The organism is Martinezella lusitana, from assembly GCF_900094565.1.
In the GTDB taxonomy this organism is placed as follows: Bacteria; Pseudomonadota; Alphaproteobacteria; order Rhizobiales; family Rhizobiaceae; genus Rhizobium; species Rhizobium lusitanum.
On sequence record NZ_FMAF01000001.1, the window covers coordinates 507391 to 565061 of the forward strand.

Annotated in this window: 50 protein-coding genes (1 of these 50 running past the window's edge); 17 read left to right on the forward strand and 33 right to left on the reverse strand. The window is 60.7% G+C overall.

Annotated features, from left to right (window positions below):
* Positions 1-9 precede the first annotated feature (9 nt).
* Positions 10-2997 carry a DNA translocase FtsK gene (locus tag GA0061101_RS02445; RefSeq protein ID WP_092572944.1) on the reverse strand — a complete coding sequence of 996 codons (2988 nt, stop codon included), beginning with the start codon at positions 2995-2997 and terminating at the stop codon, positions 10-12.
* Between the two features lie 209 nt (positions 2998-3206).
* Positions 3207-5714, reverse strand: coding sequence for a DUF1217 domain-containing protein (locus GA0061101_RS02450; RefSeq protein ID WP_092572945.1), 2508 nt, complete (start codon positions 5712-5714; stop codon positions 3207-3209).
* A 327-nt stretch (positions 5715-6041) separates the two neighbouring features.
* Between GA0061101_RS02450 and GA0061101_RS02455 the strand changes: the two genes are divergently transcribed.
* Positions 6042-6608: a DUF6101 family protein gene (locus GA0061101_RS02455; RefSeq protein ID WP_037198541.1), complete on the forward strand. Its 567-nt coding sequence runs from the start codon at positions 6042-6044 to the stop codon at positions 6606-6608.
* A gap of 120 nt (positions 6609-6728) precedes the next feature.
* On the opposite strand, the gene ubiA is transcribed toward GA0061101_RS02455, so the two are convergent.
* Positions 6729-7691, reverse strand: coding sequence for a 4-hydroxybenzoate octaprenyltransferase (gene ubiA, locus GA0061101_RS02460; protein ID WP_092572946.1), 963 nt, complete (start codon positions 7689-7691; stop codon positions 6729-6731).
* 64 nt (positions 7692-7755) lie between these two features.
* Positions 7756-8547 (reverse strand): MipA/OmpV family protein, encoded by a 792-nt coding sequence (locus tag GA0061101_RS02465; RefSeq protein WP_425349987.1) that lies wholly within the window; start codon positions 8545-8547, stop codon positions 7756-7758.
* A 289-nt stretch (positions 8548-8836) separates the two neighbouring features.
* Here GA0061101_RS02465 and GA0061101_RS02470 point away from each other — a divergent pair, with 289 nt between their 5' ends.
* Positions 8837-9268 carry a hypothetical protein gene (locus GA0061101_RS02470; RefSeq protein ID WP_092572948.1) on the forward strand — a complete coding sequence of 144 codons (432 nt, stop codon included), beginning with the start codon at positions 8837-8839 and terminating at the stop codon, positions 9266-9268.
* A 96-nt stretch (positions 9269-9364) separates the two neighbouring features.
* Here the strand turns inward: GA0061101_RS02470 and GA0061101_RS02475 are convergent, their stop codons facing one another.
* Positions 9365-10624: a cyclopropane fatty acid synthase gene (locus tag GA0061101_RS02475; RefSeq protein WP_037198537.1), complete on the reverse strand. Its 1260-nt coding sequence runs from the start codon at positions 10622-10624 to the stop codon at positions 9365-9367.
* 145 nt (positions 10625-10769) lie between these two features.
* The gene (locus GA0061101_RS02480) at positions 10770-13079 is read right to left on the reverse strand and encodes a Tex family protein (protein WP_037198536.1); all 2310 of its coding nucleotides are present in this window, start codon (positions 13077-13079) and stop codon (positions 10770-10772) included.
* A gap of 248 nt (positions 13080-13327) precedes the next feature.
* Here GA0061101_RS02480 and purD point away from each other — a divergent pair, with 248 nt between their 5' ends.
* The 3 genes from purD (at position 13328) to GA0061101_RS02495 (ending at position 17339) form a co-directional block, all read left to right on the forward strand.
* Positions 13328-14596: a phosphoribosylamine--glycine ligase gene (gene purD / locus GA0061101_RS02485; protein ID WP_047640406.1), complete on the forward strand. Its 1269-nt coding sequence runs from the start codon at positions 13328-13330 to the stop codon at positions 14594-14596.
* 111 nt (positions 14597-14707) lie between these two features.
* A complete protein-coding gene (locus tag GA0061101_RS02490) occupies positions 14708-15136 on the forward strand; it encodes a plant virulence effector HPE1-like domain-containing protein (RefSeq protein WP_037198533.1) in 429 nt (142 codons plus the stop codon).
* Positions 15137-15521: 385 nt separating this feature from the next.
* Positions 15522-17339, forward strand: coding sequence for a methyl-accepting chemotaxis protein (locus GA0061101_RS02495; RefSeq protein ID WP_037198532.1), 1818 nt, complete (start codon positions 15522-15524; stop codon positions 17337-17339).
* A gap of 73 nt (positions 17340-17412) precedes the next feature.
* Here GA0061101_RS02495 and GA0061101_RS02500 read toward each other — a convergent pair whose 3' ends face one another.
* The 11 genes from GA0061101_RS02500 to GA0061101_RS02550 all read right to left on the reverse strand — a co-directional run bounded on the left by GA0061101_RS02500 (position 17413) and on the right by GA0061101_RS02550 (position 28015).
* Complete coding sequence (locus GA0061101_RS02500; RefSeq protein ID WP_037198531.1) at positions 17413-17904, reverse strand: 2-thiouracil desulfurase family protein; 492 nt, start codon at positions 17902-17904, stop codon at positions 17413-17415.
* Positions 17905-17917: 13 nt separating this feature from the next.
* Positions 17918-20032: a glycine--tRNA ligase subunit beta gene (glyS, locus tag GA0061101_RS02505; protein WP_092572949.1), complete on the reverse strand. Its 2115-nt coding sequence runs from the start codon at positions 20030-20032 to the stop codon at positions 17918-17920.
* A gap of 157 nt (positions 20033-20189) precedes the next feature.
* The gene (locus tag GA0061101_RS02510) at positions 20190-20489 is read right to left on the reverse strand and encodes an endonuclease domain-containing protein (protein WP_064745828.1); all 300 of its coding nucleotides are present in this window, start codon (positions 20487-20489) and stop codon (positions 20190-20192) included.
* Positions 20490-20660: 171 nt separating this feature from the next.
* Positions 20661-22607 carry a DUF2207 domain-containing protein gene (locus GA0061101_RS02515; protein ID WP_092572950.1) on the reverse strand — a complete coding sequence of 649 codons (1947 nt, stop codon included), beginning with the start codon at positions 22605-22607 and terminating at the stop codon, positions 20661-20663.
* 90 nt (positions 22608-22697) lie between these two features.
* On the reverse strand, positions 22698-23954 hold the full coding sequence (locus tag GA0061101_RS02520) for a 3-phosphoshikimate 1-carboxyvinyltransferase (protein ID WP_092573023.1): 1257 nt from the start codon (positions 23952-23954) through the stop codon (positions 22698-22700).
* Positions 23955-24041: 87 nt separating this feature from the next.
* Positions 24042-24593, reverse strand: coding sequence for a LemA family protein (locus tag GA0061101_RS02525; protein ID WP_092572951.1), 552 nt, complete (start codon positions 24591-24593; stop codon positions 24042-24044).
* Positions 24594-24743: 150 nt separating this feature from the next.
* Complete coding sequence (locus GA0061101_RS02530; protein ID WP_037198523.1) at positions 24744-25703, reverse strand: glycine--tRNA ligase subunit alpha; 960 nt, start codon at positions 25701-25703, stop codon at positions 24744-24746.
* Positions 25704-25825: 122 nt separating this feature from the next.
* Positions 25826-26017 (reverse strand): NfeD family protein, encoded by a 192-nt coding sequence (locus tag GA0061101_RS02535; RefSeq protein ID WP_034508388.1) that lies wholly within the window; start codon positions 26015-26017, stop codon positions 25826-25828.
* A 16-nt stretch (positions 26018-26033) separates the two neighbouring features.
* Positions 26034-26894: a S49 family peptidase gene (locus GA0061101_RS02540; protein ID WP_037198521.1), complete on the reverse strand. Its 861-nt coding sequence runs from the start codon at positions 26892-26894 to the stop codon at positions 26034-26036.
* A 105-nt stretch (positions 26895-26999) separates the two neighbouring features.
* A complete protein-coding gene (locus GA0061101_RS02545) occupies positions 27000-27776 on the reverse strand; it encodes a tRNA1(Val) (adenine(37)-N6)-methyltransferase (protein ID WP_037198520.1) in 777 nt (258 codons plus the stop codon).
* 8 nt (positions 27777-27784) lie between these two features.
* Positions 27785-28015, reverse strand: a complete 231-nt coding sequence (locus tag GA0061101_RS02550; RefSeq protein WP_092572952.1) for a putative signal transducing protein — start codon at positions 28013-28015, stop codon at positions 27785-27787.
* A 108-nt stretch (positions 28016-28123) separates the two neighbouring features.
* On the opposite strand from GA0061101_RS02550, the gene GA0061101_RS02555 reads away from it, so the two are divergent.
* The 4 genes from GA0061101_RS02555 (at position 28124) to moaB (ending at position 32588) form a co-directional block, all read left to right on the forward strand.
* Positions 28124-29140 (forward strand): polyprenyl synthetase family protein, encoded by a 1017-nt coding sequence (locus tag GA0061101_RS02555; RefSeq protein ID WP_037198518.1) that lies wholly within the window; start codon positions 28124-28126, stop codon positions 29138-29140.
* Between the two features lie 123 nt (positions 29141-29263).
* On the forward strand, positions 29264-31117 hold the full coding sequence (locus tag GA0061101_RS02560) for a tetratricopeptide repeat protein (protein ID WP_047640437.1): 1854 nt from the start codon (positions 29264-29266) through the stop codon (positions 31115-31117).
* Positions 31118-31125: 8 nt separating this feature from the next.
* Positions 31126-32034, forward strand: a complete 909-nt coding sequence (locus tag GA0061101_RS02565; protein WP_092572953.1) for a 4-(cytidine 5'-diphospho)-2-C-methyl-D-erythritol kinase — start codon at positions 31126-31128, stop codon at positions 32032-32034.
* Positions 32034-32588, forward strand: a complete 555-nt coding sequence (gene moaB, locus GA0061101_RS02570) for a molybdenum cofactor biosynthesis protein B (RefSeq protein WP_047560929.1) — start codon at positions 32034-32036, stop codon at positions 32586-32588. The genes GA0061101_RS02565 and moaB overlap by 1 nt, the downstream gene beginning before the upstream one ends.
* 31 nt (positions 32589-32619) lie before the next feature.
* Here moaB and GA0061101_RS02575 read toward each other — a convergent pair whose 3' ends face one another.
* Both GA0061101_RS02575 and GA0061101_RS02580 read right to left on the reverse strand, forming a co-directional pair.
* Positions 32620-32934: a hypothetical protein gene (locus GA0061101_RS02575; RefSeq protein WP_047560876.1), complete on the reverse strand. Its 315-nt coding sequence runs from the start codon at positions 32932-32934 to the stop codon at positions 32620-32622.
* Positions 32935-33110: 176 nt separating this feature from the next.
* The gene (locus tag GA0061101_RS02580) at positions 33111-33629 is read right to left on the reverse strand and encodes a glycosyltransferase family 2 protein (protein WP_037198514.1); all 519 of its coding nucleotides are present in this window, start codon (positions 33627-33629) and stop codon (positions 33111-33113) included.
* 206 nt (positions 33630-33835) lie between these two features.
* Between GA0061101_RS02580 and GA0061101_RS02585 the strand changes: the two genes are divergently transcribed.
* Both GA0061101_RS02585 and GA0061101_RS02590 read left to right on the forward strand, forming a co-directional pair.
* Positions 33836-34993: a PA0069 family radical SAM protein gene (locus GA0061101_RS02585; RefSeq protein ID WP_092572954.1), complete on the forward strand. Its 1158-nt coding sequence runs from the start codon at positions 33836-33838 to the stop codon at positions 34991-34993.
* Positions 34994-35103: 110 nt separating this feature from the next.
* Positions 35104-35763 carry a ribonuclease HII gene (locus tag GA0061101_RS02590; protein ID WP_037198512.1) on the forward strand — a complete coding sequence of 220 codons (660 nt, stop codon included), beginning with the start codon at positions 35104-35106 and terminating at the stop codon, positions 35761-35763.
* A 21-nt stretch (positions 35764-35784) separates the two neighbouring features.
* Here the strand turns inward: GA0061101_RS02590 and GA0061101_RS02595 are convergent, their stop codons facing one another.
* The 12 genes from GA0061101_RS02595 to GA0061101_RS02655 all read right to left on the reverse strand — a co-directional run bounded on the left by GA0061101_RS02595 (position 35785) and on the right by GA0061101_RS02655 (position 47976).
* A complete protein-coding gene (locus GA0061101_RS02595; RefSeq protein ID WP_092572955.1) occupies positions 35785-36549 on the reverse strand; it encodes a phosphotransferase enzyme family protein in 765 nt (254 codons plus the stop codon).
* Between the two features lie 129 nt (positions 36550-36678).
* Positions 36679-37170, reverse strand: coding sequence for a F0F1 ATP synthase subunit B (locus GA0061101_RS02600; RefSeq protein WP_047560865.1), 492 nt, complete (start codon positions 37168-37170; stop codon positions 36679-36681).
* A 3-nt stretch (positions 37171-37173) separates the two neighbouring features.
* Positions 37174-37767: a F0F1 ATP synthase subunit B gene (locus GA0061101_RS02605; protein WP_037198509.1), complete on the reverse strand. Its 594-nt coding sequence runs from the start codon at positions 37765-37767 to the stop codon at positions 37174-37176.
* A gap of 78 nt (positions 37768-37845) precedes the next feature.
* A complete protein-coding gene (locus GA0061101_RS02610; RefSeq protein WP_004109844.1) occupies positions 37846-38073 on the reverse strand; it encodes a F0F1 ATP synthase subunit C in 228 nt (75 codons plus the stop codon).
* Between the two features lie 66 nt (positions 38074-38139).
* Positions 38140-38892: a F0F1 ATP synthase subunit A gene (locus tag GA0061101_RS02615; protein WP_037198508.1), complete on the reverse strand. Its 753-nt coding sequence runs from the start codon at positions 38890-38892 to the stop codon at positions 38140-38142.
* Positions 38893-38971: 79 nt separating this feature from the next.
* Positions 38972-39316, reverse strand: coding sequence for an AtpZ/AtpI family protein (locus GA0061101_RS02620; protein WP_037198506.1), 345 nt, complete (start codon positions 39314-39316; stop codon positions 38972-38974).
* Positions 39317-39623: 307 nt separating this feature from the next.
* A complete protein-coding gene (locus GA0061101_RS02625) occupies positions 39624-40805 on the reverse strand; it encodes a cell wall hydrolase (RefSeq protein ID WP_092572956.1) in 1182 nt (393 codons plus the stop codon).
* 170 nt (positions 40806-40975) lie between these two features.
* Positions 40976-42841, reverse strand: a complete 1866-nt coding sequence (locus GA0061101_RS02630) for a potassium transporter Kup (protein WP_376774219.1) — start codon at positions 42839-42841, stop codon at positions 40976-40978.
* A gap of 53 nt (positions 42842-42894) precedes the next feature.
* Entirely contained in the window at positions 42895-43872 is a 978-nt protein-coding gene (locus tag GA0061101_RS02635) for a magnesium transporter CorA family protein (protein WP_092572957.1), read from the reverse strand.
* A gap of 414 nt (positions 43873-44286) precedes the next feature.
* On the reverse strand, positions 44287-45435 hold the full coding sequence (locus tag GA0061101_RS02640; RefSeq protein ID WP_037198500.1) for an Mrp/NBP35 family ATP-binding protein: 1149 nt from the start codon (positions 45433-45435) through the stop codon (positions 44287-44289).
* A 666-nt stretch (positions 45436-46101) separates the two neighbouring features.
* Entirely contained in the window at positions 46102-46842 is a 741-nt protein-coding gene (locus tag GA0061101_RS02650) for a helix-turn-helix transcriptional regulator (RefSeq protein WP_173410450.1), read from the reverse strand.
* Between the two features lie 324 nt (positions 46843-47166).
* Positions 47167-47976, reverse strand: a complete 810-nt coding sequence (locus GA0061101_RS02655; protein WP_052212580.1) for an IclR family transcriptional regulator — start codon at positions 47974-47976, stop codon at positions 47167-47169.
* A gap of 135 nt (positions 47977-48111) precedes the next feature.
* Between GA0061101_RS02655 and GA0061101_RS02660 the strand changes: the two genes are divergently transcribed.
* The 5 genes from GA0061101_RS02660 to GA0061101_RS02680 all read left to right on the forward strand — a co-directional run bounded on the left by GA0061101_RS02660 (position 48112) and on the right by GA0061101_RS02680 (position 52339).
* Entirely contained in the window at positions 48112-48882 is a 771-nt protein-coding gene (locus GA0061101_RS02660; RefSeq protein WP_037198495.1) for an SDR family NAD(P)-dependent oxidoreductase, read from the forward strand.
* Positions 48883-48904: 22 nt separating this feature from the next.
* Complete coding sequence (locus GA0061101_RS02665) at positions 48905-49837, forward strand: 2-dehydro-3-deoxygalactonokinase (protein ID WP_092572958.1); 933 nt, start codon at positions 48905-48907, stop codon at positions 49835-49837.
* Complete coding sequence (locus GA0061101_RS02670) at positions 49837-50472, forward strand: 2-dehydro-3-deoxy-6-phosphogalactonate aldolase (RefSeq protein ID WP_092572959.1); 636 nt, start codon at positions 49837-49839, stop codon at positions 50470-50472. Before GA0061101_RS02665 ends, GA0061101_RS02670 begins: the two co-directional genes overlap by 1 nt.
* A 3-nt stretch (positions 50473-50475) precedes the next feature.
* Positions 50476-51366 carry an SMP-30/gluconolactonase/LRE family protein gene (locus GA0061101_RS02675; protein WP_037198491.1) on the forward strand — a complete coding sequence of 297 codons (891 nt, stop codon included), beginning with the start codon at positions 50476-50478 and terminating at the stop codon, positions 51364-51366.
* Positions 51367-51721: 355 nt separating this feature from the next.
* A complete protein-coding gene (locus GA0061101_RS02680) occupies positions 51722-52339 on the forward strand; it encodes a PRC-barrel domain-containing protein (RefSeq protein WP_092572960.1) in 618 nt (205 codons plus the stop codon).
* A 69-nt stretch (positions 52340-52408) separates the two neighbouring features.
* On the opposite strand, the gene GA0061101_RS02685 is transcribed toward GA0061101_RS02680, so the two are convergent.
* Positions 52409-53764: a putative bifunctional diguanylate cyclase/phosphodiesterase gene (locus GA0061101_RS02685; RefSeq protein WP_047560850.1), complete on the reverse strand. Its 1356-nt coding sequence runs from the start codon at positions 53762-53764 to the stop codon at positions 52409-52411.
* Positions 53765-53889: 125 nt separating this feature from the next.
* Entirely contained in the window at positions 53890-55626 is a 1737-nt protein-coding gene (locus tag GA0061101_RS02690; RefSeq protein ID WP_092572961.1) for a response regulator, read from the reverse strand.
* A gap of 346 nt (positions 55627-55972) precedes the next feature.
* Between GA0061101_RS02690 and mutL the strand changes: the two genes are divergently transcribed.
* Positions 55973-57671, forward strand: partial view of a DNA mismatch repair endonuclease MutL gene (gene mutL / locus GA0061101_RS02695; protein ID WP_092573024.1) — the 5' portion only. Its footprint extends 134 nt past the window's final position; the window shows 1699 of its 1833 coding nt (coding positions 1-1699); it begins with the start codon at positions 55973-55975; its stop codon lies beyond the right edge, outside the window.

A 57671-nucleotide genomic window follows, 5' to 3' on the forward strand; every position in this document is an offset into this window, starting at 1 on the left:
CCTTCCGGATCAATCGAAATCTTCCTGGCTCGCATTATTCGCCGGCACTCCCTGCCCCCCGCCATTGCGGTTGCCCGAGATGATCTCGCGCTTGCCCACATGGTTGGCGGGACCGACGAGGCCGTCCTTCTCCATGCGTTCGACGAGCGAGGCCGCGCGGTTATAGCCGATGCCGAGGCGCCGCTGGATGTAGGAGGTCGAGCACTTCTTGTCGCGCATGACGACTTTGATCGCCTGTTCGTAGAGGTCGTCGCCGTCTTCGGAGGCGATGGCGCCCTTGTCGAAAACCGCGGTATCCTCTTCGTCGTCTTCCTCGTCCTCGTCGGCGGTGACCGTGTCGAGATATTCCGGCCGGCCCTGCAGCTTCAGGTGGGCTACGACCTTTTCGACTTCCTCATCCGAGACGAAAGGACCGTGAACACGGGAGATACGGCCGCCACCGGCCATATGCAGCATGTCGCCCTGGCCAAGGAGCTGTTCGGCGCCCTGCTCGCCGAGGATGGTGCGGCTGTCGATCTTCGACGTCACCTGAAAGGAGATACGCGTCGGGAAGTTTGCCTTGATCGTGCCGGTGATGACGTCGACCGAAGGACGCTGCGTCGCCATGATCAGGTGAATACCGGCAGCGCGCGCCATCTGTGCCAGACGCTGGATCGCGCCTTCGATTTCCTTGCCGGCGACCATCATCAGGTCGGCCATTTCGTCGACGATGACGACGATATAGGGCATTGGCGTCAGGTCCATCTCCTGGCTTTCCTCGATCGGGGCGCCGGTGCCCTTGTCGAAGCCGGTCTGGACCATGACGTGGATCGTCTCGCCCTTTTCCTTGGCGGAGGCGACGCGGCTGTTGTAGCCGTCGATATTGCGCACGCCGAGACGCGACATCTTCCTGTAGCGATCCTCCATCTCGCGCACCGCCCATTTCAGCGCCATCACGGCCTTCTTGGGATCGGTGACGACGGGGGTCAGGAGGTGCGGGATGCCGTCGTAAACCGACAGTTCCAGCATCTTCGGATCGACCATGATCAGGCGGCACTGTTCCGGCGACATGCGATAGAGCAGCGACAGGATCATCGTATTGATGGCGACCGACTTGCCGGAGCCGGTGGTGCCGGCGACGAGCAGATGCGGCATCTTCGCCAGTTCGGCGATGACGGGTTCGCCGCCGATCGTCTTGCCGAGGCCGAGCGCCAGCTTGTAGCCGCTCTTTTCGAAATCCGGGGATTCGATCATCTCGCGGAAATAGACGGTCTCGCGGGTGACGTTCGGCAGTTCGATGCCGATGACGTTGCGGCCGGGGACCACAGCGACGCGGGCTGATAATGCGGACATTGAGCGGGCGATGTCATCGGCAAGATTGATGACCCGCGAGGATTTGACGCCGGGTGCCGGCTCGAATTCGTAGAGCGTGACGACGGGGCCGGGGCGAACGTGGATGATCTCGCCCTTGACGCCGAAGTCTTCCAGCACGCTTTCCAGCAGGCCGGCATTCTGCTCCAGCGTTTCCTGGGTCATGATCACGCCGGATCGAACCGCAGGCTCCTGCAGCAGCTCGCGCGGGGGGAACTCATATTCTCCCTCGCCGCTTTGGGCGATCGGGCGCCACTCGGGCGGCGTCAGCGATGCGGGTCGACGTGGCGTAATCCGCGACGGCGGCGCATCGATCAGCCGCTGGGCAGCGGCTTCGACGGCGGGAACGGTCGGTGTTGCCTTGGCAATCGGCCCGGCAGGTGCAGGTGCTGCGACCTTGGCCGGCATAGGTGCCACGACCATTACCGGGGCCGGACGAGATTCGGCAACCGGAGCGGCCTCAGCGCCGTAGACGGCCGTTACGAAAGCAGGCGGTACGAATACCTCCGGCTGGGCTACGACTTGCGGCTCGACAACGGCAGGTGCGGCAATCTCGGATGCCTCTTCTACGACCGGCGCCAGAACGGCAGCTTCCCAAGCCGCCAGTTCGTCCATGGCCGGCGTACTGACTGTTGCCGTCGAGAGGCTTGGAACAGCTTCGGCCAACACAGCAGCTTCAACGGCAAAAGCCGCTTCGACAGTCCGCTGAATCTCCGCAACCGCAGCCGGCCGGCGGCATTCCACGATGCGGAACTTCGCGACGATCGATTCGGCTTCAACCTTAAGCTCGGGAATCATCACCGGCTGGGTCGGCGCGCCCCTGATGGCGGAGACGAATTCGCCGTCGAAGGGCATCGCGTCCCAGAAAGCGAAATCGGAGAGATGAGCGAGCCGCGACTCGACCACAGGCGCGGCAACGGATTCGGAAACATTCAACGATACTGGGGAAGCGTCCAGCGCGGTCGCCGGAGCCTTCGAAAATGCGGTAGCGATAACGGTCATCTCCAATGCGTCCGGCTCGGTTGCCGGAGATTTCTGAATTACTGATGGCATGTAGCTCTCCACCGCAAAAGGCATGTCCTCAAGCAGCGGCAGATGGAACTCGGCGGGCTGCGCCGGCTGCGGCGCAGCGAGGGTGGCCGGTGCCTCGATGACGGGCGGTTCCATGACCCGCATCGCGGCATGAGTGGAGACCGGCGGCGCGATTTCAGCCGGCGGCTCGGCGGGCGGGCGACGGCTGATGATCTCGTTTTCCCGCGTGCGGGTGAACCGAACGTTCGGACCCATCAGAAAAGCGTTCTGCCAGCCGGGCGAGGCAAGATCCTCCGCCGAAATTCCATGCGGCAGGACGGTCATCACCGGATCCTTCTCCGCGGGCTTCGCCTGCAAAGCCTCGACGACCGGTTTCGGTACGGCGGCCGTCCGCTGCCTTGCCTCTTCGGCACGCCGCAATTCCTCGGCGCGGCGATGCTCCTCGGCCTTGCGCTTGGCTTCGCGGGCGTTGCGAATCTTCTCTTCCAGGAATGCACGGCGGGCAGCAATCTGCTCGATCCGACGCGCCTCCTCGGCGGCCTGTTCCGGGTCGAGTTCGCCCTCCGGCTGGACGCCTTGTGACGCATTCGAAAGTGTCGTTCGGGAAAGACGCATGAGACCTGCAACCCAGTCATTGATATTGCCGATGGCTTCTCAAATCGAATAGGGCAAGGATGGTTAATAAGTTCCTTCTGACCGCTGCTGAAAGCACGTATTCCTGCTGTCTGTGCCGCCCGAACAACATCGAAAATTCCGCGCAAATAGGCGCACTTGCCGCGCGGAAACGCGGCGGGAATGCAGATCGGATTTTTTTGCGGGGTTCGTTACTTGGACGAGGACAGCTGCGCGATCGACAGCAGCGTGTCGGCGCTGATGCCGACGCCCGATGAAGAGCTCGTCAGAATCGACAGGGCCGGCGACGTGGACGACGCGGTATTGTTCTCCAGGTCATACATGGCAGAGAATCGCTGCAGCAGCTTATTGACCTTGTCCGGATCCTGAAGATCGGAAACGTTAACGAACTTGCTCAGCATATTGGCCTGGGTAGTGACATCCATCGAAGAGATCGAGCTCGGCAAGCTGTAGGTGGTGGTTATGACCTGGTAGAGCGCGGTATCGCCCATGATGTCGTAAATCGAATTGATACTCGGCGCCTTGCGCTGGAAGTAGAGCGCCAGGCGCACACCAGCGTTGGTTTGTCCTTCCTGATCCTCGAGCGTCTGATGCAGGTAGAGATCGTTCGTCTGGGCGAGAGCGCCCCCATTCTGTGCGGTGCCGAGCTTGCTGTCCGTCAGGTTCCCGCTCGTATCGAAATTGAACGCCTCGACGATGCTCTTGAACTTGGCACCATCAGCGGTGTTGATAAAGCTCTTGGAGTCGGACGGATCGGAGGCGAAAGCCTTCTTCAGCGTCGCCGTGTCGACGGTTTTCGGATCGATGCCGTTGGCGGTCAGGATGAAATTTGTGAGCTTGCTGTCGGCAAGCAGACCGGTGACGCTGGTGACATTGACGATGTTGGTCGCGAAATAGGTGCCGGCAGTCTTGGCGTCATTGGTCGCCTTGGTCAGCAGGGCGCCCGTCAATCCTGCCGTGGAGCGGCTGGAATATTCGGAAATATAGCTGTTCGTCTGCGTTTGCGACAGGGACTGGACCGGAGGCTTCAGATTGCCCGCGCTATCGAAATTGAAGGCCTTGGCAAGCGCCGTAAAGCGCGAATCCTTAAGCGAGCTGACATAGCTCTTGGAATCGTAGGGATCGCTTTCGAGGATCTTGGTCAGCTGGGTCTTCGTGACCTCGTTCGAACCGATGCCATAGGCGCGCAGAGCCATCTGGTAGAGTTCGGGCATGCTGTCGTTGGACGTGCTGCTATCGGCGGTATTGCTCGTGAAGAAATCCTTGATGGTCTTCACGTTGGCGATGCGGTTCTTGTAGTTGTTGACCGCATCGGTCGTCAGGTTCGACTGCGAAGACCGATAGTTCGTCATATAGGCGGTCGAGGCAGCATCGATCGCGCTTTGGGACTGGGCCGTATCGCCAGAAGCAAGCGTGCCGTCCGATTGGAAATTGAACGCGGCGACGACATCCGTCAGGCCGAAGATGGAAGCGGTCGTCGGATCGGAAAAGGCATTTTTGAAGACGATGGCGGGTGTGCTCGCATCGACGCCGTAGGCCGTCTTGATAAAGTCGAAGAGGCGGGTGTCCGACGTCAACTGGTCGACTGACGTGATAGAGCCGATATGGTCCTTATAGTACAGAGCGTTGTCGGCCGCGCCGACACTGGTGGTGTACGAGGGCACGCCGGAGTTATAGGCGCTCATGACATCGGCCTGCTGGCCGAGGGTCTGCGGCCCCCCAGGGTAATTCGTCGTATAGGCCGTGGTCGTGGCGCTCACCTGAGCCGATGTCTGCGCCTGCGAGCCGGAAGCGACCGTCCCATTGCTTTGGAAATTGAATTCGGCCATGACGCTGGTCAGCCCGTTCGAGCTCGCAACGCCCGCATCTTTGGCCGAGGCATTGAACTGGTCGGCGGTGATATAGACCGGGATATCGAAGGCTGTTTTGACGTACTGGAACAGCCGCGGATTGGACGTCAGCTGATCGACCGATGTGACATTGCCGATATTGGCCTCGTAATAGGCATTGTCGCTGTCGGCCGTGGATGTCTTGACCGTGCCATCCGCGTTGAAATTGAACTCCGCTGCGAGAGCCTTGTCGGCGGCGCCGCCGTTCTGATTGACGTAGCTGTTTGGATCGCTGGTATCGCTCGTCAGCATCTGCTTCAGGATCGAATTCGATGCGTAAGTCGGATCGATGCCGTAGGCCTGCAGGACGTAGTTCCTCAGGCGCGTGTTGCCGAGCAGGTCATCGACAGACTTAACCGAGCTGATGTTCTGGCTGTAGTAACTCGTTTCCGTCGCGGCAGCCGTCGCCTCATTCGTATATGATTGCTGATAAAGCCCGATCAGATCGTCTTCCTGCTTGCTGGATTGCGCCGTGTTCGTGCTGCCCGTACCGAAATTGAACGCCGCGGCAAATTCCTTGTAGCGCGGATCGGTCAATTTATTGGCGAAACTGGTGGAATCGCTGAGGTCGCTGGTCAGCACCTGTTTCATAAAGGCCTTGGCGTATGTCATGTCGGAGAGCCCGTAGGCCTCCATTGCATAACTGTACAGCTGATAGTTATTCACGAAGTCATCGACGTTCTTTACTTTGCCGATATTGGCATTGTAATAGTCGATCAGGCGCTTATTCTGAGACTGTGATGCCACCTGATTGAGCGACGCTGACATATCTCTGGTTGCAACCGTATAACCAAGATAAGTGGAAATCATCAGCAAAATCCCAATAGATCTCTAATATAAGCTCGTACAAGCCCGCGAATCTGGAAGCATTTTCCCACACAAACCTTACCTGAGACTTACAACACCTCATCCTTTGCGTGTACCGCGATGGAGCAGCCGCCGTGCCGTGCATTCACTTTATGGAAACCCTGATGCATTCGATTTCGCTAACCATTTGAGGACGCAAAGTTTTCTTAACCGCAATTTTTAAGCTGTCTGGAAGGGACCGCGCCTAATCTGCCCAACAACGAGAGGACAAAAGTTCTCCGAGAGAAGACCGGAAAACCGGCTCTCAGGTAAAGCAAGGGTAGAGAATCGATGACAAATACCGTCCTGAAGCCCGACTGGGCTGGAACCACACTGCGGCTTGATCCGACGCGCTTTCCGCAACAGGTCAGCTATGCCATGCGGGGTGCCGAGGGTGACGTTACCATCACGATCGATGAGCGCGGCGCCGTGCTGCGCAAGATCCTGCCGTCCAGCGGCCTGCCGCTGTCCGTCGCCCTGCCAAAACGCGCTTTCATGGGTGTCGCCGCTCGCGCCATCGACCATGGTGACGGCGAAGTCACCGTTACGCTTGAACTGCATCACTCCGATCCGGACCTCTGCATCCCCCTCCTTGTTGCCCACGATCTCAGCGACATCGCTGCCGATTGGCGCTCCTGGTCGGAAGCCTTCCGTATCCCGATGCTGATGATTGAGGCCGATGGCGTTGCCCGTCCGTTGGAAGAGCATCTGGGCAGTGTCCGCGCGCTGGACAGCCAACCGCGTCGACGTCATTCCTATTTCGCCGATCGCCGCCCGCGCTTCCTCGTGCGCCGCTCGACCGGCAAGCTCGGCATCAAGATGAAGATCGAAGGCCGCGAGATCATTGCGCGGCACTGAGCTGTCAGGATTAAGTTCCGACATTACCAAAGATCGGCCGTGGGATGTGCAATCCTGCGGCTGACAGATTTTATGGCCTCAGCAAACGCTCATCGCCAGCCATGCTCGATGGTTACATGCTCACGGAACAAGAAGCAGGAACGACAGGAAGAGCCCGGCAAAGACAATCAGGCCAACCCGGTTGTTGGATAGGAACAGGGCTCGGCACTGATCGCCATCTTTGATGTCAAGCACGGCGATCTGATAGGCGAACATACCGCCCGCGACGATCAGGCCGACATAGGAAAGCCAGCCGGCTCCGGCCAGGGCGAAGGCGATCAGCATCAGAAGCACTGTCGCGCCGTAGAGGCCGATCAGCCAAAGGCGCGTCTGGTCGCCGAAGAGCCGCGCGGTCGAGCGGACGCCGATCAGCTCGTCGTCTTCCTTGTCCTGATGCGCATAAATCGTGTCGTAGCCGATCGTCCAGAGGATGGCGGCGGCGTAAAGCACGATCGGAGCAAGCGACAGGCTGCCGAAAAGGCCGGCCCAGCCCATCAAAGCACCCCAGGAAAAGGCAAGACCCAGGAAGAACTGCGGCCAGTCGGTGAAGCGCTTTGCGAAAGGATAGAGCGCGACGATCGCAAGCGACAGCACGCCGAGAAGGACGGCAAACCAATTGAACTGCAAAAGCACCAGAAGGCCGGCCAGAGCCTGGAGCGCGATGAAGACCTTGGTCTGAAAGCGTGTTACGCGGCCAGACGGCAGTGGGCGCGAGCGCGTGCGCGCGACCTTCATGTCGATCCCGTGATCGACCAGATCATTATAGGCGCAGCCGGCGCCGCGCATGGCGACCGCACCGACGAAATACAGGAACAGGTGATAGATCACCACAAAACCCGGCGAACCATGCCCCATGGAAATGGAGGCATTGGCGGCAAGTGCCACCGACCAGAAGCACGGCCACATCAGAAGCTGCCAGCCGATCGGCCTGTCCCAGCGCGCAAGCTGCGCATAGGGCCAAAGCACCGGCGGCAGAACGCGGTAAACCCAGTTTCCGGATGGCGCGTCAGCGACGCGCCCGTTGATGTCGCCTGTCTTTTGCATAGGCGATTAGTAGTGATATCCGACGCTGAAGGTCAAGCGGCGGAGCCTAAGCCCCGCTCATTTCTCAGTTCATCGTGAAGTTGAACTTGTAGCTGGCGGAGACGCCGATCAGCAGCTGATTGCGGTCGCCACGCTCGCGCACGAGGCTGCTGTCACCGGCCGGGCCGGTAAGACGCGTATATTCCAGGAAAGTGCTGGTTGTCCAATTCTCGGACGGCTTCCATGTCAATGCGCCACCGGCACCGACGGATTTCACGCCGCCGCCCGGGTTGTAACGGCTGAGGCCGGAGGCGGCCGCCTCCCGCGCGTTGACGCCGTAATAGGTGTTGAAATAATCGTTGGAGGCGAGCGTCATGCGCGGGCCGCCGGACAGGCGCAGTTCCGGAGTGATATCGGTGAAGGCGTCGACGGCGGCATCGGCAACGAGGCCGCTATGGGCGCGAATGCCCTGGCGGACTTCGACGCGGGCACGTAGCCAGTCGGTCGGATAGGCCTCGGCAAAACCGCCGGCCTCAACGCCCCACTTGACCTTCTTCAGGCCCCTCAGCTCACGACCGTCGCTGCTGTCCCGGCTCGGCACGAACTTGCCGACGATACCGACTCGGAAGGCGTCACTCTCGATCAGAGCAAAGGACGGATTGTCGTCGCGCGAGGAGAAACGCGGACCCGGGCCCTGCTTGCCGACGGAGATCAACGGCGACCACTGCAGCTTGTTGTGCTTGCTGCCTTCGAATTTCGGCGCCGAGAAACCGGCCGCACCGACGCTTAGGTACCAGTTACCCGACCAGAAATGCTGGCCGTCTCCGGCCGAAGCCGCACCGGCTGAGGCAGCGAACAAGCCGAACGTGAAAAGCAGACGCGATTTCGTAAACACAATGCAACTCCATAATACGCAATACAAAGGGCCATACACGCGGCCCTAGAGTTGCCTCAAACTATTCGGATCGCGTTACCGCTCTCTTAACCACGCGCGGTCGAATTCGGGACCGACGGCAAAATTCTCGATGAGACTTGCGCTGGTCTCCGGCTTGCGCCGATCTGTCGCAGCGATTTAATTTCGGCATGCGCTACTCAATCCAAGGTAATGGCGCGACGCCAGAATTTGAGCAGTGACCTGCTCATATGAAGGTTGAACAAGAGGCAAAATGAAAACCAAATCTTGGATTTATCTCGGTGCGTTTCTCAGCATCGGCTTGATGCTTTCCGGCTGTGTCAGCGCACCGATCGGGGGCGCCAAGCAAGATCAATATTCGCACAGAGTCATTTCGGGCAAGAAGACCGCGCTCGGAATGGCTTCGTCGGTGAAGCGGGACTGCACCTTCAACTCCTACCCCTATACGGCGGTGGTCAAGCAGCCCAGCTATGGCAAAGTCACATTCGAACATGGCACGGTTCACGTCAAATACGACAAGGATAGCGATGCCTATATCTGCAGCGGCAAGCCCATTGAAGGTACTACGATATACTACACGTCCGATCCCGGTTTCGTCGGCACCGATCAATTCACCCTGCGGGTGACCGTATTGTACGGAAGTAAAGTCAGCGACGAGAATCTGACCGTCAAAGTGGTCAAATAGCATTCATATCCTCGCTACCTGCCGGGACTGAATGCTAAAGCGCCGGACTTTGGAAATCCAAAATCCGGCGCAACCATTCAAAACAATGGCGAAGGTTTAGAACACTATCTTCTCCAGCGGCGCCCGTGTCGCCTCGAACTCCCTCAGCTTCGCCTCGCGCTCGCCAATATAGTTGCGGTTGTCGGGAACGGCGAACTGGTTCTTGGCAATCTGGATCTGCATGATGAAGAGCTCGTCCCAGCGGAAGCCCATTTCCGAGCCGGCCAGATAGAATTCCCACATGCGGAAGAAATTCTCGTCGTAGAGTGCCACGGCTTCCGCCTTTCGCGCGACGAAGCGCTGGCGCCAGTGCCGCAGCGTATGCGCATAGTGCATCGGCAGGATTTCGACATCCTTGACCAGAAGCCCGGCCTTTTCCAGCGGCGGCAAGGTCTCGCCGACCGAAGGGATATAACCCCCCGGGAAGATATACTTTTCGATAAAGGCATTGGTGGCAAAGCTCGGCTTCGGACGGGCAATGGAATGCAGCACCATCACACCGTTGTCGTCGAGCAGTTCCGAAACCTTCTTGAAGAACCTGCGATAGGCGCCGATGCCGACATGTTCGAACATGCCGACAGAGACGATGCGGTCGAACTTCCGGCCCGCCATGTAACGGTAGTCCTGCAGCTCGAAACGGACGCGGTCGGACAATCCGCGCTTGGCGGCGCGTTCACGGGAGACCTTGAGCTGCTCTTCGCTGAGCGTGATGCCGGTAAAATCGAGGCCGGGATTGGCTTCGGCGAGATACATGCCCATGCCACCCCAGCCGGAGCCGATCTCCAAAACACGCTGGCCGGGCTCAACCAGCAGCTTGGCGGCGATATGGCGCTTTTTGGCCACCTGCGCTTCGTCCAGGCTGATGCCAGGCGGCACGAAATAAGCGCAGGAATATTGCCAATCATCGTCGAGGAAGAGATCGAACAGCTTGGCCGAAAGATCGTAGTGATGCGCGACATTGTATTTGTTGCGATTGATCGGCGACCGGCTCTTGAGCTGCTGCCAGACGATGCGCCCCATCAGGAGGGCCGCCATGCGCAGATCGAAGATTTCGTTGGTGGTGTTCTGCTTCACCAGAGAGAGGAATTCATAGATATCCCCCTGCTCGAGAATGAAGCGCCCTTCCATATACATTTCGCCGAGCTTCAAGGTCGGATCGCGCGCGATCGCGTCCTCCGCCTGCTGGTCGGCGAGGCGGATGGCGACCATTTCGCCGGACCCATCGCCGATCATGTGCGTCTCGCCGGACGCGAGCGTAAGTTTCAGCGAGCCTTTACGGACAAGTTTCGTAACAAGAGAGAAGAGTGCCGACGCCATGGACGCCTCGAATGTTATGACATGACATTAGGGCTGACTCTAGCGCTTCAGAACATTGTGGCAAGCGCACCTTTTCGCACTCTGTAGCACTCCGGCAACAACACTGCCAGAGTGTGACATTCTTGCAATGTCTCTCGCTAAGTCCTTATTTTCGCTTGAGTGCATCGGCCAGAGCGGCACCGAAACTGCCCTGCTGCTCCGCCTTCGGACGACTATCGCCCCTACCGCCAGCGTTGCGTGCCCCACCTTGCTCTCGCGAATCACGTGCCGGCGGCGGCGCCACAGTGCCGCCATCTTTGCGCATGGAGAGAGCGATTCGCTTCCGCTTCACGTCGATTTCCACGACCGTGACCTTCACGACGTCGCCAGCCTTGACCACCTCATGCGGGTCCTTCACGAAGCGATCGGCAAGCTGCGAGACATGCACCAATCCGTCCTGATGGACGCCTATATCGACGAAGGCACCGAAGGCGGCAACATTGGTCACCGTACCTTCGAGAAGCATTCCTGGCTTCAGGTCGCCGATCTCGTTGATGCCCTCGGCAAAGGTCGCGGTCTTGAAGCTCGGGCGCGGATCGCGGCCAGGTTTTTCAAGCTCGGAAATGATGTCGCGCACGGTCGGCAGACCGAATTTCTCGTCGATGAACTGCCTGGGATCGAGGGCCTTCAGCTTTGCCGTATCTCCCATCAGGCTGCGCAGGTCGCGTCCGCAGGCGGCAACGATCTTCTTGGCGATGCCATAGGCTTCCGGATGCACCGACGAGGAATCGAGCGGCTCCTTGCCGTTGGGAATGCGCAGGAAGCCGGCGCATTGCTCGAAGGTGCGCTGGCCGAGGCGGGCAACCTTCAACAGATCGCGGCGGGTCTCGAAGGCCCCCTCGCCGTCTCGATGCTTGACGATCGCATCGGCGATCGACGGGCCGAGGCCCGAGACACGGGCCAGCAGCGGAGCGGAAGCCGTGTTCAGATCGACACCGACGGCATTCACCGCGTCCTCGACGACCGCGTCCAGCGAACGCGACAGCTTCAGCTGATCGACATCGTGCTGGTATTGGCCGACGCCGATCGACTTCGGCTCGATCTTGACGAGCTCGGCCAGCGGGTCCTGCAAGCGGCGGGCGATGGAGACGGCTCCGCGGAGCGAGACGTCGAGGCCGGGAAATTCCAGTGCCGCAGTCTCCGAGGCGGAATAGACGGAGGCGCCGGCCTCCGAGACGATGACCTTGGTCGGCTTCGGCGCCGGCAGATCGGCGAGCATGTCGGCCACAAGCTTCTCCGTCTCACGGCTGCCGGTGCCGTTGCCGATGGAAATCAGCTCGACCTTGTGCTTGCGGACCAGTGCCGCCAAGGTCGCCTGCGTGCCGCGCACATCATTCTTCGGCGGGAAGGGATAGACGGTCGTCGTCTCCAGCAACTTGCCCGTGCCGTCGACCACCGCCACCTTGACGCCGGTGCGGATGCCCGGATCGAGACCCATCGTTGCGCGCGAACCGGCGGGGGCTGCGAGCAGCAGATCCTTCAGATTGCGGGCGAAGACGTGGATCGCCTCCTCTTCGGCGCGCTCGCGCAGCTCACGCATCAGGTCGAGCGACAGCGACATGGAAAGCTTCACGCGCCACGTCCAGCTCGCGACCTCCATCAGCCAGCGGTCGCCGGGCCGGCTCGGGCCGATCTCATAGGCCGTGGCGATCAACCGCTCGACCGGCTTGTTCGGCGAGATGGCGTCAACATCGACATCGATGGTCAGCGTCAGGACCTCTTCGTTCCATCCCCGCAGCATGGCAAGCGCGCGATGGCCCGGCGCGGTTGCCCAGCGCTCCTGATGCGAGAAATAATCGGAGAATTTGGCGCCCGCCTCCTGCTTACCATCCACGACCGTTGCCTTCAGGATGGCGGTCGTCTTCATATGCCCGCGCAGCTTGCCGAGCAGGTCGGCATTTTCCGTAATGCCTTCGGCGATGATGTCGCGCGCGCCCTCGAGCGCCGCCTTCACGTCGGGCACATCGGCTGTAATGAAGCCTTCGGCGAGAACCGCAGGCTCCTTTGTCCGGTCTGCAAGTATGGTGTCGGCAAGCGGAGCGAGGCCGCGTTCCCTGGCGATCTCGGCGCGGGTACGGCGCTTCGGCTTATAGGGCAGATAAAGGTCTTCCAGCTCGGCCTTGGTGGCAACCTTGGCGATCTTGCCCATCAGCTCATCGGTCATCTTGCCCTGGCCGGTAATGGACTCGACGATCGCGGCACGGCGGGCTTCCAGCTCGCGCAGATAGACGAGCCGTTCCGCCAGCGTCCGCAGTTGCCCATCGTCGAGACCGCCGGTCACTTCCTTGCGGTAACGGGCAATGAACGGCACGGTCGCACCTTCGTCGAGGAGCTCGATGGCGGCCTTGGCCTGATCCGGGCGGGAATTGATCTCGGCGGCGATGGTTGCGGCAAGGGAACGGATATCAGCGGCCATGTGACTCTCTGGACTGGACAATCATGAGGGGACCATAAGCACGATCCCGCGAACATAAGAAACTGTTTTCGACGCAGATCACCCCGATCCGGCGGGGGAAAGGCGACCTGACATCCAAAACCGCACCCCGCTTTAGCGACATAAAAAGGCATGGCAATGTTGACCGCCATGCCTCCACAGGATTTGATGCTTGACCTTTGGCCCAACCCCCCTTAACCGCGCAAAAGGATGCAACGAAAGGGCAAGCCATGAGAGTTCTGTTGATCGGATCGGGCGGACGCGAGCACGCACTGGCCTGGAAGCTGGCGCAATCGCCGCTCATGACGGAATTCTATGCCGCCCCAGGCAATCCCGGCATTGCCGAACATGCGACGCTGGCGGCGCTCGATATCGACGATCATGACGCCGTCGTCGCCTTCTGCAAGGAAAGAGCCATCGATTTCGTCGTGGTCGGCCCGGAGGCGCCGCTGGTTGCCGGTATTGCCGACAAACTCCGCGCTGAAGGCATCGCCGTGTTCGGCCCCTCCGCCGCCGCGGCGCAATTGGAAGGCTCCAAGGGCTTCACCAAGGATATCTGCGCCCGCTACGATATCCCCACCGGCGCCTATCAGCGCTTCAACAACGCGCCAAAGGCCAAGGCCTATGTCCGCGCGCAGGGGGCTCCGATCGTCGTCAAGGCCGACGGGCTTGCCGCCGGCAAGGGCGTGACGGTCGCCATGACGATCGACGAAGCCCTTGCAGCCATCGACGACTGCTTCGAGGGCGCATTCGGCGAGGCCGGGGCGGAGGTGGTGATCGAGGCCTATCTGGACGGCGAGGAAGCAAGCTTCTTCTGCCTCTGCGACGGCAAGCATGCGCTGGCGCTGGCCACCGCCCAGGACCACAAGCGCGTCGGCGACGGCGATACCGGCCCGAACACCGGCGGCATGGGCGCCTATTCCCCGGCCCCGGTCATGACGCCTGACATGGTCGATCGCACAATGAAGGACATCATCGAGCCGACGATGCGCGGCATGGCGGAGAGCGGTCATCCCTTCTCCGGCGTCTTCTTTGCCGGGTTGATGATCACCGCGAAGGGGCCGGAACTGATCGAATACAATGTCCGCTTCGGCGATCCGGAATGCCAGGTGCTGATGATGCGACTGAAGAGCGATCTTCTGCCGCTGCTTCTCGCCTGCGCCAACGGCACCCTGGATCAGGTCAACGCCGAATGGAGCGATGACGCCGCGCTGACCGTGGTCATGGCTTCGAAAGGCTATCCCGGCTCCTACGCCAAGAACACGCCGATATCAGCGCTGCCGGCAGACGCCGATGAGGCGAAAGTGTTTCATGCCGGCACAGCCCTCAAAGATGGCGCCCTGATCGCGACCGGCGGCCGTGTGCTCGCCATTACCGCGACCGGCAAGACCGTGAGCGAAGCGCAGAAGCGCGCCTATGCCCTTGCCGGCCAGGTGCGCTGGGAAAACGGCTTCTACCGAAGCGACATCGGTTGGCGCGCGGTCGAGCGCGAGGCGTAAACGGCGCATCCTCTCTCAATGTGCGGTCCACTAAATTTTTACCTAATCTCCTGACGGTATGGAAACAAAGGCTCGCTAATGTCTTCGTCAACATAGACGGAGTTGTTTGTTATGCGTTCCTTCTTCCTGACCTTGGCATGCGTACTGGCCGGCAGCTCCGCCATGGCCTCGTCTATCCAGCCTATCGACGGCAAGTTGCTCGACCGCAACAGCAGCATTGTCGACAAGACGTGCGTCCAGTGCCCTCCCCTCAAGCCGCCGGCGGTCGAAAAGGAATATGTCGTGCCGACGTTGACGCCCGGTACGCAATCCATCGCCATCCGCAGCATCGACGGCGAGAAGAAGGTGGTGCGCACTGAGGCTTGGATGGGCGGCTCTCCTGTCGTGTTCGTCACCAAGCCGACTCCCGAGGCCCTGGCTGCGGCCGGCGAATCCATCGACGGCATCGATACGGCGGCAAAGACCGCCGCCGTGCCAAAAATCGCCCAGACTCCCGAGCTTGCGCCGCTCGATCTCTCCGGCTTCCAGCTTCGTCAATAGCTGCGAATTTTCATGTCCTGCCTCGCCCGCCCACCTTTCGGGTCGGCGGGCCGAGCCGCGATGGCAGGACAATACGCTCAGGCTAAGTCCTGGAGCGCATTTGCTACTTCTAAAATAAATCCCGAGAAATTCTGATCTTCACTCGAGTTATTCTCGAGTCTGAATAAATATTACTTATCTCGCACGCCATATCCCAGGTTTCAACTCCCGGCAAATACAACCAGACTGCTCAAGTTAAAGGTTTTTTAGACATAAAATGAGATTTTACTGTCCACCGGACAGCAGCATGTCATTTCGAGCGGCGGCAAGCGTATTGGGAATCTCTCAGGCGATCGCACAGGCGGTAGGATACCGCACCGGTATTTAATTACCTGTGGGAGACGTTATGAAAAATCTCAAGATCGCACATCAATTATTTGCCCTGCTCGGCGTCCTCATGGCCGCCTTTGCCGTAGCCACCTATTTTCAAATCCGGTCGCAGGCCGATTCCATCTATGATGATCGTTTCGATATGCTGCGCACGCAGGTCGAATCCGGCATCTCGGTTCTGAACCAATATTACCAGCGCGAGAAATCCGGCGAGATGACGCATGACGCTGCCCAGGCCGAGGCGTTCAAGGTGCTGTCGCATGTCAGCTTCGCGCCGGCCGGCTATTTCTTCGGCTTCGATTACAATGTGATCCAGCGGATTCATCCGAGCCCGGTCAACATCGGCAAGGACATGTCCTCGCAGGTCGACAAGAACGGCACGCATTTCAGCAAGGAAATGGTGGAGAAGGGCATCAAGGGCGGCGGCCGCACCATCTATTACTGGAACAAGCCCGGCCACCCCGACGGCGACTTCTTCCTGAAGGGCAGCTATTCGGCAGCATTCGCTCCGTGGCAGATCGTGCTCGGATGCGGTGTTTACATGGATGACCTGCAGGAGCAGATCAATGCCACCATGTGGCGTGCGCTCATGATCTGCGGCATCGTCTCCCTGGTCGGCATCGGGGCTGCCTTCTATTTCATCCGCGGCATCACGAAGCCGCTCACCGATGTCCATGCTGCCCTCAAGGCTGTCGCCGACGAGGACGTGAAGACCGCCATCCCGCATATCGAAATGCGCAACGAAATCGGCCTGATGGCGAAGGCGACCAGGGCTTTGCAGGAAAAGATTCGCGAACGTCATGCACTCGCCGACCGCCAGGCGGCGCAGGAGCTGGAAATCAGCAACGAGCGCGAACAGAACCTGCAGCAGCAGCAGGATGAAGCGCGCGAGCAGGCACGCGTCGTCTCCGTCATCGGCAAGGCGCTCGAGGATCTCGCCCGCGGCGATCTGACGGTGCGTTGCGGCGATCTCGGTGCCAGCTATGCCGGCCTTCGCAACAACTTCAACGAGGCGCTCTCGCACCTCGAGGCTGCGATGGGCCGTGTCAACGCCAAAGGCAATGATATCGGCCTCAGCAAGGAAGAGATTCGTCGCGCCTCCAACGAATTGTCGCAGCGCACCGAACGCCAGGCCGCCAGCCTGGAAGAGACCTCGGCGGCACTGGACGAACTCACCGTCGCCGTCCGCCAGACCGCGGAAGGCGCGCATGAGGCCAGCAAACGCGTTCACGCCGTCAGCACCGAGGCATCGCGCAGCGACGCCGTGGTTGCCCAGGCAATCGAAGCGATGAGCGGGATTGAGAAGTCCTCGTCGGAGATCAGCAAGATCATCGGCGTCATCGACGAGATCGCCTTCCAGACCAATCTGCTTGCCCTGAACGCCGGTGTCGAAGCCGCCCGCGCCGGCGAATCCGGCAAGGGCTTTGCCGTCGTCGCCCAGGAAGTGCGTGAACTGGCCCAGCGTTCCGCGGCGGCCGCCAAGGAGATCAAGGACCAGATCGCCCGTTCCTCCGGGCAGGTCGACCAGGGCGTCCGCCTTGTCGGCGAAGCAGGCGAAGCGCTGAAGCGTATCTCCGACCAGATCAAGGCGGCCAACGAGATCGTCTCGAAGATCGCCCACAGCGCCTCCGAGCAGGATACCACGCTGCGCTCGATCTCGTCCTCGATGAACCAGCTCGATGCCGCCACCCAGCAGAACGCCGCGATGGCAGAAGAGACGACGGCATCGGCCGAGACGCTCGCCGGCGATACGGAAGACCTGCTCGCCCTCATCCGTGGCTTCCGTGTCAACGATGGCCATCCGGCTGTGGATCATCGTCGTCGCGCGGCCTGAGCCGGAAAAGTCAGAAAAGAGAAACCGCCGGGCTTGCGTCCGGCGGTTTTCGTTTAAGCTGCGATCGGCTGCTTCAGTCTGCTGCCAACCGCACGACCAGCCTGTCTATCTCACGATCGGAATAAACCTCGATGCCGGCGTGCTGCAACAGCGCAGCCGTAACGCCATGGCCCGGATGCCGCCCCCCGGAAAAGGAGCCGTCATAGATAAAGCCCGAGCCACATGAGGGGCTGCCGTCGATCAATAAAGCGTACCGACAGCCGGTTTCTCGCGCGAGCGCCAGCGCGTTCTCCGCGGCCTGCCGAAACCCCTCGGTTACGTCGCCGCCACTGATCTCCATCACGCGTGCGGTGCCGGCGAGCACATCCTCGCCTGCGGCGCTGTTTTCGATTTCGGCTGGCGGCCTGGGCACAGCCATACCGGCGGACATTTCCGGGCAGATCGTCACCAGCCGCCCCTCCTCGCGCCAGCGATCGATCGCCGGATGGATGAGCGGCTTGGAACGGCCGTCATAGCGGACGGCATGGCCCATGAGGCAGGCGCTGACGAGGATTTTTCCGGTCATCGCCCCTCCGGCTTTATCCCGCGATCTTGGAGAAATCAGCGACCGTGCCGGTTGCCGCGCGGATCAGGCGCAGGAGCGCCAGGCGGTTGGCACGGATAGCGGCATCCTCATCGTTGACGAACACGTCCTTGGCGAAGCGGTCGACCGGCGCGCGCAGCTTGGAAAGCGCTGCCATGGCCGAGCGGAAATCCTCTTTGGCGATCGCATCGGAGGCCTCGGCGGAGGCTGCTTTAACGGCCGCAAAGAGATCCTTTTCGGCATCGAGCTTCAGCAGGGCTTCCGAAACGCTGTCGGCGACAACCGTGCCCTTCTTCTCTTCGGCGGCCAGAAGCTGGGTGGCGCGTTTGGTGCCGGCGAGCAGGTTCTTGCCATCCTCGGAGGTAATGAAGGCCGTCAACGCCTCGACGCGACGGGCGATCATCAGGAGATCATCCGTCTCCGGCGTCAGCACGGCGTCGATCAAGTCGTAACGGGCGCCGAGATCGCGCAGATAGACCTTGAGGCGATCATGGAAGAAGGCCAGCAGATCAGCATCGTTGGTCGTTGCCAGCAGTGGCAGACGCACGCCTCGCTCCAGCAGGATCCGGACGACGCCGAGAGCGGCGCGGCGCAGCGCGTAGGGATCTTTCGAACCCGTCGGCTTTTCGTCAATCGCCCAGAAGCCGACGAGCGTATCCAGCTTGTCGGCAAGCGCGACCGTGATCGCCACCTTGTCCTCGGGGACGCGGTCAGAGGGGCCTTGCGGCTTATAGTGATCCTCGATGGCGGCGGCGACCGAGGCGTCCTCGCCCTGCAGCACCGCATATTTGCGGCCCATGAGGCCCTGAAGCTCGGGGAATTCGCCGACGGCTTCCGTGCGGAGATCAGCCTTGGCCAGGACCACGGCGCGATCGACCAAAGCCGGATCGGCGCCGGTGATCTTGGCGAGTTCAGCTGCAAGCATGCGGATGCGGGCGACACGCTCGCCCTGGCTGCCCAGCTTGGCATGGAAGGTGACATCAAGCGCATCGAGCTTGGCCATGCGCTGATCGAGCGGCTTCGTCAGGTCGAGGCCGAACTTGGCGGCTGAAGCTTCCAGCGTTTCGAGATCCGGCAGGTCGCCCTGGTCGCGCTTCCAGAAATGCAGCGCGTCGGACAGGCGGGCACGCACGACCTTGCCGTTACCGTGGATGATTTCCTTGCCGCCATCCGTCGCCTGGTTGTTGGAGACGAGAATGAAGCGGTTGGACAGCGTCTCGCCCGCCTGCGGGCGAGTAACGAAACACTTCTGGTTGGTCTTGATGGTGAGACGGATGATCTCAGACGGGATCGACAGATAGTCTTCCTCGAAGGAGCCCATCAGCACCTGGGGCCACTCGACCAGGCCGGACACTTCTTCCAGCAAGCCCTCGTCCTCGACCAGGTCCAGGCCGTTGGCAAAGGCGATGTCGCGGGCATCATGCAGGATGATATCCTTGCGGCGCTCGGCATCGAGGATGACGCTGGCCTTCTCCAGGCTCGCCACATAGTCGTCGAAGCGCTTGACGGTGATCGCATCAGGCGCATGGAAGCGATGGCCATAGGTCACGTTAGAGGCGATGATGCCGTCGATCTCGAAGGGGATGGCGGCGGTCTCTTCGTGTTCCGTGCCGAACATGCAGACGATCGACTGCAGCGGGCGCACCCAGCGCAGCGAGCCGGGCTTAGCCGAGGCCTTGCCCCAGCGCATGGATTTCGGCCATGGGAAATTTCTGACGATATCAGGCATAACGGCAGCGACGATTTCTTCCGCTGCACGACCGGGCCTGGAAATGATCGCAACGTAGAAATCACCCTTCTTCGGGTCGCTCTGCACCTGTGCTTCTGAAATGGAAGACAGGCCTGCTCCGCGCAAAAAGCCTTCGATCGCCTTTTCATTGGCATCGGTGCGCGGACCCTTGCGCTCCTCGCGCACATCGGCGGAGCGCGCCGTCAGGCCGCGAATGTCGAGCGTGAGGCGCCGCGGCGTCCAATATTCCCTCGCACCCTCATAGGAAAGACCCGCTTCGACCAGGGCATCGGTCACCAACTTCTTCAGATCGCCGGCAGCCTTGCGCTGCATACGGGCGGGAATTTCCTCGGAGCGGAGTTCGAGAAGGAGATCGGGCATGTTAAGGTTCCTCACCCTCCCCTTGAGAGAGAGGGTCGGCACGGTGTGCCGGAGTGGGGTGAAAACGGTCGGCCTCTGCTAGCAAAATTTGCCGCTGCTGCACAATGGCAAATATCGTATCCAGAACAGCCTCGATCTCATCCATGACCTCAGCATTTCAGAAGCGAACGACATGGTAGCCCTCATTTTCGAGATAGGACGTTCGTTCGGCGTCATAACGTCTTGCCGCTTCGTCTGCGTGCTGGCTGCCGTCGAGCTCGATAATCAAACCTATCTGATGACAGGTGAAATCAGCGAAATAACGCCTGATCGGAACCTGCCGCCGAAAATGCGTCCCTTCGATTGGAATGCGCCACAAATGCTTCCAAAGCTTGGCTTCCGCAGCCGTTGAACCAGCGCGCAAGCGCCGGCTATTGGCGATCTTGAAACGATCCAGCTTGGAGGGCTTTTTGGGCATCAAGGATCCACGTCTCTTACAATCGAAAATCGCGGCGTACACCCTCCCCTTGAGGGGGAGGGTCGGCCGAAGGCCGGGGTGGGGTGATCGCGACAACCTCCGCAGCTAGACAACGGTCACCCCCACCCGCCGCTGCGCGGCGACCTCCCCCCTCAAGGGGGAGGTGGACAACTACCAGCCCCCACCGCCTCCACCGCCGCCGCCGCCGCCGGAGAAGCCGCCACCTCCACCGCCTCCGCCGCCCGAAAAGGCAGAGGACGAGCTGGATACCGGGGCGGGAATGGTTGAGGCGATGGTGGATGCCATGGAGGAGGAAAAATCGCAGATGGTTCCGCCGATATTGCCGGGGTTGAAGTTGCCGGAATACCATACCGGCGCATAGGTCGCCGCCACAGATGCGCCGGCTGCGGTGGCGAGCCAGGTCTCGAAAGCACTGGACCAGGGCTTTTCGACGCCGAGAGCGACGGCATAGGGCAGCAGCTTCTCGAAATGCTGCGGCGACATTTGCGGCGCGCCCTGCATGTTCATCCGGTCACGTTCGGCCAGCGTCAGATATTGCCGAAGACCGTCGATGCCATCCATCATCTTACGCCCGAGCGGTGTCGGCGCCCCCATCAGGAAATAGAAGACGACGTTGAGGGCGAAGATGCCGACGATGCCGGCCGTCAGTGGCAGCAAGCCCGCTTCCCACAGCGGCATGACTGCAGCCGCAAAACCGCTGACCGCGATGGATACGAAGACGAAGCCGAAAAAGGCGAAGACCAGGACAGACAGAATTCGCTGACCGAGGCTGGTATTGTGGCGGCGGAACCTGCGGCCGATCATGCCCGCGAAGATCGTCACGAAAATCGACAGGAAACCGGGCACGATGATCAGCGGCAGGGCATTCTCATGCAGGCGACCGAAGATGATGATGGACGCCAGGATCAGGACCGACAGCACAACGCCGAAAATGGTGTAGAACGCATTGGCCTTATAGTATTCATCGCGATGGTCGCGCTCGATGGCGCTGCGAAACTGCGAGCCGAGCTTCTGCACCGCCTGGCCGTTTTCCTTGTCGATGACAAGCGGGGAAAACGGCCCGACAGCCTGCATCAGCACCTTTTCGCCGCCGCCCAGATTGCTGCCGGCCGCCTTGCCGGTCGGGCGGATGACCACTTTCTCCTTCAGATCGTCGAGGATGACATAGCCGCGCACCGCAAGATCGATCGCCGTCGCCGACAGTGCCGTCCATCCCGAGCGGGTGAAGCCCTTGTTGTCGATATAGTTGACCAGCGCCGGCGAAACACCGTCAGGCGGGTCCCAGCGTGGAACCATCACGCCCGGCGGCGGATCGCGCCCGACTCTGACCCAGCTGCGCATGTAATAGATAAACAGCACGAACAGACCGCCGATGGCGATACTGGTATCCAGATGATCTCGAAAAAACCAGCCCCATTGCTGGCTGGCGCTCGGCGGCGTGATCGTCCCTTTCGCAAGCTTGACGGCGATCGTCAAACCTTCGGCCATAGCGAGGGGTCGGGTCGTTGCAAAGGTGACGATATTGCCCTGTGCGCTCGCGCTTGCATTCTTCCCGTTGGCGCCGAGCGGCCCGGTGAAAAAGGCAAGCTGCTGGGGTTCCACACCGTCAGGCAATGTGACAGTCGCCTTGGCATTGATGATCGGGAACAGCCAGCCATTGCCTGTCACGTTCCAGTAAAGCTCTTCGTGATCGTCGAAATAACGGATCTGCCGGTCGGTATCATAGGTAATGCGGAACGTGTGCGGGCCTGGGTTCAGGAGTCGATCGGCGTTGCCGATATAGATGCGCTCACCGCCCCTGATGCGCTCGCTGCGCCAATCCTCCGGCTGCCCGTCGCGCTCGACGGAAACGACCTTGAAATCCACCTCGATCTCGCGGCCGTTGGCATCGGTCATTGTCAACGGAAAGTCCCGGAAGATGCCCCGTCGGATATCACGGCCTTCCGCATTCGCCGAGATCGTCTCGATAACCCGCATGGAACCATCGCGATGCAGGGCGATTGCCTGGTCGAAATTGGTGATGAGTTCTGCCGCCGTTACAGCCGTTGCGCAAAGCAGCAGGAGCAAAGCCAGGAGAAGCCCGGAAAGCCGCGTCATCACACCCCCAAGAGATACCGCGGCGCCCTCCTGGGCGCCGTCCAGCGTAAAACATAGTTTCCGCGCTCGGTTCCCTTTTGAAGCGAGGCGTCAGTCTTCGTAGGCGACACCCAGCGATGCCAGTACATCCCAATAGGCCGGGAAGGTCTTCGCAACGCAATCGGGATCGAGAATGGTGATGCCGCCGATCTTCAGGCCAGCGAGTGCAAAGCTCATGGCGATACGGTGATCGGCGAAGCTGTCGATCTCGGCCGGCAGAACCTTGCCGACAAGGCTCGGATCGGAAGCGACGATCAGATCGTCACCCTCCTCCGTACCGAGGTTCGGGACGATGCGCGACAGGCCGCTCGACAGCGCGCGGATACGATCGCACTCCTTGACGCGCAGGTTCTCGATGCCGACGAAGCGCACCGGCGTCTCGTTGAAGGCGGCGAGAACGGCAAGCGTCGGGATGGCATCCTGCATCTGCGAGCCGTCGATGACGGCCGGAAGATGCGGGAACTTCGAGATGAAATCATAGGCTCGCGCATCCGGCTGCGAGAATTCCGTCGCCGGCGTACCGAGATCGATCTTGCCGCCGCTCAGCACTTCGGCCGCCCAGAGATAGGTTGCGGCCGAGGCGTCCGGCTCGATCAGGAAATCAGCGGCCTGGTAGCCTGTGGCCTCGACGCGCCACGCAACCGGGCTCACGCGCTCGACCTTGGCGCCGAAAGCGCGCATGGCCGCAACCGTCAGGTCGATATAGCCGAGGGCGCCGATATGCTCGCCGAGCAGCTCGACATCAACAGGGCGATCGCCGCCGGCAGCCATCATCAGCAGCGCCGAGACATATTGGCTGGAAAGGCCGCCATCGATCTGCACGCGGCTTGCCGGGAAGCGGCCGGTGCCGTTGATAGTCACGGGCGGGCAGCCGGTTTCAGCCGAAGCATCGATGCCGAGCGAGCGCAGCGCGTCGACCAGCGGGCCGATCGGCCGCTTGCGCATGTGGGCGTCACCATCCACCACGACCTTGCCGTCAACCAGTGCTGCGGCGGCGGTCAGGAAGCGTGTTGCCGTGCCGGCATTGCCGAGGAAAAGCGGCTCGGACGGCGCCGTCAATTTGCCGCTGCCTGTCACGATGAAGGTCGTGGCATCCGGCTCATCGATCGTCACGCCCATGGCGCGCAGCGCTTCGGCCATATAGCGGGTATCGTCGCTCTTCAGCGCGCCGGTCAGCCGGCTCGTGCCTTTGGCAAGGCCGGCGAGCAGCAGCGCGCGGTTGGTGATCGACTTCGATCCCGGCGGCATGGCGCGGCCGGTCAGCGGCTTGCCAGGTGGGATAATCGTGAGTTTTGCTCTACCCATCATCATTCTCTTTGGTCAGTCAGGAAGGCGGCCGATGGCCGTCGGTCGGCTTCCTTTACCGCCTCGCATGAAAAACCGATAGCGGGAATCTCAGAACTTTACCGTGGGAACGGCGCGATCCGCTTCGTTTGATATCTCGAAATAGGCCTTCTTGACGAAGCCGAAGGGGCCGGCGATGAGATTGTTGGGAAAGGTCTCGACCTTGACGTTCAGATCGCGCGCGGCGCCGTTGTAATAGCGGCGTGACATCTGGATCTCGTTTTCCGTCGTCTCCAGCGACTGCTGCAACTCGACGAAGCCGGTATTGGCCTTCAGATCGGGATAGGCTTCGGAAACGACCATCAGACGTCCGAGCGCCTGGCTGAGGATGCCCTCGGCGACGGCGCGGCCGGCAACGTCACCAGCGGGCACAGCCTGGGCCGCATTGCGGGCCTGTGTGACTTCCACGAGCGTCTTGTTCTCATGGCCGGCATAGCCTTTGACCGTCTCGACCAGATTGGGGATGAGATCGGCGCGGCGCTTCAACTGCACGTCGATGCCGGACCATGCCTCTTCCGCGACCTGGCGCGCGCGAACGAGCCCGTTGTAGATGAAGACGACATAGAGCGCTGCCAGCACTATGATTGCTAGAAGAATATACATCTCGACTCCCCGGGGCGACTGCAACCGCAGGGACACTAGGCAGATTTGCCGGCAATGTCACCCGGCTTTCGCCGCGGAGCAAGCCCAAGATTGGGCCGCGGAGCAATGCCGCAGCCCGCAAAGTAGGCGAGCGCTGCTACTTCCAGCCGTTCAGGCCGCCCGCTGATGCCAATTGGCGCCGCCGGCATCCGTCAGCAGGAAGGCCTCGCCGCAGGCCTTGGCCAGCGTGCGCACGCGCAGGATGTAGCTCTGACGCTCGGTCACCGAGATGACGCCACGGGCATCGAGCAGGTTGAAGACGTGGCTCGCCTTGATGCACTGGTCATAGGCCGGGAAAACGCATTTGTGCAGGCGCTGGTTATCGCTGTCGCCGGGCGCGCCGGCGGCCAGCAGCGCCTGGCATTCCTTCTCGGCATCGATGAAATGGCGATGCAGCATTTCGGTATTGGCATATTCGAAATTATGCCGCGAATATTCCTGCTCGGCCTGCAGGAAGATATCGCCGTAGCTGATCTTGTCTTCGCCCTCGAGGCCGTTGAAATTCAGATCGTAGACGCTGTCGACGCCTTGGACATAGGTCGCAAGGCGCTCAAGGCCGTAGGTCAGTTCGCCGGCAACCGGCGCGCATTCGATGCCGCAGACCTGCTGGAAATAGGTGAACTGCGACACTTCCATGCCGTCGCACCAGCACTCCCAGCCGAGACCCCATGCGCCGAGCGTCGGGCTCTCCCAGTCGTCCTCGACGAAGCGGATGTCATGCAGAAGCGGATCGAGGCCGATCGCTTTCAGCGAGCCGAGATAGAGCTCCTGCAGGTTCGGCGGATTGGGCTTCAGGATGACCTGATACTGATAATAATGCTGCAGACGGTTCGGGTTCTCGCCATAGCGGCCATCGGACGGGCGGCGCGACGGCTGAACATAGGCTGCACGCCAGGGCTTCGGGCCGAGCGCGCGAAGCGTGGTCGCCGGATGGAACGTGCCGGCACCGACCTCCATGTCGTATGGCTGCAGAACCGCGCAACCCTTGTCGGCCCAATAATTGTGCAGCGTCAGAATCAGCGCCTGAAAGGAGCGCTTCGGGTTCATATGGTCGGGCACGTTGGCAGTCATGGGAATTGATTTCTTCCGCTAGCGAATGGTTTGGCGGACAGGTGCCACGACCGGGCGAAAGGGTCAAGACTTTGACGGGCAAACTGTCGCCTTGCCGTTGCGCGCCGCCGTGTCCGCGAATGCTACTCATCCTCCCGCTTGACGCGGTATTCCCCCGTCTTCGGATCCTTGACCAGGGTCCCGATTGCACCGGTACGCCGCTCCGTTTCGGCGCGACGGGACTTCTCGGCGAGCCTCTGGGCGTCGCGGACGAAGCGCCGATACAAAAACCACAGGCCGCCGACGGCGGCGACGAAGAAGATGATCTGGGGCATTACCCAGCGCTCCCGATTACAATCCGTACCGGCTCCACAATGCCTTTTCCTCTGCCACTTCCGCAAGCCCGGAAGCAAGGCCGGCACCGAGACCATCGATACCAGACAGAGAAACACCGGGGGCGCGACGGCCGAAAAGGCTGCGTGGCGTGGTAATCAGCGCGAGCTTGACCTTGTCGCCGAAACGCTTCCGCAATTCCTGACGCATGTCGCCGAGACCGTCGATAAGGCCGAGCTCAAGGCCGCGGCCTCCCGTCCAGAAGAGGCCGGAAAACACAGTATCGTCCGCATCAAGCTTTCCCGCCCGCCGCTCGCGCACCATGTCGATGAAGACCTTGTGGATCTCGAGCTGGAGGCTCTTCAGATAGTCGATGTCCTTTTCCTTTTCCGGCTGGAACGGATCGAGGATCACCTTGTTCTCGCCGGCGGTATAGACGCGGCGCTCGATGCCGATCTTCTTCAACAGCTCCGGAAAGCCGAAACCGCCGGAGACGACGCCGATCGAGCCGACGATGGAGGTGGCGTCGGCGATGATCTCGTCACCGGCGAGCGCGATCATATAGCCGCCGGAAGCCGCCACATCCTCGACGAAGACCAGAACCTTCTTTTTCTTCTCAAGAGCCAGATCGCGGATGCGATTATAGATCATCCGCGATTGTACTGGCGATCCACCCGGCGAGTTCACCGCAATGGCGACGGCCGGCGCGTCTTTCATATCGAAGGCCTTTTCCAATGCCGGCGCGACGCCAGCCAGATTCAGCGATTGCCGCAGCGGACCGCCGCCGGAGGAGATGACACCGCTCAACCGAACGACAGGTATGACCACCCTTTCCTTGCGAAACCGCTTCGGAAGCATGCGCCTGAAAAACCCAACCATTCGTCACCTTGAATCATGATGTTCGCTGCCCGTGATGTATGCATGGAAACGGCAAACGCAACATCGCCGATCGCATTTCATGCGCCGATTCACGCCGGCAACGCGTTATTTGCGCGGATAGGCGGCACGACCGTTGTTCATATCGTCGACGAAATCGGAGAATTTGTGCGTCCCTTCGCCGTGCATGATCAGCGGCGCGCGCAGCGCCAGCCTCGCCCTCGATCCCTTGATCGCCGTCACCAGGATGCGCACCGCGTTTTCGCCCTCGCGCGGATGGATCGGCGTGATCTCGATGCCGCCGAAGCGGCGGCCGCAGGCGCCGATGATCTCGCCGATCGATTGCGGCCGGGCAATGAGCGACAGCTGGCCGCCGGGGATCATGATCGCGCCCGCCGTGCGTATCCACCGCTCGAAGAGCCCCTCGGTCATGGCATGCGCCTCGGCCTTCAGCGCATCGGGCGTCAGCCGGTCGCTGGCGTCGTTGAAGGGCGGGTTCATGATGACGTGATGGAAACTGTCGTCGATCAGCCCCGCCTCATTGCGGTCCTTGCCGGTCAGCGTCACATCGGCCTCGAGGACCGAGACACGGCCGGCGAAACGGGCATTTTCTGACAGCAACAGGCTCTTGCGGGCGAATTCGGCCATGTCGGGCGAGCGTTCGAACAGCACCACATCTGCCCGATCGAGCCGCGACGCCACCGCCATGCCGGCCGCGCCCGCGCCGGCGCCGAGATCGGCCACCCGGATGGGGCGCTCGTCGGCGACGAGAGCTGCCAGCAGCATGGCATCCATGCCGGAACGATGTCCCCTGCCCTTCGGCTGGACGACATGAAACGCCCCGCGATGGAAGGCGTCGATGGTTTCCGAGGGGCTATCGGTCATAGCGCACCTCAGGCACGCGCCGGGCGCAACTCGTCGCCGAGGCCGGCGTCGACGAGGATACGCCGTGCCTGATCGGCGCGCTCCTCATCCACCAGAAAGCGCTGCGGCAGCATGCCGAGCGAGCCTTCGAGAATGCTCATGGCTTGATCCGCGACGAAGCAATGAATCCCGGCATCTTTCATCAGGCTCTCCGCAAAAGAGAGGAGGACCGGATCATTCGTGCGGATGAGTTCGTGCATAAGCCTTGAGTTTCCTGTCAAATTTACGCGACGAGACAATTCGCCTCTTGCCGCCTCTTTCGCCCCTTCTTATGGTGCTTTGCAGAAAATGAACAGGAGTCCGGATCGTTGGGCGTCGTGATACCGCTGGAAGAAAGCAAGAATAAACTGGCATCCATCAAGCCTTTGGTGGATCTGACCAAGGCGGACATGGAACGCGTCAATCAGCTCATCCTGTCGAAAGCCGGTTCCGATGTACAGATGATTCCCGAGGTTGCGGAGCATCTCATCTCGTCTGGCGGCAAGCGCTTGCGGCCGATGCTGACCATCGCCTCGGCGGCGCTCTATAACTACCAGGGCGACAATCACATCAAGCTCGCCACATCCGTCGAGTTCCTGCATACGGCGACATTGCTGCACGACGACGTGGTCGATGAAAGCGACCTGCGCCGCGGCAAGTCCACCGCCCGCATGATCTGGGGCAACCAGGCGAGCGTCCTTGTCGGCGACTTCCTGCTCGGCCAGGCTTTCCGGATGATGGTCGAAGTCGGCTCGCTCGAGGCGCTCGATGTACTCTCCTCGGCTGCCTGCGTCATCGCCGAAGGCGAAGTGCTGCAGCTCTCCGTCTCCAAGAACATGGAAACGACCGAGGACGATTATCTCTCGGTCATCCGCGCCAAGACCGCGGCGCTTTTTGCCGCCGCCGCCGAAGTCGGTCCGATTGTCGCCAATGCCGGCAAGGCTGAGCGCAATGCGCTGAAATCGTACGGCACCAATCTCGGCCTCGCCTTCCAGCTCGTCGACGACGCGCTCGATTACGGCGGCAAGGCCGCTGATCTCGGCAAGAATGTCGGCGACGATTTCCGTGAAGGCAAGATCACGCTTCCGGTGATCCTGGCCTATCGCCGCGGCACCGAAAAGGAACGTGCCTTCTGGCGCGACGCCATCGAAACGGGCAACAACAGCGACGAGAACCTTGAGAAGGCCCTGGGCCTGATCACGAAATATGGCGCACTTGCCGACACAATCGCCCGTGCCATTCATTATGGCACCATCGCCCGCGACGCCCTGGCGCCTTTGCCGGAAACGCCCTGGAAATCCGCACTTCTGGAAGTGATCGATTTCTGCATCGAACGCGTTAATTGATAGCGGCGGACCGAATTTCTTGCAGGGCCGCTTCAAAAAAGCCATCCTGTTGTGAATCAGTTGACACGAATGCTTTATGCCGCCGGCGACTTCGCTGGCCATCCCTTGATGAAAGGCTTTCTAATGCGGCAGAGACTTGCCATCCGTTTCCTCTCGGGCGTAGCCTTGGCGGCGATCCTTTCCGTGTCCGCCCTGAATGGCGCGCGTGCTGAGGACAAGCCGGCAGCGCCGGAGATCAACACCCCGGTCGCCTTCGATCCGGAAAATGTCGATACTTTTGCCGGGGCTTTCCTGGCCGCCCGCACAGCCGATGTCGACCACGACTACGACACCGCCATCGCGCTCTACAAAAAGGCGCTGATGATCGAGCCGGGCAATCCGGAAATCCGTCAGCGGTTGATGATTTCGCTGCTGCTCAACGGCAATCTTGAAGAAGGCGTGAAATACGCCAACGAGCTGAAGAGCGATCCCTCCGTCGAGCGCGTCACGACGATCGTGCGCGGCATGGACGCCATCCGCCGCCATGAATACAGGAGCGCTCAGGATATCCTGAAGTATAACGGTCCGAACGATCTCGACCGGATGATGACCAACCTGCTCTCCGCCTGGGCCCGCGCTGGCTCCGGCCGCGGCAAGGAAGCGATCGCGATGATCGACAAGATGAAGGGCCCCGATTGGTTCAACATCTTCAAGAACTATCATGCCGGCGCCATCGCCCTGACGATAGGCGATTTGAAATCGGCACGCTCGCATCTCAACGACGCCGTCCTCGACAAGACGGGTGGCGCAACGGCACCCGACACCTTCATGCGCTCCGTCATGGCACTGGCACGCCTCGAGGCCAAGGCCGGCGACAAGCAGAAGGCTCTCGATGCAATTTCGGTCGGCGACAACCTCGTCAGCAATTACGCGCCGCTCAATGCGCTTCGCGACAGCATCAGCAAGGGTGATACGCCAGAGCAGCAGGTAACTGACGCGACGCAGGGCGCGGCGGCCGTGCTGTTCACCATCGGTGCCGCGCTCAACCGGGACGGCGCCGAAGATGTCGTTTCGCTTTATCTGCAGATCGCCAACTCGCTCGATTCGAAGGCCGCCGATACGCTGGTTCTTCTCGGCGGGCTTGCGGAAAAGCAGGAGCAGACCGATCGCGCCATCGCTTTCTACAGGAAGGTGCCGGACAATTCGCCGATGGCCCGCATCTCCGAGCTGCAACTCGGCCTTGCTCTGGCGCAGGCCGGCAAGGTTGACGATGCCCGCAAGCATCTGAAGGCGCTGATCGATTCCGACCCCAACGACGTCCGCAGCTATCTGGCCTATGGCAGCGTCCTTTCCGATGCCAAGGACTTCCAGGCCATGGCCGATAACTACGACAAGGCCGTGCAGATCATCGGCCCCGTGCCGAAGCGCAGCGACTGGGCCGTGTTCTTCCAGCGCGGCATCGCCTATGAGCGGCTGAAGAAGTGGGCCGATGCCGAGCCGAACTTCAAGAAGGCTCTGGAACTCAACCCGGATCAGCCGCAGGTGCTGAACTATCTCGGCTATTCCTGGGTCGACATGAACATGAACCTCGACCAGGGTCTGGACATGATCCGGAAGGCCGTCGACCTCAAGCCGGATGACGGCTATATCGTCGATTCGCTCGGCTGGGCCTATTTCCGCCTCAACCGCTTCGACGATGCAGTGAACGAGCTGGAGCGCGCCGCACAGCTCAAGGCCGGCGATCCCACCATCAACGATCATCTGGGCGATGCCTATTGGCGCGTAAACCGCAAGCTCGAAGCCGTCTACCAGTGGAATCGGGCGTTGGCCTCGAAGCCGGAAGAAGCCGATATTCCGAAGATCAAGGAGAAGGTCGACAAGGGCTTGCCTGCGCTCGACACCGATCCGAAGACGGTCGACAAGACCAAGCAGCCCGATCCGGCACCGGCGCCCGCTCCCGATTCGAACGCGCCGGCTCCGGTCGATAAGAAGTCCTAAGACTTTTCATGAACGCGATCTTGGCAGCGGGCGATTTCGACCTCACGGAGGAAGCGCCCGCAAAGATCAATCTTGCGCTGCATGTGATGGGCCGCCGCGCCGACGGCTATCATCTGCTCGATATGCTGGTGAGCTTTGCCCGCCACGGCGACCGCCTTGCCTTTCGCACCAGCGAGCATGACGAATTCAGCCTTTCCGGGCGCTTTGCCCCTCTTCTCTCCGCCGATGCAGAAGCGGGAAACAACCTCGTTCTCAAGGCGCGAGATCTGCTGCGGCAGGTTCTTTTCGAGATCGATGCGCCGCCCGTTCACATCCATCTCGAAAAGAACCTGCCGATCGCCTCGGGCATCGGTGGCGGCTCGGCGGATGCGGCCGCGACGCTACGCGGGCTGACGCGGCTATGGGGCGCAGCACTGCCGGAAGAAACGACAAAGGCAATTGCGCTGAAGCTCGGGGCGGATGTGCCGATGTGCCTCGCGAGCCGGCCGTTGGTGGCGCGCGGCATTGGCGAGGCGATCGAACTCCTGCCGGATTTTCCGTCCTTTTCCATGGTTCTCGGCAATCCCCTTGTCGGCGTCTCGACACCGGAGGTATTCCGCCGGCTTTCCCGCAAGGACAATCCGCCGCTCCTGTTCCCGTCGCGGATGCCGCAGGGGCGCGACGAATGGATCGAGACGATCAGAAGCCTGCGCAACGACCTCGAGCCGCCGGCGCGAATGATTTGCGGCGAGATTTCAACGCTCGCCGGTTTGATCGGAAGCCAGCGTGCCATTGTGACGCGCATGTCCGGCTCCGGGGCGACATGCTTCGGCATCTTCGATACCATCGAGCAGGCAGAGGCTGCGGCTGCCTTGCTTCACAGACAGAGGCCGGACTGGTATTTCCAGGCGACCGAGACGATTGCGGGAGAGGCATGATGGCAGGCCCAGGCACCGAAAGATCCTTCATTCCCGTCGGCATCGCCGTGCTGACCGTCTCCGATACGCGCACGCTGGCCGACGACAAGTCCGGCGAAACGCTGGTCGCACGCATTGCCGAAGCCGGTCACAGGCTTGTCGGCCGCGCCATCGTTCCCGATGACAAGGAGCGCATTCGCGCCCAGGTGGAAGCCTGGACACTTGATGATGCGGTCGACGTCGTGATCACCACCGGCGGCACCGGTTTTACCGGCCGCGACGTCACGCCCGAGGCGCTGGAACCCTTGTTCGAAAAGCGGATGGACGGTTTTTCCGAGGTCTTCCATCGCATTTCCTACGACAAGATCGGCACGGCGACGATACAGTCGCGGGCAACCGGCGGCGTCGCCAATGCCACTTTCATCTTCGTGCTGCCGGGCTCTCCCGGCGCCTGCAAGGACGCCTGGGACGGCATATTGAAGGCACAGCTCGACTACCGGCACATGCCCTGCAATTTCGTGGAGATCATGCCCCGCCTCGACGAGCATCTGAAGCGCGGTGGCGGTTCCAAATAGATCCTGCGTGTCCGCAAGGCCTCGCAGCCCGCTATGCCTTTGGCCCCGGCAGGGCAGGAATTGATTCCCAAGTATCACCGCTGAGAATGATGCAGCTCCGTCCGGAGACGTCGCTGATCATCAGCGTCCAGTTGCCGCTTTCGGCAGCGTAGATTTCAACGATGGTGTTGGGATCGAGCTTGCCGGCAGCCGACAGCTTTTCGGAAAGATGGTCGCCAAGGAACGCGATGATATCAACGCGCTTGGCGCAAGCCAGTGTCGCTTGGGAGGCGGCAACGCCGGGATAGAGAATTGCACTTGCAACGAAGGCCGTTGCCATAAGGCGGTAGAGCATCGTGCGTTTCATAACGCACCTCCTTTCGCCGAAATCTCGGCGGAAGAGGAGAGTTCCGCTGACCAGTTCCGCCGCATACCGGCATCTTCGTGGTCGGCCGCCCAACGCGATACGCGAAAGGTGCCGCCACAACAAAATTATGACAGCTATTCCCAGGTTTACAAATGGAATCTGGGACGATGAGAGCTCTATCGCGCCGCCCGCGCGACCCAGGATGGAATGAGCTCGCTTGAAAGCCTGCGGCTTTTCTGACCTTTGGCGAATTCCGCCAGCCGCATGCCGGTTCTGGCGACGGCGATGGCCTGTGGCTTGGAAAGCAGCAATCCCAGCTCCAGGGGCGGTGTGCCGCGGCCGATGCGCTGCAGGAAAGGCCGGCGATAACCGCGCGATGCGGTAAAGCGTGCAGGCACCTTGTTCAACGAAACATATTCGGCGATCTCGTCGATCCAGCCGGCCTGCGGGCGCGCGCCGGGCTCGACGAGCAGCAGCCATTCGCCACGCGCCGTGCGCAATATGTCCTTTATATCCCACTGCGAATAGAACCGGCAGCCGGCGGCATCCGCCACCCGTGAGGTGCCGTCCCGCGAGCCGTGATCGAGCACGACGACATCGCAAACCAGGCCCTCGATCGCGCCCGCCACCAATGCCGCCAATGTCTGCGCCAGCTCAGGTTCCTGATCCTGACATTCGATGATTACCGTCAACATTGCCCATTTATAGAGCGGCGCACAATTTATTGCCAGCGCATAACCCCTCAAACCCGAAGGTTTAGCGGGAAGGCTTATACACAGCCTCAAAGGTCGCGGCGGAGTGCAATTTCGTATTTTGTTCTTGCATTGTTCTCATTTGTCGGATAGGAATTTAATCATCTTAGACGCGGCGTGCGGCGCCACGAACCGCCCTGGAGCTACCGATGAACGAGCAGTCCCTTGCAGGGCAGGCCGCATTCGCGCCTGCCAATACGCCAGACATTGCCAACGCCTTGATCGCCGACGCCGGCCTCAGGGTCGACGTCGAGCGCCGGCGCGGACGCGGCGCCGGGCTGAACCCGAGCGGCCGGTTCGAAGCTCGGCAGCGCGAGACCTTCGATGACGGCTGGCAGACCCTGGAGGAGCTTCCGCCCTTCAAGACCGAGGTGCAGGTGGAGAAGCCGCGCACCGCGATCACGCGCAACGAATCGCCGGATATTCCCTTCGATCGTTCCATCAATCCCTATCGCGGCTGCGAGCATGGCTGCATCTACTGCTTCGCGCGGCCGACGCATGCCTATATGGGCCTGTCGCCCGGGCTGGATTTCGAAGCGAAGCTGTTTGCCAAGCCGGATGCGGCGAAGCTTCTGGAGCGGGAACTGGCAAAGCCCGGCTACAAGCCGCGCGTCATCGCCATCGGCACCAACACCGATCCCTATCAGCCGATAGAGAAGGAATGGCGGATCATGCGCCAGATCCTCGAAGTGCTGAACAGGGCGAACCATCCGGTCGCTATCGTCACCAAATCAGCGCTGGTCATGCGCGATATCGATATCCTCAAGGACATGGCCGCCAAGAACCTGGTGCGGGTGGGCCTGTCGGTGACGACGCTCGATCGGAAGCTGGCGCGCACCATGGAACCGCGCGCCGCGACGCCGCCGCGGCGACTGGAGGCGATCCAGGCCCTGAGCGAGGCCGGCATCCGCACCTCGATCATGGTGGCGCCGATCATTCCCGCCCTCAACGACCATGAGATCGAGCGCATCCTCGATGCCGGCAAGGCTGCGGGCGCGCTGGAGGCAAGCTATGTGATCCTGCGGCTGCCTCTGGAAGTGAGCCCGCTGTTTCGCGACTGGCTGCTGCAGCACTATCCGGATCGCTACCGCCACGTCATGTCGCTGGTCCGCTCGATGCGCGGCGGCAAGGATTACGATGCGGAGTTCGGCAAACGCATGAAGGGTGCCGGACCCTATGCCTGGCAGATCAGCCGTCGCTTCGAAATGGCAACGCGACGGCTCGATCTCACACGCCGCAATATCGCGCTGCGCGACGACCTGTTCGTGCCGCCTGACGGCAGCGGCGTCCAGCTGTCGCTGCTCTGACCTTTCCTCGCGGGTTTTTCCCTGTGCCCGCTGGAAGAGAGCCCCCCAGGTTCGCCGCCCTGATCCACCGGGGGCTTGCAGGAGATCGGGTGGTGTGCGAGCTTTGCCGCATGCCACGCAGCACATCACCCGATTCTCCCATGCTTTTCGACGAAGCGCCAATCATCCCGACCTTCGAGCTGGAACTGATCGCCCGCCGCGCCGGACACTGGCCGGTCGCCGGTGCCGACGAGGCAGGCCGTGGGCCCCTCGCAGGGCCTGTCGTCGCAGCGGCAGTCATTCTCGATCCCGAACGCATTCCGCAGGGGCTGAACGATTCCAAGCAGCTCACCGCCGCCAGACGCGAAGCGCTGTTTGTCGAAATCCTCGCGACGGCAACCGTTTCCATTGCCTCATCGAGTGCAGCCCGTATCGACACGACGGATATCCGCAAGGCAAGCCTCGACGCGATGCGCCGTGCCATTTGCAGCCTGGCGGTGCCGGCAAGCTATGTGTTGACCGACGGCCTCGATGTGCCCGCGGGCCTTGCCTGCCCTGGCAAGGCTGTGGTCAAGGGCGATGCGCGCTCTTTCTCGATCGCAGCCGCCTCGATCGTCGCGAAGGTGACGCGTGACCGGATGATGGCGCGAGCAGGCGACGTTTTTCCCGCCTATGGCTTCGCGGCCCATGCCGGCTATGGCACTGCCCAGCATCGCGCCGGCATCGAGCTGCATGGCCCGTGCTCCCTGCACCGCATGAGCTTTCGGCCCCTGAAGAAGGAAGCCGTCTGAAGATCATATCGCTGCTATCTGTTACTCGGTCATTCCTGCCGTAATTTCCGCCGACCATCTCGTCATATAGGCAATGTCCAGGCGGTAGCCCTGATCATGTCCCTCCTTGAGGTCCCGCCGGTATTTTTCGACGCCGCGCGCCGCCTCCTGCTCCATGAAGCTCAGCAGCGCCTCCAGCCGCTCGACGATGGCATCGGGCAGAGAGCGGCGTTCTGCAGCCGACATTCCATAGGCATCGGCAAAGATGCGGGCACGCCGGATCTGGTTGTCCAGCCCATCCAGGCTTTCCACCCCGATGCCTGAGGACAGCGGCGCCCAGCGATAGACGGCATAGGCCAGATCCCAGCACCGAGGGGCGGGATGAGCCGTCTCGAAGTCGATGATACCAGTCACCTCGCCGCCGTTCAGTACGACATTATAGGGTGCGAAATCCCCATGGCAGATGACTTCGCGCGGCGTTCGGGCCGGCAATTGCCATATGCATTCCGTTGCAAGGTCGCGCAGAAACCGAGCTGAACAATCGTGATAATGACGAAGCAGAGACGCCGCCGACCGCAAGGCCAGTTCGGAGCGCATTTCGACGTTGTCGTCGAGATCGCCGGTGGTGCCGGGCAGATAGGTCACTTTCTCCCAGACCGCATCAAATCCAGCCGGCGGCGGCGCTGCGGCAAAACCATGTCGCCGCAAGGCGGCGAGCAAAGCATGAACGCTTGGTGTCCATGGGCGAACCGGCCGCAGGATGTGATCGCCCTGACGAAACGGTTCCTCGCCGTCCAATATCTGCATCGACCCTCCCTGCGCGCCCAAATGATCTAGATGCGGAAGGGGCCCTTAGTCAAACACCGAGAAGACGGGAGGCCAAAACAAAAAAAGCCCCGCCGAGGCAGGGCTCTTTTGAATTTCGATCTCTCCGGCTTAGTTCAGCCGGGTCTTCACTTCGTTGACTGCGTCGTTGAAAAGGCCCGATTGAACGCTTCCACCGGTCTTCTGCGCAAGCACGGATTCCGCAGCCGCAATCGCGAGGTCAACGGCAGCGGAACGAACCGCCTTCATCGCATCGGCTTCCGCCTGCTTGATCTTCTGCTCGGACAGCGCCGTGCGGTTGGCGACGAATTCCTCCGTCTTCTTGCGGGCTTCCGACGTCAGCATTTGGGCTTCACGCTCGGCAGCCGCAACGATGTTCGCCGCATCTGCTTCAGCTTCCTTGCGCTTGCGCTGGTATTCGGCCAGCAGATGCTGAGCCTCTTCGCGCAGGCGCTTTGCTTCTGCCAGTTCGTTGCGGATCTGATCGGCACGGTCGTCCAGCGACTTTGCCATCATGCCCGGAACCTTCAGATAAACGATCAGGCCGAGGAAGATGAGAAGCGCGACAAAAGCGAAGAAAGTTTCATCAAGAGCAAACGTCATGGATCAACCCTCCCGCTTGGCGGATGCTGCGGCAACAGCCGAAGCGACATCAGCCTTGCCGGCGACGTTGCCGACCAGCTGCTCGACGACGGCAGCAGCCGTCTCTTCCGCGATCGCTCCGACATCGCCGAAAGCCTTTTGCTTGATCTCGCCGATGCGAGCCTCAGCGGCCTTGAGCTTTTCGGAAAGGCTTGCCTCGATCGCCTTGCGATCTTCCTCGGCCTTTGCCTTGGCGGTATCGCGGGCGGTGGCGCCGATCGAATTTGCCTTGGCGCGCGCAGCTGCCAATTCGCTTTCGTAGGTCGCGACGGCAGCGTCGGCTTCAGCCTTCAGGCGCGAGGCTTCCTCGATATCCTGGGCGATACGGTCATGCCGGCTCTCCAGGATCTTGCCAACGCGCGGAATGACGATCTTCTGCATGGCCACGTAGAAGATAACGAAGGTGATCACCAGCCAAAGCAGCTGTGAGGCGTAGGTCGTATGGTCGAACGGCGGGAATACGCCGGCGTGATGGCCCTGCTCGGGCGCACCCGTTTCCGTGTGCACCTCGCCGGCGGCCGGCGGTGCTTCGTCAGCGTATGCCGGGGTCACAAACATGCTCACCTCCAGGTGGTCTGCAAATACAGAGAATCACGGCTCGCTGCCCGCGAACCGTGATCTATGACGCCGCTGATATCAGACGGCGAAGAGCAGGAGGAGAGCGATGAGCAGCGAGAAGATGCCCAGAGCTTCCGTAACGGCGAAGCCGAATACCAGACGGCCGAACTGGCTGTCAGCGGCAGACGGATTGCGCAGTGCGCCGGACAGGTAGCTGCCGAAGATATTGCCGAGGCCGAGAGCCGTGCCGGCCATACCAAAGCAAGCCAAACCTGCGCCGATGAACTTTGCTGCTTCCGCGTCCATGTTGAACTCCTTTGAAATGGTTGTGCGGTGAATGACTGACGCCCTTAGACGCCAATGTCTTTATCCTTAGTGGCCACCCGGGTGGATTGCGTCGTTGAGGTACATGCAAGTCAGTACCGCAAAGACGTAAGCCTGGAGGAAGGCAACGAGGAATTCGAGACCGGTGAGGGCGACGGTCATGATGAGGGGAAGAATTGCGCCACCGATGCCAAGCGCGCCAAGGGCTCCGAGTGAGGCGACGAAGCCTGCGAAAACCTTGAGCGTGATATGGCCGGCGAGCATGTTGGCGAAAAGACGAACGGAGAGCGAAATCGGCCGGGACAGGAACGAGATGATCTCGATGATCACCACCAGCGGCAGAAGAATGCCCGGGACGCCCTGCGGCACGAAGAGCTTGAGGAAACCGAAACCGTGCTTGAGGAAACCGTAGATAATGACCGTCAGGATGACCAGAAGCGCCAGCGCGAAGGTGACGATGATCTGGCTGGTGATGGTGTAGAAATAAGGAACCATGCCGAGCAGATTGGCCGTCAGCACGAACATGAAGAGCGAGAAGACCAGCGGGAAGAACTTCATTCCCTTCGTCCCCGCCCCTTCCTTCAACATGGAGGCGATGAACTCATAGGCCATTTCCGCCACGGACTGAGCCCGCGTCGGAATGACGCCGCGCGGTGCGCTGGCATAGTACAGGAATCCGGCAGAGAGCACTGCGGAGGCGACCATGAACAAGGAAGCGTTGGTGAACGAAAAATCAATTCCACCGATATCGATCGGGATAATCTTGAAGATCAGGAACTGATGGGTAGGTCCGTTTGCCACCGCTTGTTCTCTTTCATTTTTCCGCTCTGCCGAACGGATGCCTCTCATTTGGAAACAGCGCCCCCGGCGTTGTTTCCGCTCATTTCTTGTCAGGCCCGCGCTCTTCGAGTACCGGTGTCGCCACCTTTCCCGCGGAGCGCAGCACATTCAGCACGCCGGCACAAAATCCGAGAAGCAGCAAGATAATCATGCCCCACGGCGCCGTACCGACAAAACGGTCGAAGACATAGCCCAGAACAGCGCCCACGATGATGGCAGCAATGAACTCACTGGAAAGCTTCATCGCCTGAGCGTAGCCCTTGCGGCTTACCTCGGCGCGAACCTCCCCCGATTCATCCTCTCTCACCGCAGCGCGCTTGCTTGCCAGTTCGGCTCCCAGCTCCGCACGCCGCTTTTCCAGACCTTCGTCGCGATCATCCGTCATGGTGGCATCCTCCCATTTTCGTTGCGCGTATCCCATTTCCCCGGGCAACGCGTAAACGAACGGCAGGTTTCGCCACCTTTCGGCCCGTTTTGAAGTCGCGCGCAACATAGTTTTAGGAAAAAGCATAGTCAAGGCGTAGACACCATCTGTCCAGCCATTAATTAGCCCAATTAAATCATGAGTTTACGCTAAAGAAGCCTTACCGGGCGGAAACTGAGCCGAAGAATCCTCTTCAGCCGGCAGTCTCTTGTGGCTTTTTTGCCAGCCATGAGGCTTCAGGGCGCCTCAATTCATCGGCACGATCACGTCAGCTCCATCCGCCGCCATAGGTGCGATAGAAGATGTGCATGCCGATGCGGCCGACCTTCACCATGTATGCCGCCCATTTCGGCCTGACATAAACAGCATGGTAGTGGGTGGCCGAGCCGACTTCCGGAAGCCAGATCTTGCCGGCGGTGACGGCCATGGCAACCTGACGGGCGATGCGCCAATGCTCCGGCGAGTTGACCCGGTCCTTGACGCTGTCGCAGGCAAAGGAGAACTGGCAGGCATTGTGCCAGTCGTCGTTCTGGTAGACGACACCGCAGATGGTCTTGGGGTAGGCCGGATTGCGAACGCGATTGAGAATGACCTGGGCGACGGCCGCCTGCCCTTTTACCGATTCCCCACGCGCCTCGAAATAGATGCCGGTGGCGAGGCATTGCTGCTCATCGGAGGAGAATACCGAAGGCGGCAGGACATTGGCAGCCCAGGGATGATCCTTCGGTCCTATCTGCGGCACAAAACGACCCTCGCCGTCCTGATCCTTGGCAAGGATGGAATCGAAGGGCGAAGTCCGAGCATAGTCCGGCGCCGGCGACGCATAGGCGGCGGCCAGAACATCGGCATTCTGATTGGTGACCAGGCCCGCCAGATAAGTCGGCACACCATCGTCCGGCTGCGGCGGCCGCTTCTTGTAGAAGGCGGTGGCGATCTGGATCTCCTTGCCGCCGAGTTTCGGCTTCAGGAACGCGGTCCGCTCGCCGGTGTCCGATTCCTGCCGAAACAGCATGCTTTGCCGCTGCAGCACAGAGCCGGCAGAAAAATCCTTCGGCGGCAACATCGGCGCGACGGAAACTATCCGGCCCTTCTTGTCCCGACGATTGATGCGCTCTTCATCCGGCCGGGGATCGCTGCCCTTCTGCTCGGAAAGGAAGGCTACGCGGCGGCCATCGGGCATCACGAGACCGCCATCGCCAACGGCAGCCGCCGTCTTTGCATCGCCGAAGGCCAGTTCTGCCTGGTGGGTGGAGCCGGCCGGCGAGTTGGTCATCACCATGCGCCAGTTGCTGCCTTCCCTGTCGATGCCCGAAAGCAGGCCGGCGAGATCGGCGTAGGCAGCCGTCGATGGAAAGATCAGCCAGGCGCAAAGCCCGAAGACGGCTGGAGATATCCAATTTTTTGGAAGAATCCGCAATTTTCGGCTGATATGAGGCGAACGAGACAACACCGGACTCCAAACGGCACTCGGAACTAAGAGCCGGAATAATCTCCCATTAACCTTGATGGATGGTTAATTCGCGCAAAGGCGCATTCATCAATGGGCGAGCGACAGCCTGAAAGAAAAAAGGCCCGGCGGATATCCACCGGGCCTTTGACAAAACAGCGATAGCATCTGCCTCAGATGATGACGTGCGATCCGAGTTCGACCACGCGGTTGGCCGGCAGGCGGAAGTAGTCCGACGGATCCGTCGCGGCATTGGCGAGCGCGATATAGAGCCGGTCCTGCCAATGCGGCATGCCGGATTTGGCATCGGGCACCAGCTTGCGACGGCCCAGATAGAAAGAGGTCGACATGATGTCGAACTTCAGGCCGGTCTTGCGCAGGGTTGCGAGCGCCTGCGAGACGTTCTGCGATTCCATGAAGCCGAAGCGCAGCTCGACACGCGAGAAGCGGTCGGAGACCTTCTCGACCGAATAGCGATCTTCCTGGGCGACGCGCGGCTTGTTGATCGTGCGGATCGTCAGGATGACGTTCTTGTCGTGCAGGACGTGATTATGCTTCAGATTGTGGAGCAGCGCAGCGGGCGCCGATTCCGGATCGCTGGTCAGGAAGATCGCCGTGCCCGGTACATGCGCCGGCGAGTGATCGCTCTTGCGCTCGATCGAGCTGACGAAGGATGACAGCGGGATGTCGGTATGCCGCGTCTTTTCCATGAGGATCGCGGTGCCGCGACGCCAGGTCCACATGATGACGGTGAAGGCGGTTGCGATCAGCACCGGTACATAGCCGCCGTCGTGGATCTTCAGCAGGTTGGCGCCGAGGAAGACGAATTCCAGCAGCACCAGCGGCGCCAGCACGGCGATAGCCATGGGTAGCGTCCAATTCCAGCGAACGCGGACGAACTCGAAAGCCATGATCGAGGTGACGACCATCGCACCGGTGACCGAAATACCGTAGGCCGTCGCCAGGGCATCCGAGGTCTTAAAGCTCAGCACCAGGAAAATGACGCCGAAGAACAGGACGGCGTTGACCGACGGCAGGAAGATCTGGCCGGTATTGGTCTCGGAGGTGAAGAGGATTTCCATGCGCGGCAGGAAGCCCAGATGGATGGCCTGGCGTGTCAGCGAGAAAGCGCCTGTTATAACGGCCTGGCTGGCGATGATCGTTGCCATGGTGGCGAGAATGACCACCGGCAGGATGGCCCAGCGCGGATACATCAGGAAGAAGGGATCCGACATGGCAAGCGGTTCGCGCAGCACCAGGGCGCCCTGGCCGAAATAGTTCAGCGTCAGCGACGGAAACACCAGCGCGAACCAAGCCCACTGGATCGGCCGGCGGCCGAAATGGCCGAGGTCGGCATACAGCGCTTCCGCGCCGGTCACGGTCAGGAAGACGGCGCCGAGCACGACCACGCCGAGAAAGCCCTCCTTGACGAGGAAATTGACCGCATACCAGGGATTGAAGGCCGCGAGGATGCCGTAGTCATCGGAGATGTGCATGATGCCGACAACGCCCATGACGATGAACCACAGCGCCGTGATCGGGCCGAAGAAACGGGCGACGGCGCCGGTGCCATGCGACTGGATGGCAAAAAGCAGCGCCAGAATCGCAACCGATATGGGCACGATATAAGCCGACAGCTGCGGCGTCACCAGCTTCAGACCCTCGACGGCGGAAAGCACCGAGAGCGCCGGAGTGATCATCGCGTCGCCGAGAAAAAGTGCGGCGCCCAACAATCCGAGCAGCATCAGGACGGCTGTATGGCCGTTTGCCGTCTTCATCAGCAGCGCCAGGAGCGACAGCGTGCCGCCTTCGCCGTCATTGTCGGCGCGCAGCAGAAAAAGGACATATTTGATCGTGACGATGATGGTCAGCGCCCAGAACATCAGCGAGACGACGCTGATCACTTCGTTGCGCGTCAGGCCGTCGACGGCCACCGGTTTCAGTGCCTCGCGAAAGGCATAGAGCGGGCTCGTGCCGATGTCACCATAGACGACGCCGACCGATCCGAGGGCGAGGTAGGCGAGCTTACGAGGGTTCATTTTCCCGTCGGGAGAATGATCGGTTTGGTTAGACATTCAGGACCACTAGACTCTCAGAGCCAGCCTTTCCAGCGAAAAAAGAAAAACGGGACGATGGCGGATATGACCATCAGCAGCAGCGAGGCCGGGTATCCGTAGGCGAAATGCAGTTCGGGCATAAGCTCGAAATTCATGCCATAGACGGATGCCACGAGCGTCGGCGGCAGAAACACAACAGATGCTATCGAGAAGATCTTGATGATGGCGTTCTGCTCGATATTGATCAGTCCGAGCGATGCATCCAGCAGGAAGGTGATGTTGCCTGCGACGAAAGATGCATGCTCCGACAGGGATTGCACATCCCGCGAGACATTGCGGCACAATTCCTTGGCCTCTTGGTCCTGCTGCATGGCGGATATGGTATAAAGGAAGGTCAGCAGCCGCGACAAAGAACTCAGGCTGTCACGCACCTTGCTGATGGTACGATGGTAGCCTGCAATGTCCTTGAGCTTCTCTTCCAGATAGTTTGACGGGCGGCGGATCTTCTTGACACGATCGCCGAACACATGCGCCGACAATATATCGATACCGGAGACCGTCTGTTCAAGGACCTCCGCGGTGCGGTCGACGATCGTTTCCAAAAGCATGGTCAGCAGCGCGATACCGGTACGCCGCTCCGGGGGAATGCGCGGCAGAGCCGCGATGAACAGCGCGAAGGATTTCGGCTGCGCATAACGGATCGTCACCAGCCGATGTCCCGTCAGGATGAAGGCGACATCGGTCAGCATCGGCAGATTGGTATCGGCCTTCCACAATAGCGAGGCCGTCAGAAAAACCGAGCCGTTCTCGACATAGAGCCGGCTCGACGGCTCGATATCCTTCATGTCCTCTCGCGTCGGCACTTGGAGCCCAAGCAGGCGCTCGATGTTGGCTTCTTCCTCGCGCGTAGGGTCGACCATGTCGATCCAGATAACATTGTCGGGCAAGTGAGCGGCAGCCGAAAGGTCGTGAAGCTCAAGCGGCTTTGAATCTGAGCAATGGGCAGTTATCAACTGCTGGCTCCCAGAGCAGCGGAGACAAAGCTACAGCCAAGGCGCTTTGCACGCACTCGCCGCGATCCCACCAATGGCCAATGAAAAAAACTCATAAAACTCCGGTCGTATCCCGCCGGTTCGGCCGGGAATCCGTGTCCATGTTCCATTGCGCTGCTGTACCAATCCTTCGTCCGTCCCGGTGACCCAGCCTAGCCGAACGAAATAAAACCACCGAACGGCGGAGGGTGGTCATAGGACACGCCAGACCAGCTCCACGTCGGCGGCGCATATGCAGCAAAGCTCGCAAAGAATCAAGTCACAACCTCTTCATTGCGCGCTTTCACCGCAGATTCCCAAATTCTGCGAAGTCATAGCACACGATGCCGGCAAGACAATCCGTGGCGACGGAGAAAGCGGATATGCCGCTGTGTATTATTCAAACACGATGGCGGGCGCGGCGCGCAGCGGGGTATTGGCCACTTGTGCCCAGACCTTCGCGGCGATCTCGCGATAGATACCGGCGACCACGCCTTCCGGTTCGGCGGCGACGAGCGGCGTGCCGGCGTCGGAGGTCTCGCGAATGCTCATGGTCAGCGGCACTTCGCCAAGGAAGGGCACGCCGATGCGTTCGGCTTCCTTGCGCGCGCCGCCATGGCCGAAGATATCGTAACGCGCGCCCGTATCCGGAGCGATGAAATAGCTCATGTTTTCAACGATGCCGAGGACGGGAACCTCAACCTTGCGGAACATGTTGAGGCCCTTGCGCGCATCGATCAATGCCAGGTCCTGCGGGGTGGAGACGATGACGGCGCCGGCAAGCGGCACCTGCTGCGCCATGGTCAATTGCACGTCGCCCGTGCCGGGCGGCATGTCGACGACGAGCACGTCGAGCTCGCCCCAGGCAACCTCGCGCAACATCTGCAAGAGTGCGGACTGAACCATCGGCCCGCGCCAGATCATCGCGGTCTCTTCCTCGACGAGAAAGCCCATCGACATGACCTTGAGACCGTAGTTCTCCATGGGAACGATAATGCGGCCATCGATCTGTGACGGCTTGCCCGAGATCTTCAGCAGGCGCGGCATCGACGGGCCATAGACGTCGGCGTCCAGGATGCCGACGCGCAAGCCATTGGCAAGCAGGCCGAGCGCAAGATTGACCGCCGTCGTCGATTTGCCGACGCCGCCCTTCCCCGACGCGACCGCGATGATGGCGCCGACGCCGGGAACGCCGATCTTGGCGGCGCGGGGTGGCTGTTGCGGGGCATGCGGATGGGAATGGGCATGCGGGGCAGCTTGCGGCGGCGCCGGGCGCGCAGCCGGGGCGCCGGCCTTCTTGTCGGCGGTCAGCGCCACCATGGCACCTTTGACACCGGGCATTTGCTTGACGACGCGCTCGGCCGCAAGGCGCATCGGCTCCAGATCCTTGGCGCGTTCGGCGGGAACAGTGATGGAGAAATAGACCTTGCCATCGGAGATAAAGACATCCGACACCATGCCGAGCTCAACGATATTGTGCTCCAGATCCGGGCCGCGAACCGTCTTCAGCGTCTCCAGCACCTGTTCCTTGGTGATGTCTGCCATTCCATCCTCACTGCGCAATCTTCATCCGGAGCAAGGCATCAAGTCGCGTGCCTTCCGGAATCTCTCTGGCTTAGATAGTGGAGCGGGAGGGCTTCGCCAAACGAAATCCAGGGGGCTTCGACAAAAAGCGTCGTCCGCTGCGGCCAGCAGGTCCGCCGGGTCTATGACCCTTACCAGCCGCAACGCTCTCCCAAGACGAAAGTTATTTGCGACGGCCGACATAAAGCAAAGTTGGGAAAGAAGTAGGGCAAGGTCGCAAAAATCGTGCTTTCGGCCTCATCGATGTCGATCGACGTGCCAAATAAGCAACAACCGCCGCCGATACCTTTCGCCAGGAGAAGTAGGGCGATGGTATCAACGACGGTCGTCTGATCCGCGCGCATTGATCGGCGCTGTTATCAAAGTCCCCTCTGGACCTCTGCCTGTTACCAAGCAGGAAGCGTGCCAATTTCGGAGGAAACAGAGAAGCTTATATTTTTCAAACACTTGAGGAACAGACGCTCAATTGCGCGGCGAAAGTGCCGCAAAGCGCTCCATCAGTTTTTATTTGCAGCGCACAAAATTCACTCAGGATGCTGCCTGAATTTCGTTCAATTGGGATCAGTTCGGCCGTCGATCGCTCGCGAAACAAAATATCCATCCGGACCGGGCGTCGGCGAGCAAGGCCTATTTTATCAGCCCGACGCGGAGCGCCTTGGCAACCGCTTGCGTGCGGTTGACGGTATCGAGTTTCTTGGTGGCCCGGTTCAGATAGTGATTGACGGTATGTTCCGAGAGCGTGAGGATTTCGGCAATTTCGGCGCTGGTTTTGCCGGCTGCCGTCCAGTTCAGGCAATCGATCTCGCGATCGGTAAGTGCATCGACAACGCGGATGTCAAGATTGCGGATCTCTGCAAGCCGATCGAAGATATGGGTTGCGATATAGAAGAGATCCTTGACCTCTTCGCGCGAGAAAGGCTCGCGATCGCCGGCCAGCGAAACCGCTCCGCGAACGCCTGAGACATCATGGGCCGGCAGATAGATGAAGCGCGTCATGCGAAAGCGTTCGAACAAGGCAACCGCGAACTGGGATTTGCTCTCTTCCCTATTCGGGCTCGTGGAGACCTCGTAGACAAAGGGCAAGGTCGAGGTTCGCAGGCGCTGCAACACCGGGCTGGTCGGCAACAACGCTTCCTGATCATAGATGGACAGAAGTTCAGCCGGCCAGTTATTGATCACCGAACTGCTCTGCAACTCGAAGGAGGTGATCGGCGGCAGATTGACGACCATGAAGGCCCGGCAACGATAGACCTCCGTCAATCGTTTCATGAACCGAAACACGTCGAATTGGGTCTTCAGCCTGCTGACTTCGTCAATATAGTCCTCGCCGCGAGGAGACGTTCCCACCTGCACCAATGCCGCCATCATCAGTCTTCTTTATGTAAAAAAGGGAAAAATACGAAATTTCCGTCTCTTGGCCCCGGAAGGTCATCGTACCAACGTCGGTAGCCGGCACTTGTTCAAATATAATTTTCTCAGGATCTCGCTCGCGTCAACGCTCGTTACTACGATGTCCGGTCGTCATTTCACCAAACCCCTTCGCGCGCCCAGTAGTCACGCGAGGGATAATGGCAGTTCTTGCGCGCTTCTCAACAAGCAAATTCAAGACAAGCATGCAATTTTGCTAAGATCCAGCGCCTGAAGCATTAATTCGATATAATTCAGCGGTCCCTTGAGGAAAACATGTCGGAGCTATCGCTTCGGACCCAGCCGGTTGCGCATGTCCGTCATGATCGAATCGGCGGCGGCCACCACCAGGGGCGCCCATTGCTGCAATTTCTGCGATGTCACGCGATAGGCCGGACCGGTCACCGAGACGCCCGCCAGCATACCGCCATCATCTGCGCGGATCGGTGCGGCAACGCAGCATATGCCGCTCTCGTGCTCCTCGCGATCGAATGCATAGCCGCGCACCCTGATCTCCACGATATCGGCAAGCAACCGCGCGGCATTGCGATGAGTATGCGCGGTGTAGGCTCGAAACTCGAGAGCGGCAATCCGCCCAGCGAGATCGAGATCGTCCAGTGCGGAGAGCGCCGCCTTGCCAACCCCCGTGCAATAGGCCGGCGAGGCATTGCCGATCTGGGAATACATGCGCACGGACTGTCGGCCTTCGACCTTGTCGAGATAGATGACCTCGGAGCCGCGCAAGACACCGAGATGCACGGTTTCGCCGGTCAATTCCTGCAAGTGGCGCAAATGCGGTTCGGCCACGGCGCGGAATTCGTTGCGCGCCCAGCTGCGCGAGGCAAGGTTCAGAAGCCTGATCCCGAGACGATAGCGCCCGTCGCGATCGACCTCCAAAAGTCCTTCCTCGACGAGGTGCGACAATTGCCGATGTAGCGTACCACGCGGCTGATCGGACAATGAGAGGATGTCGGTAAAACGCATCGGACCATCGGCAAGCGCCACATGGTCGACCAGCGCCATGAGCTTTCCAAGCGTGCCGGTTTCGCGGCCACGGCGGGTATCCCCTTTTTCGCCATCCGAATTCAGACCCATGCGCCCTTCATTTATCGCTGGCACTGCCGCCGCATCCTTGACACGATGGAAGGGTAATCCGATAATTCCACATAGTCAAATTTCGTTCCAAATAATGGAACTAGAGATTTCATCGATCCTGGGAGGGAAGAAACCTTGACCGAGACGCAGGCACAATTTCCCGATCTGAAGGATCGAACCGTGCTGATCACCGGCGGCGGCTCCGGCATCGGCGCGGCACTCGTCGAAGGTTTTGCCCGGCAGGGCGCGAAAGTCGCCTTCATCGATATTGCCGAAGAGCCGAGCAAGGCGCTTGCCGCCAAGCTCTCGGCACAGTCGGCCCATCCTGTCGTCTTCTATCACGCCGATCTGCGCGATGTCGGCGCCATCAGGAACACGGTCGCAGCGGTCGAATCCGATCTCGGCGCGATCCGCGTGCTTGTCAACAACGCGGCCTGGGACGACCGGCACGATATCGACACGACCACCGAGGAATATTGGGACAACAACCAGGCGATCAACCTCAAGCAGGTCTTCTTCGTATCGCAGGCGGCGGCCCCCGGCATGCGGGCGGCCGGTGGCGGCGCGATCATCAACTTCTCCTCGATCGTCTTCAGGATGAACCCACCGGCGCTTTCCTCCTACGCAACTGCGAAATCCGGCATTATCGGGCTCACCAAGAGCTTCGCGGGCCGCCTCGGCCCGGAAAACATCCGCGTCAACGCCGTTTTGCCCGGCATGATCGTGACGGAGAGACAGCTTGAGCTCTGGCTGACGGAGGAAGGCATGGCCAAAACCGTCGAACGGCAATGCCTCAAGCATGTGCTGAAGGCCGCCGATCTTGTGGGGCCAGTGCTTTTCCTCGCCTCGGACTGCTCAGGCAGCATCACCGCGCAAGCCATTACCGTCGATGGCGGCATTTTCTAGTGAAGAATCGGAGCATTTTCTTATGACGAAACCCGCATATGTCGCGGTGGACTGGGGCACCAGCAGTTTTCGGCTATGGCTGATCGGCCAGGATGGCAGTATTCTGGGGGAGCGGCGCAGCGGCGAAGGCATGACCACGGCGGCCCAGACAGGCTTTGCAGGGGTATTGCAGGCACACCTGGATGCACTCTCGGCGCCGGCAGATATTCCCGCGATCGTCTGCGGCATGGCTGGCGCACGCCAGGGCTGGGTGGAAGCCGGTTACATCGACACGCCGACATCGCTTGCCGCCATTCTCACCGGCGCGGTCGCCGTCCCCGGACAGTCGCGCGATGTTCGTATCCTGCCGGGTCTAGCGCAACGCAGCAGGCAAGCGCCTGACGTCATGCGCGGCGAGGAAACGCAGTTGCTCGGCGCGATCGCCGCCGATACAAAGGGCGAGCAGCTCGTCTGCATGCCGGGGACGCATTCGAAATGGGTGCGCGTGGTCGACGGCCAGGTGATGGGTTTCTCGACCTTCATGACCGGCGAACTCTTTGACGTCATCACCAAGCACAGCATCCTGTCGCATGCCGTTGCCGGCAGCGCCAACATGCCCACCGATACCGGGGCCTTCGAAGCCGCGCTCAAGGCTGCTTTCGACAAGCCGGCGCTCGCTACCAATCTGCTGTTCACCGCCCGCTCCGGCCAGCTTCTGCACGGACTGACGGCTGCCGGCGCTCAGGCGTTGATATCAGGCACGCTGATCGGCGCCGAGATTGCCGGCGCTTTGGCTTCCGCCGGACAGGGAGCATCCATCATGCTCGTCGCTTCCGGACGCCTGCAGGCTCTCTACGAGGATGCATTCCGCACCCTATCTCTCTCCCACAAGACCATCGATGCCGATGCCGCCGTCCGTCGCGGACTTTCCGCGGCGGCGGAAGCGATCTGGCTCAAGAACGAAAGCAAAAGCTGATGACGACCCGCATTCCCTTCCCTCCCATGAAGCGCCCGCTCATTGCCATTCTTCGCGGCATCAAGCCGGAGGAAACGGCCGATATCGTCGGCGCTCTGATCGAGACCGGCTTCACCGCCATCGAGATCCCGTTGAACTCGCCCGAACCTTTCCGCTCGATCAAAATCGCCGCCAAGATGGCGCCTGCCGACTGCCTGATCGGAGCCGGCACCGTGCTGACCATCGAGGACGTCGACAGACTGGATGGCGCCGGCGGCAAGCTGCTTGTCACGCCGAATGTCGAGCCTGCGATCATCAGCCGCGCCCGCGACAAGGGCATGGTGACAATGCCCGGCGTGTTCACCGCCACGGAGGCGCTTTCCGCGGCAAGGGCCGGCGCCACGGGTCTCAAATTTTTCCCGGCGGGTGTGCTCGGCGCTTCCGGCATTACCGCTATCCGTGCCGTTTTGCCACCGGAGCTTGTTATCGCTGCCGTCGGCGGCGTTTCGGACAAGAATTTCGCGGATTACACCAAGGCCGGCATTCTCGCTTTCGGTCTCGGCACCAGCCTCTACAAGCCGGGAATGACGGCGGAGGAGGTTGCCGAACGCGCCAAGGCAACCATCTATGCCTATGACGAAGCCATAGGAGCCTGATCTATGACCGATATTCATGATTTTCAGGGCAATATTCTCTGCAATACTTCATCTGTCCTGGGCGAAGGCCCAACCTACGATCCCGATACGGACACGGTCTGGTGGTTCAACATCCTCGGGAAGGAATTGCACGAGCTGCATCTGCCGACCGGCAAGAAGCAGGTTCACGAGCTGCCGATGATGGCGAGCGTGCTCGCCCGCGTCGACGCAGAGCGGCAGATGATCGCCACCGAAGAGGGGCTATTCCTGCGTGACATCGCCAGCGGCGAGCTGAGCTTCTATGCGGCGATCGAAGCCGACAAGCCTGAGAACCGTTCCAATGACGGGCGTACGCATGTCTCCGGATCCCTATGGATCGGCACCATGGGCAAGCGCGCCGAGATGCAGGCGGGCGCCATCTATCATGTGGCAGCCGGCGGCAAGGTCACCAAGATCTTCGACCAGATCAGCATTCCGAATTCGATCTGCTTTTCGCCCGATGGCACGATCGGCTATTTCACCGATACCCGCGTCAGCCAGCTCATGCGCGTGCTGGTCGATCCGGAGACCGGGCTTCCGGCAGGTGAACCGATTGTGATGGTCGACAGCATGGAGGACCCAGGCGGTCTTGATGGCTCGGTCTGCGATGCCGACGGCTATATCTGGAATGCGCGCTGGGGTTCCGGCTTCGTCGACAAGTACAGCCCGGACGGCCTGCGTATCGAGCGCTATCGCGTGCCCGCGATGCAGCCCTCCTGCCCCGCCTTCATCGGCAAGAACGCCGATCGGCTGGCGGTGACGACCGCCTGGGAAGGGCTTGATGACGAAGCTCGCTCCATGCAGCCGCAGGCCGGTGCGCTTCTGGAACTTGGCGCGACGGTCAGGGGCGTTTTCGATCCGCGATACAAGCTTTGAACGAAGGCCACCTTCGCGCGTTGCGGGTGCGAAGGTGGTGCCCGCGATGCGAATTAGCGCCGTAACAGATCAAGCCCCGCGCCGCCACAGATGAGCGGGCACGATCCTTCATCACCACTCCGCTCAATCTTCCAGGTTGTTTTTGATCTTCATAACAAATTGTTTTTTCACAATATTCTCTCGGTCTGTCGCTCCAACAAATTTTCTTTCTGCAACTTTTGACGGAACCAAAGCCTCCGTGAACCATTAGCCTCTACGACCGGTACGATGATGGTCGGCAAAACAAAGGCTCCACTCGTACTGGTATGCATGCGCTTCTTAAAGCATGCCCATCAGAATGAAAGGTAGGTTCACGATGACTGGGAAACTCTTCACTTCCGTCGCCGCAGGCGCAATCTTTGCCACTGCATCCGTTCTTTCACCGATGGCTTTCGCGCAGTCGCAGCAACCGTCGACCGGCAGCAGCGGCGCACCGTTGTCGCAGAAGGCTCCGGCCACACCCGACACAACGAAGCCGGATAGCGCGGCTCCGCAGACCAAGGCACAGGCTCCCGCCGCCATGACCGGCACGGAACAAGCCGGTAATCTGACCGAACAGTCGGCAGACCAGATCAGTGCCAAGACCTATATGGGTCAGTCTGTCTATAACGGTAAGAACGAAAGCATCGGCAGCATCAACGATCTGATCCTGCAGAAGCAGGGCGGTGTTGTCGCCGCGATCGTCGGCGTCGGCGGCTTCCTTGGCATGGGCCAGAAGAACGTCGCAGTCCCGTTCGACAAGATCAGTGCCACCCAGAATGCTCAGGATGGCACCATCAAGCTGACGACGACCGAAACGGCTGAGTCATTGAAGGCTGCGCCGGAGTTCAAGACGCTTGCGATGCAAGCTTCCGACAAGGCCGCAAGTTCGGCTGGAACGTCGACAATGCCGGCAACGGACAACACGACGACATCGTCGACCACCAACAAGTAACCCAGGTGGTCAGATAGACGGACAAGCGGCGGCCCTCAGGGGCCGCCTTTTTTTGGATTATTTTTCAGCCTATGCGATCTCGCGCTCGCTGGCGGCTTCGAAATAGTGGGTCTGCAGATAGCGAAGTGTGGCGACGCTATCCACGGGCTTGCCGAAATAATAGCCCTGCCCCATGGCACAGCCCAACGCCTTCAACTTTGCGGCTTCCGCATGTTCTTCGATGCCTTCGGCGACCACGCGCAGCTCCAGCCCTTCACACATGGCAAGAACCGCCTTGATGATATGTTCGGAGGCTCTGTCCGAATTCATGCGCGAAACGAAGGCGCGATCGATCTTCACCTTGTCGAAGATGAATTCGCGCAAGCGGCCGAGGCTGGATTGCCCGGTGCCGAAATCGTCAAGGGAGATACGCACGCCCACTGCCCTGAGATCGGCAATGATGCGATGCGCCGTGTCGGCCGAACTCATGACCGCCGTTTCGGTGATTTCGAGCTCCAGGCGATGCGGGTCCAGGCCGACGCGGGCGAGAATGGCAAGGACGCTGCTGCTGGTGCCGGGGTCCATCAACTGCGCCGAGGACAGATTGAAGGACAGAAAAAGCTCGCGTGGCCACGAGAGCGCCGCCTCGGCAGCCTTTCGCAAAAGGGCCTCGGATAATGCGTCGATAAAGCCGCGCTCCTCGGCCAGCGGCACGAAGACGGCAGGTGAGACGAAGCCGAGATCGGGATCGTTCCAGCGAGCCAGGGCCTCGAAACCGAGAACCATATTATTGGCGAGCGAAACGATCGGCTGGAAATGCACATCGATGACATCCGAAATGATGGCATTGCGCAGCGCCTGCTCGAGCTGCGTCGCGCGCTTCATCTCCTGTGCGATCTCCTTGGAATAGACGGTGATCTGGCCACGGCCGCGACGTTTGGAGCGATAAAGCGCGGTCTCGGCATTCTTGAGGAGATCGTCGAATTCATCGCCGGCGAAGGGATGGATGGCAAAGCCGAAGGAGGCGGAAAGCCGAACGTTGCGGTCGCCGAGATCATACGGCGCCGACAGCACTTCGCGGATCATCTGGCCGAATTTTTCGGCGCCAACGCGTTCGAAGACCAGCGGCAGGACAAAAGCGAATTCGTCGCCGTCATGGCGGGTCACCGTCGCACCGTCCGGAATGCACGCCTTGAGGCGATGCGCAACCTGGCAGAGAATTTCATCGCCGGCTTCGACGCCGAAAAGATCATTGATCGGCTTGAAGGCATCCAGATTGGCGATGCCGATGGTGAAGGGGGCGGGATCGCTGGCGCGCTCAAGCGAAAGCTGTCGCGTGCGCTCGCGCATGCGATGACGATTGCCCAATCCGGTCAGCGGATCGGTATATGCTGTTGCCTGCAATTCCTGACTGACTGGCCCAAGCGGTATTTCAGCCGATTTCATATTCGATTCCGACGTTTTCTCCACCCTGGAAAAAGCATGAGGGCTAAGTCTTAACAAAGGATGGCAGGGTGATACTCATTCGATGTGAGCGATAACTTGCCGTCGGCGCTATACCATTGCGATACTTATCTGTTTTTTGCTTTAGCGGCGCTGCACAGGTGCTTCTGGAATACGGTCTCGATAATATCAGGGCTGACGGGCTTCAGGATGACGTCATCCATGCCAGCCTCCCCGCATTCCTTGCGATCGCGCTCGAAAGCCTGGGGCAGCACCCCGATGATCGGCGTATGCGATCCGCTGCCCTTTTCCGCGCCACGGATCAGGCGCGCCGCCTCGAAGCCGTTGAGGCCCGGCAGCGAAATATCCATAAGGATCAGTTCGGGGCGGTGCTCGCTCCACATTCGCGCTGCCTCATCGCCGCTCGCAGCAATTGCATAGCTGTACCCGAGGCCTTCGAGAATCTGTGAAAAGACGATCTGATTTATATCATTGTCTTCGGCGACGAGGATCTGGATGCTGCGGCTTTCACCGGCGGCGACCCGCCATTCCTGACCTATCCCCGGCTCGGCAATGTCCCCGAGCTCGCCGCGTATATTCCGGTTGAAATGACGTGCGATCAGGAATGTGAGCTCGGTGGAGAGTTGCGAACCATCGAGGGAGAGAGCGGAGACGTTCTGCCGCTCGGCCAGTTCGATGCCGCGCTTGCCGAGCTGGTTGTCGACGATCACAAGATCGATCTTGACGCCGTGCGCGCTTGCCACATCGAGAAACGCCGCCTCTTCGTTCTCATTATGAACGACACATGCCTCGAAGCCGTAATTCCCGAGCGTTTTCAGCGCGGCCGTCTCTGCGGCAAAATCGGCCGTGACGACCAGAATCCTGCGGCCACTGAAATTCTCCGGGACGAAGGTCTCCATGGCAGCCGGACGGCGCGAAATGGTTTGTAAAGCAGCCATGGGAACATAGGCGCGCCGATAGGACCGGTCGTTGTTCTCCCTGATCTGGGAAGCATGGGCGAATTCCTCGAAATCGCCTCCGTCCTTCGGCAGATCCTGCATGGTGCCCACGAGGAAGTAACGGCCGGGTTTGCCGACGCGCTGCTTGCGCGTGACGATATCGCGCACGACGCCGTCTCGGGCAATCTGACGCTGCCGCGAGATCGACATCTCGCCGGTCTCGATGACATGCCGGTCACTCTCATGAAAGCGATTGGCAAGATCGGTGGAGAAGAGATCGGTGCCCCTGCGACCCAGCACCTCGTCGGCCACCGCCTGGTATTTATCGCAGAACGCCCTGTTGACAGCGACATAGACCATGTTCTGGTCCTTGACGAAAAGCGGGAACGGCAGGTTGTCGAGGATGTCCTCAGTAAGCTGCACGCGCTCCATGTCGACGCGCCACTGCTCCTCGCGTTTCTTCACTTCGGAAATATCGGAGACGATGCAGACGCCAATGCCAGACGGTAGTCGGCGCTTGATGATGCGAACCCAGCGCTCATCCGAAAAGTGTTCGGTCGTCTCAAACCGCTCGCGCCAGTGCGAGGCGATGCGCTGCGAGATCCAGTTTTCACGGTTGGCCGAAGACTTGGCCTGGCCGCGGTCCCGAGTCCGTATGCCCGTGTCGAACACGGCGCCCAGGAAGTCGCGCAGTCGCGTCGAGGGTCGCAGGAATTCAGGTTGGATCGGAAAGAAGTTCAGGACCTGGCGGCTGGCGAACAACAGCAGATCGTTCTTGTCGTAGGCGAAGAGGGCGCTGGACAGTCCGTCACAGAGGGCGTCAAAGAGCATTGTCTGCAGATTGCCGCCGGAAAGCGCATCTTCAGTCATGATTGCCAAGGCTGCCTTTTCAATTCCGGCAGTCATTCGTCCGATCCCTACACCCAACCAGTTTCACAGCACGAAAAATCGACAGAGCGGCACTCACTCTGCAAGGCAAATTTATGAAAATATCATGCTGGCCTTGCCACTTGAAACAGATGGAACCTGGCTCATGAGAGTTGACGGCCACCAACCTGCCATCAAGAGCCTCCAGCGTGCACGAAGCGCGCCACCTGTAGTCATTTCAAGCTTCTTGTCACGCAACCTGTCATCATTCCCTTAAACATTGATTAAATTTCTTAACAAAGCCCCTGGATGGAAACGGGTGGATGATGACACGAGCGCCGCCTTTCCTCTTTTCACACTGCCGCGAATCCACGAGAATGAAGCCATGGCCATCAAGCAACTTTCCGAAACACTGATCAACCAGATCGCCGCGGGCGAAGTCATCGAGCGGCCGGCAAGTGCTGCCAAGGAGCTGATCGAGAACGCGATCGATGCCGGCGCAACGCGCATCGAAATCGCCACGGCAGGCGGCGGCAAGGCGCTGCTGAGGGTAAGCGACAACGGCTCCGGAATGGAAGAGGCAGACCTCGAACTCGCGGTCAGGCGCCACTGCACGTCGAAAATCTCGGATACGCTGGAGGATATTCGCACGCTCGGCTTTCGCGGCGAGGCCCTGCCCTCCATCGCTTCCGTGGCAAGGCTGTCGATCGCCAGCCGCAGGACGGGTGCGGCCGGCGGCACGGAGATTGCTGTTGCCGGCGGAAAGGTATTGCATCTGCGCCCGGCGGCGGCCAATCCCGGCACGATCGTCGAGGTGCGTGACCTGTTCTTTGCGACGCCGGCGCGCCTCAAATTCCTGAAGACCGAGAGGGCGGAAGCGGCTGCCATCACCGAGGTCGTCAAGCGCATGGCGATCGCCTTCCCACAGGTGCGTTTCGTGCTGTCGGGCAGCGACCGTTCGACGCTCGAATTTCCCGCGACCGGTAACGATCATCTCGCGCGCATGGCGCAAGTGCTCGGCGCGGATTTCAAGGATAACGCCATCGCGCTCGACGCCATGCGCGAGGATGTGGGCCTCACCGGCTTTGCCGGCGTTCCCACATTCAATCGCGGCAACTCGGCACACCAATATGCCTTCGTCAACGGCAGGCCAGTTCAGGACAAGCTGATCCTGTCGGCGATCCGCGGCGCCTATGCCGAAACCATTCCCTCCGGCCGCTACCCCGTCGCCGTCCTCTCGCTGACGGTCGACCCGGCGCTTGTGGACGTCAATGTGCATCCGGCGAAATCGGATGTGCGCTTCCGCGATCCCGGCCTCGTGCGCGGCCTCATCGTCGGCGCGATCCGCGAGGCATTGGTGCGGGAGGGCGATCGTGCCGCAACGACGGGGGCGGATGGCATGCTGCGCGCTTTCACCGCCGGCCGCTCGGGCTTCCAGCCGGGATGGCGGCCATCGCCCGCGGCCGCTCCTTGGACGCCAGAAACATCGCCATCACGCCCTCATGAGAGGACCGCGACAGCCGGAGGATACGGTTTCACGGAAAGGTCTCAGGCTGCCTTCGACGGGCTTGCCATGCCCACTGCCCGCGCCGAGGCTGCTCAGCCGATAGAGCCGGTGCGTGCCGAAGAACCGTCCCGCTTTCCGCTGGGCGCTGCCCGCGCCCAGCTGCACGAGAATTATATCGTCGCGCAGACCGAAAACGGCCTCGTCATCGTCGATCAGCATGCGGCGCATGAGCGGCTGGTATTCGAAGCGATGCGCAAGGCCCTGCATTCGAAGCGGCTATCCTCGCAGGTCCTGCTGATCCCCGAGATCGTCGACCTGCCGGAAGAGGATTGCGACCGGCTGATGGTGTTCGCCGAAGAGCTTGGCGAGCTTGGCCTTGCCGTCGAGCGCTTCGGTCCTGGCGCAATTGCCGTGCGGGAGACGCCGGCCATGCTTGGCGAGGTCGATGCGCAAGGGCTTATCCGGCAGTTGGCCGATGAGATCGCCGAGTGGGACACCGCCTCCGGGCTTGCCGCGAAGCTGGAATATGTGGCCGCGACCATGGCCTGCCACGGTTCGGTACGCTCAGGGCGGCGGC

Coding starts and splice junctions, on each gene's coding strand:
- GA0061101_RS02655 (WP_052212580.1), bottom strand. CDS start 47,976: ATGGGTCTGAATTCGGATGGCGAAAAAGGGGATACCCGCCGTGGCCGC.
- GA0061101_RS02665 (WP_092572958.1), top strand. CDS start 48,905: ATGACGAAACCCGCATATGTCGCGGTGGACTGGGGCACCAGCAGTTTT.
- GA0061101_RS02545 (WP_037198520.1), bottom strand. CDS start 27,776: ATGACCGATAGCCCCTCGGAAACCATCGACGCCTTCCATCGCGGGGCG.
- GA0061101_RS02495 (WP_037198532.1), top strand. CDS start 15,522: ATGAAAAATCTCAAGATCGCACATCAATTATTTGCCCTGCTCGGCGTC.
- glyS (WP_092572949.1), bottom strand. CDS start 20,032: ATGCCCGATCTCCTTCTCGAACTCCGCTCCGAGGAAATTCCCGCCCGT.
- GA0061101_RS02675 (WP_037198491.1), top strand. CDS start 50,476: ATGACCGATATTCATGATTTTCAGGGCAATATTCTCTGCAATACTTCA.
- GA0061101_RS02630 (WP_376774219.1), bottom strand. CDS start 42,841: ATGAACCCTCGTAAGCTCGCCTACCTCGCCCTCGGATCGGTCGGCGTC.
- GA0061101_RS02580 (WP_037198514.1), bottom strand. CDS start 33,629: ATGTTGACGGTAATCATCGAATGTCAGGATCAGGAACCTGAGCTGGCG.
- ubiA (WP_092572946.1), bottom strand. CDS start 7,691: ATGCAAAAGACAGGCGACATCAACGGGCGCGTCGCTGACGCGCCATCC.
- purD (WP_047640406.1), top strand. CDS start 13,328: ATGAGAGTTCTGTTGATCGGATCGGGCGGACGCGAGCACGCACTGGCC.
- GA0061101_RS02685 (WP_047560850.1), bottom strand. CDS start 53,764: ATGAAATCGGCTGAAATACCGCTTGGGCCAGTCAGTCAGGAATTGCAG.
- GA0061101_RS02525 (WP_092572951.1), bottom strand. CDS start 24,593: ATGTATATTCTTCTAGCAATCATAGTGCTGGCAGCGCTCTATGTCGTC.
- GA0061101_RS02535 (WP_034508388.1), bottom strand. CDS start 26,017: ATGCCCCAGATCATCTTCTTCGTCGCCGCCGTCGGCGGCCTGTGGTTT.
- GA0061101_RS02500 (WP_037198531.1), bottom strand. CDS start 17,904: ATGACCGGAAAAATCCTCGTCAGCGCCTGCCTCATGGGCCATGCCGTC.
- GA0061101_RS02510 (WP_064745828.1), bottom strand. CDS start 20,489: ATGCCCAAAAAGCCCTCCAAGCTGGATCGTTTCAAGATCGCCAATAGC.
- GA0061101_RS02450 (WP_092572945.1), bottom strand. CDS start 5,714: ATGATTTCCACTTATCTTGGTTATACGGTTGCAACCAGAGATATGTCA.
- GA0061101_RS02520 (WP_092573023.1), bottom strand. CDS start 23,954: ATGATGGGTAGAGCAAAACTCACGATTATCCCACCTGGCAAGCCGCTG.
- GA0061101_RS02640 (WP_037198500.1), bottom strand. CDS start 45,435: ATGGCAGACATCACCAAGGAACAGGTGCTGGAGACGCTGAAGACGGTT.
- GA0061101_RS02530 (WP_037198523.1), bottom strand. CDS start 25,703: ATGACTGCCAACGTGCCCGACCATATGAACCCGAAGCGCTCCTTTCAG.
- GA0061101_RS02670 (WP_092572959.1), top strand. CDS start 49,837: ATGACGACCCGCATTCCCTTCCCTCCCATGAAGCGCCCGCTCATTGCC.
- GA0061101_RS02540 (WP_037198521.1), bottom strand. CDS start 26,894: ATGGTTGGGTTTTTCAGGCGCATGCTTCCGAAGCGGTTTCGCAAGGAA.
- GA0061101_RS02455 (WP_037198541.1), top strand. CDS start 6,042: ATGACAAATACCGTCCTGAAGCCCGACTGGGCTGGAACCACACTGCGG.
- GA0061101_RS02620 (WP_037198506.1), bottom strand. CDS start 39,316: ATGACGGATGATCGCGACGAAGGTCTGGAAAAGCGGCGTGCGGAGCTG.
- GA0061101_RS02550 (WP_092572952.1), bottom strand. CDS start 28,015: ATGCACGAACTCATCCGCACGAATGATCCGGTCCTCCTCTCTTTTGCG.
- GA0061101_RS02480 (WP_037198536.1), bottom strand. CDS start 13,079: ATGGCCGCTGATATCCGTTCCCTTGCCGCAACCATCGCCGCCGAGATC.
- GA0061101_RS02470 (WP_092572948.1), top strand. CDS start 8,837: ATGAAAACCAAATCTTGGATTTATCTCGGTGCGTTTCTCAGCATCGGC.
- GA0061101_RS02690 (WP_092572961.1), bottom strand. CDS start 55,626: ATGACTGCCGGAATTGAAAAGGCAGCCTTGGCAATCATGACTGAAGAT.
- GA0061101_RS02475 (WP_037198537.1), bottom strand. CDS start 10,624: ATGGCGTCGGCACTCTTCTCTCTTGTTACGAAACTTGTCCGTAAAGGC.
- GA0061101_RS02585 (WP_092572954.1), top strand. CDS start 33,836: ATGAACGAGCAGTCCCTTGCAGGGCAGGCCGCATTCGCGCCTGCCAAT.
- GA0061101_RS02605 (WP_037198509.1), bottom strand. CDS start 37,767: ATGTTTGTGACCCCGGCATACGCTGACGAAGCACCGCCGGCCGCCGGC.
- GA0061101_RS02680 (WP_092572960.1), top strand. CDS start 51,722: ATGACTGGGAAACTCTTCACTTCCGTCGCCGCAGGCGCAATCTTTGCC.
- GA0061101_RS02445 (WP_092572944.1), bottom strand. CDS start 2,997: ATGCGTCTTTCCCGAACGACACTTTCGAATGCGTCACAAGGCGTCCAG.
- moaB (WP_047560929.1), top strand. CDS start 32,034: ATGGCAGGCCCAGGCACCGAAAGATCCTTCATTCCCGTCGGCATCGCC.
- GA0061101_RS02595 (WP_092572955.1), bottom strand. CDS start 36,549: ATGCAGATATTGGACGGCGAGGAACCGTTTCGTCAGGGCGATCACATC.
- GA0061101_RS02515 (WP_092572950.1), bottom strand. CDS start 22,607: ATGACGCGGCTTTCCGGGCTTCTCCTGGCTTTGCTCCTGCTGCTTTGC.
- GA0061101_RS02650 (WP_173410450.1), bottom strand. CDS start 46,842: ATGATGGCGGCATTGGTGCAGGTGGGAACGTCTCCTCGCGGCGAGGAC.
- GA0061101_RS02600 (WP_047560865.1), bottom strand. CDS start 37,170: ATGACGTTTGCTCTTGATGAAACTTTCTTCGCTTTTGTCGCGCTTCTC.
- GA0061101_RS02575 (WP_047560876.1), bottom strand. CDS start 32,934: ATGAAACGCACGATGCTCTACCGCCTTATGGCAACGGCCTTCGTTGCA.
- GA0061101_RS02590 (WP_037198512.1), top strand. CDS start 35,104: ATGCCACGCAGCACATCACCCGATTCTCCCATGCTTTTCGACGAAGCG.
- GA0061101_RS02490 (WP_037198533.1), top strand. CDS start 14,708: ATGCGTTCCTTCTTCCTGACCTTGGCATGCGTACTGGCCGGCAGCTCC.
- GA0061101_RS02560 (WP_047640437.1), top strand. CDS start 29,264: ATGCGGCAGAGACTTGCCATCCGTTTCCTCTCGGGCGTAGCCTTGGCG.
- GA0061101_RS02565 (WP_092572953.1), top strand. CDS start 31,126: ATGAACGCGATCTTGGCAGCGGGCGATTTCGACCTCACGGAGGAAGCG.
- GA0061101_RS02610 (WP_004109844.1), bottom strand. CDS start 38,073: ATGGACGCGGAAGCAGCAAAGTTCATCGGCGCAGGTTTGGCTTGCTTT.